Source organism: Streptomyces sp. MGP-P1 (genome assembly GCF_057766565.1).
The window spans coordinates 1,317,722-1,374,799 of record NZ_JBYMEM010000001.1 but is presented as its reverse complement, the minus strand read 5'-3'; the positions used below and the strand labels follow the sequence as shown (position 1 = coordinate 1,374,799).

At 74.0% G+C, this 57,078-nt stretch carries 44 protein-coding genes and 2 pseudogenes (2 of these 46 only partly in view); 25 read left to right on the top strand and 21 right to left on the bottom strand.

Going from position 1 to position 57,078, the window contains the following annotated elements; translation table 11 throughout:
• The 4 genes in view from AC3CH1_RS06125 to AC3CH1_RS06110 are tightly spaced (at most 1 nt apart) and all read right to left on the bottom strand, a layout consistent with a single transcriptional unit that may run on beyond the window.
• Nucleotides 1–349, bottom strand: the 5' end (the start) of a protein-coding gene (locus AC3CH1_RS06125) for a TRAFAC clade GTPase domain-containing protein (RefSeq protein ID WP_488461921.1). Its footprint begins 1,286 nt before the window's first position; only the first 349 of its 1,635 coding nucleotides appear in the window; it begins with the start codon at nt 347–349; its stop codon lies beyond the left edge, outside the window.
• Nucleotides 349–2,817 (bottom strand): GTPase-associated protein 1-related protein, encoded by a 2,469-nt coding sequence (locus AC3CH1_RS06120; RefSeq protein ID WP_488461920.1) that lies wholly within the window; start codon nt 2,815–2,817, stop codon nt 349–351. Before AC3CH1_RS06120 ends, AC3CH1_RS06125 begins: the two co-directional genes overlap by 1 nt.
• Nucleotides 2,814–4,073: a TRAFAC clade GTPase domain-containing protein gene (locus AC3CH1_RS06115; protein WP_488461919.1), complete on the bottom strand. Its 1,260-nt coding sequence runs from the start codon at nt 4,071–4,073 to the stop codon at nt 2,814–2,816. The genes AC3CH1_RS06120 and AC3CH1_RS06115 overlap by 4 nt, the downstream gene beginning before the upstream one ends.
• Before the next feature lies 1 nt (nt 4,074).
• The gene (locus AC3CH1_RS06110) at nt 4,075–6,312 is read right to left on the bottom strand and encodes a hypothetical protein (protein ID WP_488461918.1); all 2,238 of its coding nucleotides are present in this window, start codon (nt 6,310–6,312) and stop codon (nt 4,075–4,077) included.
• 316 nt (nt 6,313–6,628) lie between these two features.
• Between AC3CH1_RS06110 and AC3CH1_RS06105 the strand changes: the two genes are divergently transcribed.
• The 6 genes from AC3CH1_RS06105 (at nt 6,629) to AC3CH1_RS06080 (ending at nt 15,839) form a co-directional block, all read left to right on the top strand.
• Complete coding sequence (locus AC3CH1_RS06105) at nt 6,629–7,399, top strand: hypothetical protein (RefSeq protein WP_488462162.1); 771 nt, start codon at nt 6,629–6,631, stop codon at nt 7,397–7,399.
• A 9-nt stretch (nt 7,400–7,408) separates the two neighbouring features.
• Entirely contained in the window at nt 7,409–9,589 is a 2,181-nt protein-coding gene (locus tag AC3CH1_RS06100) for a bifunctional serine/threonine-protein kinase/ABC transporter substrate-binding protein (protein WP_488461917.1), read from the top strand.
• Nucleotide 9,590: 1 nt separating this feature from the next.
• Nucleotides 9,591–12,161 carry a bifunctional serine/threonine-protein kinase/ABC transporter substrate-binding protein gene (locus AC3CH1_RS06095; protein ID WP_488461916.1) on the top strand — a complete coding sequence of 857 codons (2,571 nt, stop codon included), beginning with the start codon at nt 9,591–9,593 and terminating at the stop codon, nt 12,159–12,161.
• A 394-nt stretch (nt 12,162–12,555) separates the two neighbouring features.
• The gene (gene tdh, locus AC3CH1_RS06090; protein ID WP_488461915.1) at nt 12,556–13,584 is read left to right on the top strand and encodes an L-threonine 3-dehydrogenase; all 1,029 of its coding nucleotides are present in this window, start codon (nt 12,556–12,558) and stop codon (nt 13,582–13,584) included.
• 85 nt (nt 13,585–13,669) lie between these two features.
• Entirely contained in the window at nt 13,670–14,869 is a 1,200-nt protein-coding gene (locus AC3CH1_RS06085) for a glycine C-acetyltransferase (RefSeq protein ID WP_488461914.1), read from the top strand.
• Nucleotides 14,870–14,915: 46 nt separating this feature from the next.
• The gene (locus AC3CH1_RS06080) at nt 14,916–15,839 is read left to right on the top strand and encodes a LysR family transcriptional regulator (RefSeq protein ID WP_488461913.1); all 924 of its coding nucleotides are present in this window, start codon (nt 14,916–14,918) and stop codon (nt 15,837–15,839) included.
• 62 nt (nt 15,840–15,901) lie between these two features.
• On the opposite strand, the gene AC3CH1_RS06075 is transcribed toward AC3CH1_RS06080, so the two are convergent.
• On the bottom strand, nt 15,902–16,783 hold the full coding sequence (locus tag AC3CH1_RS06075; protein ID WP_488461912.1) for a phytanoyl-CoA dioxygenase family protein: 882 nt from the start codon (nt 16,781–16,783) through the stop codon (nt 15,902–15,904).
• 106 nt (nt 16,784–16,889) lie between these two features.
• Between AC3CH1_RS06075 and AC3CH1_RS06070 the strand changes: the two genes are divergently transcribed.
• Entirely contained in the window at nt 16,890–17,894 is a 1,005-nt protein-coding gene (locus tag AC3CH1_RS06070; RefSeq protein WP_488461911.1) for a LacI family DNA-binding transcriptional regulator, read from the top strand.
• 117 nt (nt 17,895–18,011) lie between these two features.
• Here the strand turns inward: AC3CH1_RS06070 and AC3CH1_RS06065 are convergent, their stop codons facing one another.
• Both AC3CH1_RS06065 and AC3CH1_RS06060 read right to left on the bottom strand, forming a co-directional pair.
• Nucleotides 18,012–20,816 carry an ABC transporter permease gene (locus tag AC3CH1_RS06065; RefSeq protein WP_488461910.1) on the bottom strand — a complete coding sequence of 935 codons (2,805 nt, stop codon included), beginning with the start codon at nt 20,814–20,816 and terminating at the stop codon, nt 18,012–18,014.
• A gap of 62 nt (nt 20,817–20,878) precedes the next feature.
• Nucleotides 20,879–21,577, bottom strand: a complete 699-nt coding sequence (locus tag AC3CH1_RS06060; protein ID WP_488462161.1) for an ABC transporter ATP-binding protein — start codon at nt 21,575–21,577, stop codon at nt 20,879–20,881.
• A 178-nt stretch (nt 21,578–21,755) separates the two neighbouring features.
• On the opposite strand from AC3CH1_RS06060, the gene AC3CH1_RS06055 reads away from it, so the two are divergent.
• Together AC3CH1_RS06055 and AC3CH1_RS06050 are read left to right on the top strand one after the other, a co-directional pair.
• Nucleotides 21,756–22,988 carry a sensor histidine kinase gene (locus AC3CH1_RS06055; RefSeq protein ID WP_488461909.1) on the top strand — a complete coding sequence of 411 codons (1,233 nt, stop codon included), beginning with the start codon at nt 21,756–21,758 and terminating at the stop codon, nt 22,986–22,988.
• Nucleotides 22,976–23,641, top strand: coding sequence for a LuxR C-terminal-related transcriptional regulator (locus tag AC3CH1_RS06050; protein ID WP_488461908.1), 666 nt, complete (start codon nt 22,976–22,978; stop codon nt 23,639–23,641). The genes AC3CH1_RS06055 and AC3CH1_RS06050 overlap by 13 nt, the downstream gene beginning before the upstream one ends.
• Nucleotides 23,642–23,678: 37 nt before the next feature.
• Here the strand turns inward: AC3CH1_RS06050 and AC3CH1_RS06045 are convergent, their stop codons facing one another.
• On the bottom strand, nt 23,679–24,071 hold the full coding sequence (locus AC3CH1_RS06045) for a VOC family protein (RefSeq protein WP_488462160.1): 393 nt from the start codon (nt 24,069–24,071) through the stop codon (nt 23,679–23,681).
• A gap of 88 nt (nt 24,072–24,159) precedes the next feature.
• On the opposite strand from AC3CH1_RS06045, the gene AC3CH1_RS06040 reads away from it, so the two are divergent.
• Together AC3CH1_RS06040 and AC3CH1_RS06035 are read left to right on the top strand one after the other, a co-directional pair.
• The gene (locus AC3CH1_RS06040) at nt 24,160–24,801 is read left to right on the top strand and encodes a nucleoside/nucleotide kinase family protein (protein WP_488461907.1); all 642 of its coding nucleotides are present in this window, start codon (nt 24,160–24,162) and stop codon (nt 24,799–24,801) included.
• Nucleotides 24,802–24,903: 102 nt separating this feature from the next.
• Nucleotides 24,904–26,049, top strand: a complete 1,146-nt coding sequence (locus AC3CH1_RS06035) for a M24 family metallopeptidase (RefSeq protein ID WP_488461906.1) — start codon at nt 24,904–24,906, stop codon at nt 26,047–26,049.
• Between the two features lie 21 nt (nt 26,050–26,070).
• Here AC3CH1_RS06035 and AC3CH1_RS06030 read toward each other — a convergent pair whose 3' ends face one another.
• Nucleotides 26,071–27,090 (bottom strand): aldo/keto reductase, encoded by a 1,020-nt coding sequence (locus tag AC3CH1_RS06030; protein WP_488461905.1) that lies wholly within the window; start codon nt 27,088–27,090, stop codon nt 26,071–26,073.
• 90 nt (nt 27,091–27,180) lie between these two features.
• Nucleotides 27,181–28,941 (bottom strand): malto-oligosyltrehalose trehalohydrolase, encoded by a 1,761-nt coding sequence (gene treZ / locus AC3CH1_RS06025; RefSeq protein WP_488461904.1) that lies wholly within the window; start codon nt 28,939–28,941, stop codon nt 27,181–27,183.
• 263 nt (nt 28,942–29,204) lie between these two features.
• Here treZ and AC3CH1_RS06020 point away from each other — a divergent pair, with 263 nt between their 5' ends.
• Complete coding sequence (locus AC3CH1_RS06020; RefSeq protein ID WP_488461903.1) at nt 29,205–30,335, top strand: alpha-L-fucosidase; 1,131 nt, start codon at nt 29,205–29,207, stop codon at nt 30,333–30,335.
• Here AC3CH1_RS06020 and AC3CH1_RS06015 read toward each other — a convergent pair.
• Together AC3CH1_RS06015 and AC3CH1_RS06010 are read right to left on the bottom strand one after the other, a co-directional pair.
• On the bottom strand, nt 30,307–31,218 hold the full coding sequence (locus AC3CH1_RS06015) for a GNAT family N-acetyltransferase (protein ID WP_488461902.1): 912 nt from the start codon (nt 31,216–31,218) through the stop codon (nt 30,307–30,309). The genes AC3CH1_RS06020 and AC3CH1_RS06015 overlap by 29 nt on opposite strands.
• A 225-nt stretch (nt 31,219–31,443) precedes the next feature.
• On the bottom strand, nt 31,444–32,406 hold the full coding sequence (locus AC3CH1_RS06010) for a GNAT family N-acetyltransferase (RefSeq protein WP_488461901.1): 963 nt from the start codon (nt 32,404–32,406) through the stop codon (nt 31,444–31,446).
• A 130-nt stretch (nt 32,407–32,536) separates the two neighbouring features.
• Between AC3CH1_RS06010 and AC3CH1_RS06005 the strand changes: the two are divergent.
• Nucleotides 32,537–33,097: pseudogene (locus tag AC3CH1_RS06005) on the top strand (DUF1707 and FHA domain-containing protein); the annotation flags it as partial.
• 173 nt (nt 33,098–33,270) lie between these two features.
• Here the strand turns inward: AC3CH1_RS06005 and lpdA are convergent.
• Nucleotides 33,271–34,710 carry a dihydrolipoyl dehydrogenase gene (lpdA, locus tag AC3CH1_RS06000; RefSeq protein ID WP_488461900.1) on the bottom strand — a complete coding sequence of 480 codons (1,440 nt, stop codon included), beginning with the start codon at nt 34,708–34,710 and terminating at the stop codon, nt 33,271–33,273.
• A gap of 112 nt (nt 34,711–34,822) precedes the next feature.
• On the opposite strand from lpdA, the gene AC3CH1_RS05995 reads away from it, so the two are divergent.
• Genes AC3CH1_RS05995 through AC3CH1_RS05985 form a run of 3 tightly spaced genes read left to right on the top strand, consistent with a single transcriptional unit; the run spans nt 34,823 to nt 36,850 of the window.
• Entirely contained in the window at nt 34,823–35,785 is a 963-nt protein-coding gene (locus AC3CH1_RS05995) for a LysR family transcriptional regulator (protein WP_488461899.1), read from the top strand.
• A 47-nt stretch (nt 35,786–35,832) separates the two neighbouring features.
• Nucleotides 35,833–36,354, top strand: a complete 522-nt coding sequence (locus AC3CH1_RS05990) for a hypothetical protein (RefSeq protein WP_488461898.1) — start codon at nt 35,833–35,835, stop codon at nt 36,352–36,354.
• A gap of 55 nt (nt 36,355–36,409) precedes the next feature.
• Nucleotides 36,410–36,850, top strand: a complete 441-nt coding sequence (locus AC3CH1_RS05985) for a cytochrome P450 (RefSeq protein ID WP_488461897.1) — start codon at nt 36,410–36,412, stop codon at nt 36,848–36,850.
• A gap of 317 nt (nt 36,851–37,167) precedes the next feature.
• Here the strand turns inward: AC3CH1_RS05985 and treY are convergent, their stop codons facing one another.
• The gene (treY, locus tag AC3CH1_RS05980) at nt 37,168–39,540 is read right to left on the bottom strand and encodes a malto-oligosyltrehalose synthase (RefSeq protein ID WP_488461896.1); all 2,373 of its coding nucleotides are present in this window, start codon (nt 39,538–39,540) and stop codon (nt 37,168–37,170) included.
• 79 nt (nt 39,541–39,619) lie between these two features.
• A complete protein-coding gene (gene glgX, locus AC3CH1_RS05975) occupies nt 39,620–41,749 on the bottom strand; it encodes a glycogen debranching protein GlgX (protein WP_488461895.1) in 2,130 nt (709 codons plus the stop codon).
• A 395-nt stretch (nt 41,750–42,144) separates the two neighbouring features.
• On the opposite strand from glgX, the gene AC3CH1_RS05970 reads away from it, so the two are divergent.
• Nucleotides 42,145–43,380: a DUF5919 domain-containing protein gene (locus AC3CH1_RS05970; RefSeq protein WP_032790987.1), complete on the top strand. Its 1,236-nt coding sequence runs from the start codon at nt 42,145–42,147 to the stop codon at nt 43,378–43,380.
• A 171-nt stretch (nt 43,381–43,551) separates the two neighbouring features.
• The gene (locus AC3CH1_RS05965) at nt 43,552–44,262 is read left to right on the top strand and encodes an exonuclease domain-containing protein (RefSeq protein WP_488461894.1); all 711 of its coding nucleotides are present in this window, start codon (nt 43,552–43,554) and stop codon (nt 44,260–44,262) included.
• A 58-nt stretch (nt 44,263–44,320) separates the two neighbouring features.
• Here the strand turns inward: AC3CH1_RS05965 and AC3CH1_RS05960 are convergent, their stop codons facing one another.
• Complete coding sequence (locus AC3CH1_RS05960; RefSeq protein ID WP_488461893.1) at nt 44,321–44,833, bottom strand: hypothetical protein; 513 nt, start codon at nt 44,831–44,833, stop codon at nt 44,321–44,323.
• Nucleotides 44,834–45,040: 207 nt separating this feature from the next.
• Nucleotides 45,041–45,907, bottom strand: a complete 867-nt coding sequence (locus tag AC3CH1_RS05955; protein WP_488461892.1) for a phosphotransferase enzyme family protein — start codon at nt 45,905–45,907, stop codon at nt 45,041–45,043.
• Nucleotides 45,908–46,049: 142 nt separating this feature from the next.
• On the opposite strand from AC3CH1_RS05955, the gene AC3CH1_RS05950 reads away from it, so the two are divergent.
• The 7 genes and pseudogenes from AC3CH1_RS05950 to AC3CH1_RS05920 all read left to right on the top strand — a co-directional run bounded on the left by AC3CH1_RS05950 (nt 46,050) and on the right by AC3CH1_RS05920 (nt 53,443).
• Nucleotides 46,050–47,063, top strand: coding sequence for a carbohydrate ABC transporter permease (locus tag AC3CH1_RS05950; RefSeq protein WP_488461891.1), 1,014 nt, complete (start codon nt 46,050–46,052; stop codon nt 47,061–47,063).
• Nucleotides 47,060–47,974, top strand: coding sequence for a carbohydrate ABC transporter permease (locus AC3CH1_RS05945; protein WP_488461890.1), 915 nt, complete (start codon nt 47,060–47,062; stop codon nt 47,972–47,974). Before AC3CH1_RS05950 ends, AC3CH1_RS05945 begins: the two co-directional genes overlap by 4 nt.
• Complete coding sequence (locus AC3CH1_RS05940; RefSeq protein WP_488461889.1) at nt 47,974–49,269, top strand: ABC transporter substrate-binding protein; 1,296 nt, start codon at nt 47,974–47,976, stop codon at nt 49,267–49,269. Before AC3CH1_RS05945 ends, AC3CH1_RS05940 begins: the two co-directional genes overlap by 1 nt.
• Nucleotides 49,270–49,288: 19 nt before the next feature.
• A pseudogene (mgt, locus tag AC3CH1_RS05935) lies at nt 49,289–50,525 on the top strand (macrolide-inactivating glycosyltransferase).
• Nucleotides 50,526–51,091: 566 nt separating this feature from the next.
• The gene (locus tag AC3CH1_RS05930) at nt 51,092–52,294 is read left to right on the top strand and encodes a S8 family peptidase (RefSeq protein ID WP_488461888.1); all 1,203 of its coding nucleotides are present in this window, start codon (nt 51,092–51,094) and stop codon (nt 52,292–52,294) included.
• A 200-nt stretch (nt 52,295–52,494) separates the two neighbouring features.
• Entirely contained in the window at nt 52,495–53,043 is a 549-nt protein-coding gene (locus tag AC3CH1_RS05925; RefSeq protein ID WP_488461887.1) for a DUF1697 domain-containing protein, read from the top strand.
• Nucleotides 53,036–53,443: a nuclear transport factor 2 family protein gene (locus AC3CH1_RS05920; protein WP_488461886.1), complete on the top strand. Its 408-nt coding sequence runs from the start codon at nt 53,036–53,038 to the stop codon at nt 53,441–53,443. The genes AC3CH1_RS05925 and AC3CH1_RS05920 overlap by 8 nt, the downstream gene beginning before the upstream one ends.
• Nucleotides 53,444–53,480: 37 nt before the next feature.
• Here the strand turns inward: AC3CH1_RS05920 and AC3CH1_RS05915 are convergent, their stop codons facing one another.
• The 4 genes in view from AC3CH1_RS05915 to AC3CH1_RS05900 are tightly spaced (at most 48 nt apart) and all read right to left on the bottom strand, a layout consistent with a single transcriptional unit that may run on beyond the window.
• The gene (locus AC3CH1_RS05915) at nt 53,481–54,245 is read right to left on the bottom strand and encodes a sirohydrochlorin chelatase (RefSeq protein WP_488461885.1); all 765 of its coding nucleotides are present in this window, start codon (nt 54,243–54,245) and stop codon (nt 53,481–53,483) included.
• Nucleotides 54,246–54,253: 8 nt separating this feature from the next.
• On the bottom strand, nt 54,254–55,180 hold the full coding sequence (locus tag AC3CH1_RS05910) for an ABC transporter permease (protein WP_265598458.1): 927 nt from the start codon (nt 55,178–55,180) through the stop codon (nt 54,254–54,256).
• Nucleotides 55,167–55,958, bottom strand: coding sequence for an ABC transporter ATP-binding protein (locus tag AC3CH1_RS05905; protein WP_018956819.1), 792 nt, complete (start codon nt 55,956–55,958; stop codon nt 55,167–55,169). The genes AC3CH1_RS05910 and AC3CH1_RS05905 overlap by 14 nt, the downstream gene beginning before the upstream one ends.
• Before the next feature lie 48 nt (nt 55,959–56,006).
• Nucleotides 56,007–57,078, bottom strand: the 3' portion of a protein-coding gene (locus AC3CH1_RS05900) for an aliphatic sulfonate ABC transporter substrate-binding protein (RefSeq protein ID WP_488461884.1). 44 nt of this gene lie beyond the right edge of the window; the window shows 1,072 of its 1,116 coding nt (coding positions 45–1,116); its start codon lies beyond the right edge, outside the window; the stop codon is at nt 56,007–56,009.

The following is a 57,078-nucleotide window of genomic DNA, read 5'->3' as shown; positions in this document are numbered from 1 at the left end:
GGACGAGCCAGTGGCCGCCGTAACCGGTGGAGGGCTGCCGTCCCGTGAGCATGCGCCGGGCCGTGACGGCCATCCAGCGGTTCAGCAACCGGCGCCGGATGACCGAGGCGGCGGCCCGGGTGGAGGTGGACGCGTCCACCCACATGAGCCGGGACCAGTACGCGCGCTGCGCGGGCTCGGATCCGACGGGCGGGACCCGGGGATCGGGGGCACCGGGTGTCCGGGGGCCGAGGACCTTCACGGAGGCGCCGAGCGCCAGGGCGAGGAACTCCCAGAACGCGCGGAACAGGCACACACCCGCCCCGACGGCCACCGTCAGCCAGACCGCCGCCCCGGCCGGCCCGCCCATCAGGCGCCACCGTCCCGGTCGCGGTCGCCGAAGCCGCGCCGGCGGGACGACGCCTTGCCCGGGCGGCCGTCCCGCCCGCCGAACCGCAGCCCGAGCCGGCCCAGAGCACCGGGCCGGTTCCAGGCACGGAAGTCCTCCGCGTGCCGCGCGCCCCTCGTGGAGAGCGCCGTCTCGACGGCCGCCAGGTCCTCTGCGGTCAGCGTCCGCGCCGCCGGGCGCAAGACCCCGTCCAGCAGGGCGCCGCGGACCCTGCCCCAGCCGCCGCCCGCCTGGGGGTGGGCGTTCCAGCCGACGAAGAGGTCCGCGAAGTAGTCCGGGTCGCGCAGCAACCTGCTCCCCACCTCCTCGGCCCGCGCGGCCCGCTCATAGGCCGCGCAGAGGTCGGCGTCGCCGCTGCGGATCAGGGCGTCCAGCTCGCGGCCCACGCCGTGGTCGGTCAGCAGACGACGCGCGAGAACGCCGAAGACGCGCTCCAGCACCGGCGGGTCCACCGGTTCCGCACTCCTCCGCAGGCCGAGGACCCGGTCGACCCAGCCGGGCGGAGCGGCGCCGGCCCGCAGGTCGCGTGAGAAGTCCAGCAGCAGGAGCGCCGCCCGGTCGCGGTCGCCCAGTTGCTCGGGGAAGGCCTTGAGGAGGTCGTGCGCGAGCTCGTCCGCCTGCGGGTCCCCGGGCCGGCCGTGGAGCGCGGCCGTGACGAGGAACGGCCAGGTCCCCGCCGCGTGGTGGAGCCCCGCGCCCCTCTCCAGCAGGTCGTACCTGGCCTCCTCCGGCGTCGGCGCGGTGGAGCCCCACACCAGGCGGTAGGCGATGCGGAGAAGCGGCGGACGCGCCAGGACGGAGACGCCCGCCGCCTCCAGCACGGCGCGCAACTCACGGGTCCGGTCTCCGTCCGTGCCCCCGGCCGGGCGACGGGCCGCCCAGCCGCACATGCGCAGATGCGGCAGGGTCTCGCCGCTCTCCAGCGGTACGGGAGCGCGCTCCAGGAGCACGGTGACGGTGGCAGGGCCGGCCTGGGCCGCCGCTTCGAGCTCCCGCAGCAGGGCGCCGTGGAGGTCGGGCAGGTCCGGGAGGGCCTCGTGGAGCTCACCCCCGTACACGGACGGATCGGCCAGCAGCGCCGACGCCAGCCGGTGGGCGAACTGCGGTACCAGGTCGGAGCAGTCCACCGCGAGGAGACCGGCCACCCGCAGCAGCCGCAGCGGGCGCGCGAAGCCGTTCCCCGTGTCCTCGATCCCGGCCCGCAGCTCCGGACCCAGCTCGGCGGCGAGCTGCCGGGCCACCTGGTCGGTCAGGGTCTCCCGGCGCGGGGGGCGTACCGGATCGGCGGAGCGGACGGCGGCGACCAGCAGACGGGCGGCGAGCGGGGCGGCGGCCTCCGCCCGCAGGTGGCCACCCACCCGTGCGAACAGCTCGGCCAGAGCGGCGGTCTCGGCCGCCGGCGCCGCCTCCCGCCGGGGCGCCGCCAGGGTGTGGACGAGCCGGTCCAGATCCTCGCCGTCCAGCTCGGTGGGGTGCTCGCAGACCCACCGCGCCGCTGCCGTGCGATGCGGCGTCGGCAGCTCGATACCGGCGCACAGCGCGAGCGCCGCCACGGGGCCGGCGGTGAACGGGTCTCCCGGGAGCTGGTGGGCGTGGTGGAGGAGATCGAAGGCGCCGGCCGACCACATCCGGGCGGCGGCCACGGCCCAGAGGCTCGGCTCCGGCCCGTCCGGGGCGGGCGGGACGGCACAGTCGTGGACCCGGTAGCGGCGCCCCGAACCGGCGAGCCCGTGGGCGTCGTCCGGCAGGACGCCGATGATGCGCTGCCCGGCGAGGTGCGGGCGCCGGGAGTAGGTGGTGAACGTCAGCCGGTGGGCGTCGTCCCGGGGCAGCACCGCGCTCGCCAGGGCCACCCAGCGCGCGACGTCGGCGCTGTTGCGCTCCACGAGGACGACCTGCGGGGCGGCTTCGTCCTCGGCCTGGCGCTGGAGGTCGGTGAACACGGCGGCGAGCCAGGGCTCCCGGGAGACGGCGAAGGCGACCAGCCCGGCCGGATCCAGCAGCGCGGAGGGCGGCAGGGCGGCCAGGGCCGAAGGGGCGCCTGACTCGGGAGTGGCGGTGGCCCATCCGGGGGATTCCCAGGCGCTGACGGGCAGGGCCCGGTCCGGCAGGTACCGGCCCGGGGCCAGGTGCACGGCGTGGGCGTGGAAGTTGCCCCAGCGCCCGCTGTAGTCGGCGCCGGTGTAGACGGTGCGGGCCAGCAGTCTGCTTCCGTCGGACAGCTCGCTGTAGCTGAACGCCGCCGGAAAGGCGTCGAGTTCGGCCGGGGAGGGGCGGGACGGGGCGTTCCGGGGTGGCTCGTACCCGATGATCTGCTCCGCCTCCCGGAGCACCGCCTGCGGCAGTCCCGGGGTGAGTGCGGTGAAGCGGAAGCCCGAGCCGTCCGGGCCGGGCGGCGCCGAGGTGTAGTGCAGCTGTCCCAGGCTCATGAGTCGGCCTTTCCCGTGCGGTCCCGGCTTTCCCGCCGGCTCCTGCGCACCTGGATCAGGCCGCGCCGCCCCAGCAGCCAGAGCAGCGGGTCCTCCACCCGCAGGGGCTGGGGGCCCGACTTCGGTGCGTCGGCCGGCGCGCCGGCGGGCGGCGGAGCGCCCAGCGCGGAGAGGCCGAAGTACGACAGTTCGGCGAAGTCGTTCTCCAGTTGGCGGCAGAGCACCCCGGAGTCCCAGTCGCTCAGCAGGGACCGCAGCTCCTCGTGGACGGCGAGCCGGTCGTCGTCGTCCTGTTCGCCGCCGGTGTGGGTGGCGTTGCGCAGCAGCGGCGAATGCGCCCCGAGCAGCGGCCTCAGCGCGTCCGTCTTCGTCACGGCGACGGCCATCGGCGTGGTGACCCGGCCCCGCGATACGCTCCGTCCGTGGGAGCGCAGCTGGGCGGCGAGGCCGGCGGCGATCTGCTGCGGGGACGTCTCGACGGCGGGCAGCGGCGGGCCGTCGGCGGTCGCGCTGCGGTCGCGCACCGAACCCATCTGGAGCGGGTCGACGAGTAGGATGATGCCGTCGGCGGCCGCCAGGTACTGGGTGTATCGGGCCATCGCCTCCTCGCTCTTGAGGTCCTCGCCCGCCGCGTCGAAGAACACCAGGGTGGTGTGTCTGCTGCCCTGGGCGTACCGGCCCCGGCGCGGCACGCTCAACCGGTAGAGCAGCGGGTCGTTGAAGCCCATCGCCGCCGGGCGCGTCGTGTCGGGGAGCCGCAGCCGTTCGTAGAGGTCCTCCTCCATCTCCCGGTCGCGGCGTTGGGTCTCGGCCCCCATCGCCGGCAGGGAGATGTCGTACTCCCGGCCCACCCGGCCCCGGAGTTCGTTGACGAGCACCGACACATAGGTGCTCTTGCCGGATGCCTTGGCGCCCACCAGGGCGATGATGCGGCTGTCCTGGTCGCAGTACTCGCTGGGGAAGTCGTTGTGACAGCCGCGGCAGACCCGCACCGAGGTGGCCACCCCGCAACGGGGGCACGGCTGTCGGGTCGAGGCGCCACGAAGGGCCGCGAGCGTGCGGGGCGCGGGGAAGACCGGTCCGCGCAGCCGTCGCGACGGCGGCATGCCCGGCCCCATGAAGTCGGCCCACACGTCGTCGGGTTCGGCGTCGCACGGGTCGCCGCCGCGCACCCCGGTGGCCATCATCAGGCAGCGGTACGGCAGGCGCGCGGCCGGTGCGCGGTCGAAGCAGTAGGGACAGATGACGCTCGTCATGTCAGCGCACCACCAGGGTCGGGGGAGAGGGCTCATCGAGGCGTACGTCGGCGGCCCCGTCGCCGAGGAGGAAACCCCGCAGGACGTAGGGCGGCCGGAGGTCGGTCGGCACCGGCAGTTCGACGGGCCTGCCGACGGACAACGCGCCACCGTCGAGCCGGAGCAGGGTCGTCCCGTCGGTGTGGTCGAGCGGCCGGATCGGGGCGCGCCCGCCGCCCGCTCTCGCCACCAGGACGAACTCCGGCAGTTGGTCCGGTGCTTCACCCGCACAGGACAGGGCGACCCGTAGCAGCGCGGGTCCGCGGCGCAGCCCCCGGCGGGGGCCGGGAACGACGCGGTAGCTGACGGAGACCTCCGCGGGGACGGCGGTCGCGCTGCCGGGCGGAGGGACCACCACCGCGTCCGTCGTGCGAGGGGCGGCGGAGAGCGCGACGGTGAAGGCGGAGGGCGGCACGTGCACGTACAGCCCCTCGCGGACGTAGGTGCTGCGGGTCACGCGGTGCGAGGAGCTGGTGCCGTCCTGTTCCACGGTGGCCATCACCTGGCCCGTCTCCGCCGGCCAGTCGAAGGTGATGCGGGCCCGGCCCCCGCCGACCCGCTCCACGCGCACCCCGGCCACGGCGGGCGGGCACTCGACGAGCAGGCCGGGACCCGCCACGGCGTGCGGTCCGAGCACGGCCAGGGCGGACACCCGGGTGACGGAGCCCGGGGGAGGCGCCAGGCCGTCGGCCACGGCCTCCCAGGACAGCGGAGCGGGCCAGGGCGTCGCCGGGTCGTGGGTCAGCTCCGTCCCCGGTTCCGGCGGATCGGCCGGCCAGGAGACGAGGCGCACGTCCGCGTCCTGTCCGCCACTCCAGGTGAACCGGACGGACCCCCGGCCCGCCGTGGCGTCGAGCCGGTGCACGGGCGTGGGCCAGGGGCTGACGGTGATGTGGCGGTCCGTGCCCGCCGACTCGACCACGGTGGCGTCCGGCGACCGGTAGCGGCAGTGGACGCGGAGCACGTACACACCGACGTCCAGGCCGGTCGCGGTCAGCGCGCCCGGACGTACCTCGATGCCGTCCACCGGCCCGTCGGGGCCGTCGAGCACGACCCGTACGTCCAGCGCGCCCGACGGCTCGGTCCACGCGGCGTCGATACGGCCCGGCCCCGTGTCGGACCGCAACGCGGACACATCCGGGGCGACGAGCAGGACGTCGGACACCACGGGAGGGCCGTCGACCAGGCCCTCCCGCTGCGGGAACACGGCGTAGCGGACCTCCTGGCCGAACGGCGGGTCCCGGTCCACCCAGTCGACCGCCGAGGAGGCGCCGGGGATCTCGGCGATCACGGCCGGCCCGCCCGGGACCCGGGTCAGCCGAAAGACCTGCCGCTCGGGCGTCGCGTCGGCGGGCGAAGGCGAAGGGTGGAGCGCCAACGCCACGGCCTCCGACAGGTGGCGTGCCGTCAGTACACCGCCGGGCCGCGCGCTCCCGTCGACCGGCGGCCGGTGCAGCCGCACGAGGGCGAGCCGGGCGCGGGGGCAGTCGGAGGCCAGCCGGGCGGCCTCGAGGGAGCCGTCCTCGGCCGCCTGGGCATCGCCCGACCGTTCTGCCTCCTGCGCGGCTTCGAGGGCGAGGTCGGCTTCCGTCGCGCGTGCGGCGATGTCCGCGCACCGCCGCCGCAGCAGCGCGTCGCCCCCGCCCCCCGCCGGGAGCAGGGCTGCCAGCCCGGCAGCACGCCGCACCCTCCCGGTGTCCCAGGTGTCCTCCAACTCCTCCGCCGCACGGCGTTGTTCGCCCGTGAGGCGGTGGCAGGCGGCCGCCGCACGGACGAGGGCGGCCGCCTCCGTCGGGCAGACCCCCAGGGAGACGGCGGTCCCGGGCTCGGAGTGCCGCGGGTGGGCCTGGAGCAGTTCGACGAGCTGGTACAGCAGGACGCGGCGCAGGGCGGCGGGGTCCTGGAGCTGCACCGTCTCCAGCCGGGCGAGGAGCGGCCGGTACGCCTCACCGCGCGAGGCGCCCGTCCGACGGAGCCGATCGGGGCCGATGTGCTGCCAGCGGCGCCCGGCGCCCTCCTCGAAGAGCCCGTCGAGCACCCGCAGCACCCGTCCGCGCTCCACCAGCGCGTCGCCGATGTGCCGTAGCCCCAGAGCCTGTTGCTGGGCGAGGAGGTGCCGGTACCCCGTGACGAGCGGGGAGAGCGGCAGCCCCCGAAGGGCACGACGCGGCCCGAGATCGTGCCCGAACTCCAACCCCACCGTGCGCCCCCGTGCTCACTACTCGTGGTCTCACCGCCCATCCCAGCAGATCCGGGGCGCTCGCGGCGGCGTTTCCCCATCATGTGGCCCGAGCGGCACGGATCGTGCGCCGGTGCTCCGGAGGCCGCCCGAGGGGGCGGACCCGGCGCCCCAGGGGGTGCCGCGCATGTCCCGACGAGGTAACAGTCCCTCATCGGCACCCGCCTGGCACACCGGGCGAACCTATGATCGACGCGGCGTCGAGGAGGAACGGGGAAACGCTGTGACCTGTCACGTGCCGTTAGGAGGGGGCCGGTACGCGTTGCCCCTGGCCCTGGTGACCGCGCTGCTCGCCGGCTGCTCCGGCGCGGCGGACGACCCGGGGGAAGCGGAGAAGCGCGACGCCTCGACGAGCGCGAGCCCGGATTCCGGCGGCGGCAACGGTACCGGGCCGTCGCCCGAGGCCTCGCTCGTACCCGACCCCGCCCGGCTCCCGAAGACCCGGGCCCAGGCGCGCGACCTCATCGGCCGCGTCATCGCCGGCCCCGACAGCTTCGGCCCCGGGGTGGTGAAGCGGAGCCCGTACGAGAGCGACGCCGCGACCTGGCCCGTGCTCGGCGAGGACTGTGTCTGGCAGCGGCAAAAGCCCGCGTACAGCGTCCTGGCCACCCTCACCCGGTCGTTCGAGCTGCCCGCCGAGGAGGGAAAGGGGCCGGTGCGCCTCGGTGCGGTCGTCACCGTGCACCGTACCCGCGAGGACGCCGCCTGGGAGATGGCGGAGTCGATCGAGGAGAGCATGCGCTGCCCCACCCAGCAACTGCGCGAGGGCGAGACGATCGGATCCATGGTCGCCGCGGCGCTCCTCGGCGGCGAGAGCGTCCAGAACAGCTCCGAGGACTTCCTCAACGAGATGGGGGAGTACCGGAGCTCCGAACTGGGCGGGCCGCACCACTACTCCTGGCAGCAGGCGCAGAGCCTCCAGTTCACCGTCGCCGTGACCGGCAAGGGGGCGAAGGGGCGCACCGAGGACGAGATCGACACCCTGGTCGACGAGGCACAGGGCGCCATGCTGTCCCGGCTCGAAAACGCCGTCGAGAAGCAGAGCTGAGGCCCGGCGATGGACGACCTGCGCCCCACTGATCCCGCCCGCATCGGCGGTCACCGGCTCCTGGGCCGCCTCGGAGCGGGCGGCATGGGCGTCGTCTACCTCGGGCGCACCGACGCCGGAGCGCTCGCCGCGATCAAGGTGATCCTGCCCGAACTCGCGGGCGACGAGGACTTCCGGACCCGCTTCCGCCGCGAGACCGAGGCCGCCCGCCGGGTCGACAGTCCTTGGGCCGTGCCCGTCACCGGCGCCGACACCGAGGGGGAACGCCCGTGGCTCGCAACGGAGTTCGTTCCCGGGCCCACGCTCTCCGACATCGTCGCCCGGCGCGGGCCGCTGCCCGCGCGCAGCGTCACGGTCCTCGGCCGGCTGCTCGCCCGCGCCCTGACCGCCGTGCACGGAGCCGGGCTCGTCCACCGCGACGTCAAACCCGGCAACGTCCTGCTGACGGCCGACGGCCCCCGGCTCATCGACTTCGGGATCGCCCGTGCCGTCGACGCCACCGCACTGACCGCCACCGGACTCGTCGTCGGCACCCCCGGATTCCTCCCGCCCGAGCAGGCGTCCGGGAACACCGCGGGACCGGCCGGGGACCTCTTCTCGCTCGGCTGCCTGCTGGCGTACGCGGCCACCGGCCGGCCGCCGTTCGGCAGCGGAGCGGTCGACGCACTCCTCTACCGGACCGTCCACGACGCGCCCTACCTCGACGGGATCGACGACGCCCACCTCCGCGCCGTCCTGGACCGGTGCCTCGCCAAGGACCCCGGTGAGCGTCCGGCCGCCGCCGACCTCGACTCCCTGACAGCCGAGGACGTTCCGGCCGGGCCCACCGCCGACTGGCTGCCCGAGGACGTCGTCCGGATCATCGCGGAACGGTCCGCCGCCGTGCTGGCCCTGCCCGGCATCGACGCCACCGTCACCGAGGAGCCCGGCCCGCCGGAACCCGCCCCCGGCCGGCGGCGGTTCCTGCTCCTCGCGGCGGGCGGGGCGGCGGCCCTCGGTGCGGGCGCCTTCGCCGCCGTACGACTCATGGGCGACGAATCCGACGGCGGCGGGGACGGAGCTCCCGGCGCACGCCGCTGGATCATCGGCGTGCACGCCGACCTCACCGGCCCCCTGAGCGCCGCCGGACGTGCCCAGGAACGCGGCGCCCGACTCGCCGTCGACCGCTTCAACTCCCTCGACGACCAGCCGTTCCGGCTCGCCGTGAAGGTCCTCGACGACCAGGGGGACCCGGCCCGGTCCGCCCGCGTCGCCGAGGAGTTCGCCCGCGATCCGGAGGTCGTCGCCGTCATCGGCCCCACGGGCGACGAGGCGGCCGGGGCGGCCCTGGCCGCGTACGACGAGGCGGTGCTGCCGGTCCTGACGGTGTCGGCCCTCCAGATCGCCTTTCCCGCCCGGGCCAACGGCTCCTTCTTCCAGGCCGCCCCCTCCTACGCCGCGCTCTGCGTCCCCATCGTCCACCGCCTCCTGCTGCGCCCCGACGTCGACCGGCTGGGCATTCTGATCGACCGGTCCGGCGGGCAGGCGGCCTACCAGGCGGGCTATACCACGAACCTGATGGCGCCCAACCTCACCACCGGCACCACCCACCCCCGGGTGGTGCCCGCCGGGACGACCGTCTTCGACCCGGTCGTCACCGACCTCCTCTCCCACCGGAGCGACGCCCTCTTCTACGCCGGTGACGCGGCCGGCGCCTCCCGGGTCGCCCGCATCCTGGCCGACCTCTCCTACAACGGGCCGCGCATGGCCCAGCACACCGTCATGGGGCCGGAGTTCCTGGAACAGGCGGGCGCGGCGGCCGACGGCTGGGAGTTCGTCACACCGTTCACCGACGCGAGCGCCCCGGCCGCCGCGACGTTCGCCGCCGCCCACCGCAAGCGCTTCGGCGCCGCCCCCGCCGCCTGGTCGGCCGAGGCGTACGACGTCACGGGGCTCGTCGCCCGCGAGCTCGCCGCCCTGGCCGACCGGGCGGGGCAGAGAGCGAAGCCGGGCGCCGGGCCGGCCAAGAGCGGCCGCCCCACCCGCTCCCAGCTCACCGCCGCGATCGCCGCCGCCCGGTACGAGGGGATCTCCCGCCCGTACGCGTTCGACGAGGAGCGTCAGCGACTCGTCGGCCGGGAAGCCCACCTGTACCGGGTGGAGAACGGCCGCCACCGATATCTCGGCCCGGCCCCGGAGCCGAAGAGCTGACGTGCGGCCCCTCATCACCGAAGACCCCCGCACCGTCGGCCCGTACCGCACGCTCGTCCGGCTCGGCGCCGGCGGCATGGGGGTGGTCTACCTGGCGCGAACGGCGGGCGGGGCGCTCGCCGCCGTCAAGGTGATCCGGGCCGAGCACGCCGCCGATCCCGGCTTCCGGGCCCGCTTCCGGCGCGAGGCCGAGGCCGCCGCCCGGATCACCGGCCCGTGGGTGGTCCCGGTGCTCGGCGCGGACACCGAGGCCCGCGAGCCGTGGCTGGCGACCGCGTTCGTCCCCGGGCCCTCGCTGGCCGAGGTGGTGGGCGCCGGCGGCGCGCTGCCCACGTCCACCGTCCGGGCGCTCGGCAGCCGGCTCGCCGAGGCCCTCGTCGCGGTCCACGCGGCCGGGCTGATCCACCGCGACGTCAAACCCGGCAACGTACTCCTCGCCCTCGACGGCCCCCGCCTCATCGACTTCGGGATCGCCCGCCACGAGGGCGCCACCGCACTCACCGCCACGGACGCGGTGATCGGCACGCCCGGCTACCTCGCCCCCGAACAGGCGTCGGCCGGGCCGGTGGGACCGGCGTGCGACGTGTTCTCCCTCGGCTGCGTCCTGGTGTACGCGGCGACGGGCCGGCGGCCGTTCGGCGAGGGCGGCGCGGCCGGCGTGCTGTTCCGTACGGTCCACGAGGAGCCGGACCTGGCGGGTGTGCCGCCCGGGCTGCTGCCCCTGATCGCCGCCTGCCTGAGCAAGGACCCGGCCGCCCGGCCGTCGGCGAGCCGCGTCCGTGACGACCTGGAGGCGGCCGGAGGAGCCGACCGCGGCCGGTCGGGGGAGAGCCCGGGACCGGTCCCGCTCCGGCCGCCGGACCCCCGTGCGGCCTGGTCCCCCCGGGCGGCTTTGGGCGGGACTCCGGGAACGGCCCGGGACGGGGCTTCCGAGCCCGGTGCACACGACGGAGCCTCCGGGGCGGTGCGGGGTGGGGGTGCTGGGGTGGTGCCGGGTGGGGCTTCGGGTGCGGTGCCGGGTGGTGCTTCGGGCGGTGCACGCGACGGAGCCTCCGGGGCGGCACCGGGCGGTGCTTCGGGGGCGGTGCCGGGTGGTGCTTCGGGTGCGGCTGCCGGGGCGGTGCCGGGCGGTGTTCCGGACGCGGCTGCTGGGGCCGTGCCGGGTGGTGCTCTGGGGGTGGCTTCCGGGACCGTGCCTGGCGGGACTCCGGCCGTGGAGCCGGGCACCGCCCCGCCCCCGGAGTCCCGGTTCGCGTTGCCCGGGCTCTCCGCGCTGATCGCCGAACGTTCCGCGGCCGCCCTCGCGCTGCCGGACCCCGAGCCGCTGCCCGCCACCCTCGTCCCGGACGAGGACGAAGCAGCACCGTCGGCGGCGGGCCTCACGCGGCGGAGGCTCCTGATCGCCGGTGCCGCCGGGGCCGTCGTGGTCACCGGCGGCTCCGCCGCGGCGTGGCTCGCCGGGCGGCCTTCCGCCGGCTCCGCGCCTGGCTCCGGCACACCGCCCACGTACACCATCGGGCTCCACGCCGACCTCAGCGGGCCCGGCCGCGCCGCCGGGCTGGCGCACCAGCGCGGCGTACAGCTCGCGGTCGCCGATCACAACGCCCGCGCCGGCACGGGGTTCCGCCTCGCCCTGCGCACCGAGGACGACGCCGGGGACCCGCGCCGGGCGTTGCGGGCGGCCGACCGGCTGGGCGACGACCCCGACGTCATCGCCGCGCTCGGGCCCACCGGCGCCGTGCTGGCCGAGGACGTCGTCCAGCGGTACGGCGAGGCGCGGCTCGCCCTGGTCGTCGTCGCGGCAGGCTCCACCACGGCATCCGAGACGGCCGCCCACCTCTGCGTGACCCGCCCCTACGACCGCATGCTCGCACTGGGCCTCACCGGCTACGTCGTCCACACCCGCCCGGCCGAGCGCGTCCTCCTCGTCCCGGACAGCGACGGCACCGGCCTCGGCGGACAACTGGGCAGCGCGTTCCGCGACGCCCCGCCGACCGACGCCACTCTCATCGAACACGCGCTGCCACGGGGCGACGCCGGCTTCGGCGCGGCCGCCCGCAAGGCCATGACCAGCGGGGCGGACGCCGTGGTGTTCGCGAGCGGCGACGCGACCCGGGCCGCCCGCCTGGCCACCGCGCTGGCGGGCGAGGGCTACACCGGCAGCAGGGTCGCCGCCGGACCCGCCCTCGGCCCCGACTTCCTCGCGGGGGCGGGCGCCGCCGCCGATGGCTGGGTCTTCGCCGAGGCGTACGCCGACCCCACGGCCCTCCCGTCGGCCAGGAAATTCACCGCCGCCCACCGCGAACGCTTCGGCGCACCCCCGGGCGCCTGGGCCGCCGAGGCGTACGACGCGGTCGGCCTGATCGCCCGCGCCGCCGGGACCACCAGCGACTCGGGGAAGGTGCGCAGCGGCATCGCCGGACGGCTCGTCCGTACCGAGCACCGGGGGATCGTGCGCCCGCTCGCCTTCCGCCCGTCGACCCGCAAGGTGCTGCGGTACGAGAAAGGGATCTTCCTCTACCGGATCGAGAAGGGCCGCCCCCGCTTCCTGGGCCCGTTCGGCGACGTGTAGCCGCCGCGGCGGAGGCCCGTGACGACCGCCACCGGAGCCCCGGCGACGGCGGCGGTCGGTGAGGCCACGGTCGGGCGTGAAGGTCTCCTGCGGCCGTGCTTAAGAAATCCTCGATGGACCCGGGCCCCGTCGTACGGCAGATTTCTCCGTGACGGCCGAGGATGGCGCGTGGAGCCGTACGACGTGCAGCGGTATGTCGTGCAGCCGTACGTCGTGGGCCGTGCGACGTACGGCCGTTGTACGTCGTGGAGTCGTACGACGAGCTCCGTCCCGTCCCGCCGCGCCCCCGCCATGGGGGCGACCACCCGAAATCCACCCCGGGCCGCAGGGTTCTTCCGACATGCCCCGAGGCCCGGGGTATCCACTCGCGTACCGACGTCAGGGAGCCGCAGCCGTGAAGGCACTCGTCAAGCAGAAGGCCGAACCCGGACTGTGGCTGATGGACGTGCCGGAGCCGGAGTACGGCCCGACCGACGTTCTGATCAAGGTCCTGCGCACCGGTATCTGCGGCACCGACCTGCACATCCGCGCCTATGACGGCTGGGCCCGGCAGGCGGTCACCACCCCGCTGATCCTCGGCCACGAGTTCGCCGGCGAGGTCGCCGCGACCGGCTCCGACGTCGCGGACATCGCCGTCGGCGACCTGGTCAGCGGCGAGGGCCACCTCGTCTGCGGCAAGTGCCGCAACTGCCTGGCCGGCCGCCGCCACCTCTGCCGCTCGACCGTCGGCCTCGGCGTCGGCCGGGACGGGGCGTTCGCCGAGTACGTCGTCCTGCCCGCCTCCAACGTGTGGGTGCACCGGACCCCCGTCGACCTCGACATCGCGGCGATCTTCGACCCGTTCGGCAACGCCGTGCACACCGCGCTCTCCTTCCCGCTCGTCGGCGAGGACGTCCTGATCACCGGCGCCGGACCGATCGGCATCATGGCCGCCGCCGTCGCCAGGCACGCCGGGGCCCGCAACGTCGTCATCACCGACGTCAGCGAGGCCCGCCTCGCGCTGGCCCGCAAGGTCGGCGTCAGCCTCGCCCTCGACGTCGCGGACCGGACCATCGCCGACGGCCAGCGTGAGCTGGGCCTGCGCGAGGGCTTCGACATCGGCCTGGAGATGTCCGGCCGCCCCGAGGCGATGCGCGACATGGTCGCGAACATGACGCACGGCGGCCGCATCGCGATGCTCGGCCTGCCCTCCGAGGAGTTCCCCGTCGACTGGTCCCGGATCGTCACCTCGATGATCACCATCAAGGGGATCTACGGCCGCGAGATGTACGAGACCTGGTACGCCATGTCCGTCCTGCTGGAGGGCGGCCTCGACCTCGCCCCCGTGATCACCGGCCGGTACGGCTTCCGCGACTACGAAGCGGCCTTCGACGACGCCGCGAGCGGCCTCGGCGGCAAGGTCATCCTCGACTGGACCGCCTGACCCGCCTGACCTGCCTGACCGCCGGACGCGCCTGATCTCCCGACCGCCCTCCGCCCTGGTCCCTTTGATCACTTAAGGAATCCGCATGTTCGACTCCGTACGCGACGACCTGCGCACCACCCTCGACGAGATCCGCGCCGCCGGGCTGCACAAGCCCGAGCGCGTGATCGGCACCCCGCAGTCCGCGACCGTGGCCGTCACCTCCGGCGGGCGCGCGGGCGAGGTCCTCAACTTCTGCGCCAACAACTACCTGGGCCTCGCCGACCACCCCGAGGTCATCGCCGCCGCGCACGAGGCGCTGGACCGCTGGGGCTACGGGATGGCCTCGGTCCGCTTCATCTGCGGCACCCAGGAGGTCCACAAGGAGCTGGAGCAGCGGCTCTCGGCCTTCCTCGGCCAGGAGGACACCATCCTCTACTCCTCCTGCTTCGACGCCAACGGCGGCGTCTTCGAGACGCTGCTCGGCCCCGAGGACGCCGTCATCTCCGACGCCCTCAACCACGCCTCCATCATCGACGGCATCCGGCTCTCCAAGGCCCAGCGCCACCGCTACGCCAACCGCGACATGGCCGAACTGGAGACGCGCCTCAAGGAGGCGGCCGGGGCCCGCCGCCGCCTCATCGTCACCGACGGCGTCTTCTCCATGGACGGCTACGTCGCCCCCCTCCAGGAGATCTGCGACCTGGCCGACCGCTACGACGCCATGGTCATGGTCGACGACTCGCACGCCGTCGGCTTCGTCGGCCCCGGCGGACGCGGCACGCCCGAACTGCACGGCGTCATGGACCGGGTCGACATCATCACCGGCACCCTCGGCAAGGCGCTGGGCGGAGCCTCCGGCGGTTACGTCGCGGCCCGCGCGGAGATCGTCGCCCTGCTGCGCCAGCGCTCGCGCCCGTACCTCTTCTCCAACTCCCTCGCCCCGGTCATCGCCGCCGCCTCCCTCAAGGTCATCGACCTGCTGGAGTCCGCCGGCGACCTGCGCGAGCAGCTCAACGCCAACACCGCGCTCTTCCGCACCCGGATGACCGAGGAGGGCTTCGACGTCCTGCCCGGCGACCACGCCATCGCCCCCGTCATGATCGGGGACGCGGGCAAGGCCGGCCGGATGGCGGAACTGCTCCTGGAGCGCGGGGTGTACGTGATCGGCTTCTCCTACCCGGTCGTCCCGCAGGACGCGGCCCGGATCCGTGTCCAGCTCTCCGCCGCCCACTCCACGGCCGACGTCAACCGCGCCGTGGACGCGTTCGTCGACGCGCGGGCCGCCCTGGACGCGGAGGCGTAACCGCTCACCGGGTCGGGCAGCCGACGCGACCTGGGACAATGGGCACATGATCGATGCGCGGCGGCTGCGAATCCTCCGTGCGGTGGCCGACCACCGCACGGTGACCGCGGCCGCCGCCGCGTTGTACCTGACGCCCTCCGCCGTCTCCCAGCAGCTCGCCGCCCTGGAGCAGGAGACCGGCCACCGCCTCGTCGAACGCGGTGCGCGAGGCGCCCGGCTCACGGCCGCCGGGGAGATCCTGCTGAGCCACACCAACGTGGTCCTGGCCCAGCTGGAGCGAGCGGAGGCGGAGCTCGCCGACTACAGCGCGGGCGTCGCCGGTACGGTCACGGTCGCCGCGTTCGCCACCGGCATCGGCCTCGTCCTCGCCCCCGCCCTCACCGAGCTGGCCCGCACCGCGCCCGGCATCCGGGTCAAGGTCCAGGACGCGGAGGGCGACGCGAGCGTGCCGATGGTGCTGGACCGGCAGGTCGACGTGGCGGTGGCCGTCGAATACCGGGGCGCGCCCGCCGAGGACGACCGCCGCCTGACCCGCGTCCCCCTCTACTCGGAGCCGTTCGACGCGGTGCTCCCGGTGGACCACCGCCTCGCGGACCAGGACCAGGTGGCGGTCGCCGACCTCGCGAAGGACCCGTGGATCGGTCCCTACCCGGGCAACCCCTGCCATGACGTGGTGGTCCTGGCCTGCGAGTTCGCAGGGTTCGTCCCCCGCCTCGAACACTCCTCGGACGACTTCCGCGCCGTGGTCGCCCTGGCCGGGGCCGACGCCGGGGTGGCCCTGGTGCCCCGGTCCGCGCTGCGCGGGATGGAGCTGACCGGGGTGGTCGTCCGCCCCGTCGAGGGCAGCGCCCCCACCCGCCGCGTCTTCGCGGCCGTACGGCAGGGGGCCGAGGGCCATCCGCTGATCCGGCCGGTACTGGACGCGATGGAGGCGGTGGCCGTACGGGAAGTGGGCCTGGCGCGGGCCTGAACGCCGGCCCTGTCCCGGTCCCGGCAGCCCCCCTCGATCGGGCGATGAGGGCCCCGCCCGGTTCAGGGTGCGCCCATGACCAGACCCTCGATGGTGTGCTTCTGCGTGATGGGCGTCAGTTCGTCGACGACCGGGCAGTCGAGGTGGTCACGGACCCGCTGCGGCAGGCCGTCCCAGAACTGCCGTGAGACAGCGGCGTCGTGGCGGTCGGCATTCTGCGCGTCGGGTCCGTCGAGTCCCAGCACGAGGACGGGCCGGGCCTTGGCCGACTCGTTCTTGGTGCCGCGGTGGATGGTGAGCGCGGAGCGGGCCGAGATGTCGCCGCGCTGCGGATACTTGCGCACCGCGAGGCGCTCGTAGCGGGGGTAGCTCCGGCGGGCCGGGAACATTCCGTGCTCAAAATCGGGTTCGTCGTCCCACTGGGTACCCGGCGCGATCTCGAAGGGGCCCATGTCGGGGTCCGTGTCGACGGCGGTGACGTTGAACGCGAGGGAGGTGAGCCGGCGTTCGGTGCGGGCGTTCTCCGGGATGGGGAAGTCGCGGTGCCACGGCTGGTTCACCGCGCCTTCCAGGGGTACGTCGAATCCGAGCTCGACGATGCGGTAGTCGGGGCCGAGGACGGCGGTGGCCACCGACCGGACCCAGGGGTGGTCGACGAGCTCGACGAATCCCCGCAACTGCTCGGGGTGGATCTCCACGTAGTAGCGCTGGGGCCCCCGGCCCACCGCGCCGCCCGGCCTGGAACGAGCCTCCTCGAACGCGGCCTCGATGTCCTCGCGCAGCCGGTCGACCCACTCCACGGTGAAGGCCCCTTTCAGCGCGGTGATGCCGGCCGCGTACAGGGCGGCCACGTCCTGCGCCACTTCCACGGGGGCATCGGTAGGGCTGGGCACGGCATCGACGTCAGCAGTGGTGGACGCGTCGGGGGTTGCGGGCACGGTCATCCTCGCCTTCTTGCGAACGGAGCTTCCGCCCTACACTTACATCGATGCATGCAACGTTGCAATACCCTGGTGCGGGAGGCTCGGGCGCGCATGACAGGATGCCGAGGTGAGCAGTCGTCTGAAGGATGTGGCCGCCCGGGCCGGAGTCTCCGTGCGCACCGTGTCCAACGTGGTCAGCGGATCGGCGCCGGTGGCGGCGGAGACCCGCCGACGCGTACAGGAAGCGATCGACGAGCTCGGCTACCGCCCCAACCTCGCTGCCCGGAGTCTGCGCGCCGGCCGCACCGGCATCATCGGCCTGGCCGTCCCCGAGCTGGAATCCCCCTACTTCGGCGAACTGGCCGCGCTCCTGCTGGACGAAGCCCGACGACGCTCGTGGACCGTCGTCATCGACCAGACGCGGGGGGACGCGGAGGCCGAGCGCCGACTGCTCACGCCGGGCGGCGGACGCGTGGTCGACGGCCTCATCATCAGCCCCTGGGCGCTCGACCCCGCCGAACTCGCGGCCACCGGGCCGACGGTCCCCCTGGTCCTGCTCGGCGAGCGCGGTTCGCACGGAGCTGCCGATCGTGTGGCCGTCGACAACATCGCCGCGGCCGAAGAAGCCACGGGCCACCTGATCGGCCTCGGCCGGCGACGTATCGCCGCCATCGGCACGCAGCCTCATCTGCACAACGACACCGCCCGACTGCGTCTGGAGGGCTACCGGCGTGCCCTGGACCGCGCCGGCCTTCCCCGGAACGAGGACGCGGAGCGTGCCGTCGTCGCCCTGCACCGGGCGGACGGCGCCCGGGCCATGACCGAACTGCTGGACGGGCCGGTCGCCCCCGACGCCGTGTTCGCCTTCAGCGACGAACTCGCCCTGGGCGCCCTTCACGCAGCACACCGACGCGGCCTGCGCGTGCCCGAGGACGTCGCGCTCGTCGGGTTCGACGACATCGAGGACGGTCAATACAGCAATCCTCCGCTGACCACCGTCTCACCGGACAAGCGACAGATCGCCGAACGATCCCTGCAATGCCTGGCCGACCGCATCTACAGCCCGGGGAACACGGTTCCCCCGCAGGAGCTCGTCGTGCCGTACCGCCTGATGGCCCGCGGCACGACCTGAGCCCGACGCGGCACCCTCCGGCAGGCCGGAGGGTGCCGCGTCGGGGTGCCGCGGATCGGGTGGGGCGCCCTCACCGGCGGCACCGGCACCCTCCGCCCGGCCCTCGGGCCCCGCTCCTCACCCCGCCCGGCGTCCCAGGACGAAGCGTCCCCCGGCCGACGCGCCCGGGATCAGCGTCCCCGCCGCCGCGGCGAGCGCCACCGCCCCCGCGATCACCGCGTAGTGCACCGGCGGGAGATACGGTGCCGTGCCCGCCAGCGAGACGGCGAACGCGGTCAGCGGGACCGCGGCCACCGCCGTGCCGATCACCAGCCCGGCGAACGTGACCAGGCCCGTCTCCAGCACCAGCATCCGCCGTAGCTGCCGACGCCCCGTTCCGACCATCCGCAGCAGCCGGAACTCGCCCCGGCGGCCGATCGTGATCAGCGCCAGCGTGCTCACCACCGCCAGCAACGCGAAGCCGCCGATCACCCCGACACCGATGACGATCACGGCGTTGTCCCCGTCCGACACCGGCGGAGCGATCGCCACGTCGTCGCCCGTGGCCGCCCGCACCGCCACCCCGCCGCCGTACGGAGCCAGCGCCTGGCGCACCGCGGCCGCCGGGTCCGCCCCGGTCCCGGTTCCGGCCTCGGCCCCGGTCCCGGTCCCGGCCTCGGTCCCGGTCCCGGACGCAGCCCCGGTCCCGGTCCCGGCCTCGGACCCGGCCTTGGTCCCGGTCCCGGCCTCGGTCCGGATCAGCACGACCTGGTCCCGCGCGGCCGAGACATGGCCCGCCAGCGCCTCGCGCGGGAAGAGGAACTCGCCCAGGCCCAGCTCGTGTTCGTACACCGCGACGACCCGGGGCTCCACCCGCGTACCGTCGCCGAGCCGCAGCGCGACCCGGTCCCCGGGGCCGACGTCGAGGCTCTTCGCCCGGTCCGCCCCGACCGCGACGGCGTCCCGCCCCGTGAGCCGGTCCAGGTCGCCCGCCGTGACGCCGGGATCGAGCGTGCCGGACAGGCCGCGCGCCTCCACGCCCAGCACGGGCAGCCGCGTCAGCACCGGCTCGCCGGCCTGCCGGTCGGCCAGGACGACCGCCGAACGCAGCACCCCGGTCGCCGCCGTGACCCCCGGAGCCTCCCGCACCGCCCGAGCCGCCCCGGCGGGCAGCCCCGCCACGCCGCCCGTCGCCACCAGGTCCGCCCGCAGCGCGGCGGACGCCTGGTGGCCGGCGGCCCGCTCCATCGTCGGCCCCGAGGCGAGCTGGACGCAGACGAACGCGACCACCAGCACGATCGGGGTGAACGCCGTGGCGAGCCGCCGGGTGTGCGCCGAGGCGGCCCGCTCGGCCAGGAACCCCGAGACCCCGCCCGCCTTCCGCAGCGGACGGCCCAGCGTTCCCAGGACGATCCGGGAGATCCGGGGCCCCAGCAGGGCGACCGCGATCACCAGGGACATCGCCGCGCCCGAGGCGGCCGCGCCCGCCGCCTGACCGCTCTGCGTCGTCGCGACCGCCGCCGAGCTGATCCCGGCGAAGGCCAGCACGACCCCCGCCACCGTACGGAACCGTCCCGGCTCGCTCGGCTCGTCCGCCGTCGCCGCACCCAGCGCCGCGGCCGGCCGCAGCCGGGTGATGGACCGGGCGGCGAGCATCGCGACGGGCCGCGCCAGGAGCGCGACCAGCAGCCCGCCGGTCAGCGCCGCGGCGGGCGACAACCACCACGGCACCGGCAGCGGCAGCGGATCGGTCGTCAGCAGCGAACGCATCGCGAGACCCAGCGGCACGGCACCGAGGCCGCCCAGCAGCGCCGCCGCCGCGGACACCCGGCCCGCCTCCCGGCCGATCGCGGACCGCAGCTGACGGGGCGAGGCCCCCACCGCCCGCAGCAGCGCCAGCTCCCCGGACCGCTGACGGATCGCCTGGGACAGCGTCGAGGCGATCACGAGGAGCGCCACCATCAGCACGGTGCCGCCGATCGAACCGAGCAGAGCCAGCTGGTCGCCGCGTCCGCCGAGCGCGTCCACGTGCTCGGCCTCCCCGCGCTCCGCACCCGTCAGCACCCGCACCCCCCGGTCGGACCCGGGGACGCCCGAACGCTCCGGCAGGACCGCGCCGATCGCGTCCCGCAGCGCATCCGGCGAGACGCCCTCCTCCGCGACCACGCCGATCGCGTCGATCCGGCCCGGGTGCCCGGCCAGGGCGGTAAGCCGGGGCTCGGTGAAGAACACGGCCGGGGGAGCGTCGCCGCCGTGCCCGGTGCGGGCGATCCCGCTGACGGTGTACGTCCTGGCGGCTCCGTCGGCCCGCAGCACGACCCGCTCGCCCGGGGCATGGCCGCCCGCCGCGAGCGCGCCGTCCAGGACGACCTCGCTCGCGTCCCTGGGGGCCCGGCCCTCGGCCAGCTCGTACCGGGTGAGCGCGGCGGACGGCCAGGAGCGGCCCACCGCGGGCCGCCCGTCGCCCGTGGACACCGGCACGGAATCGTCCGCGACGGCCTCCGCCACGCCCTCGGCCCCCGCCACCGCGGCCAGCACCGACCGGTCCAGGCGAGCCCGCTCCGGCAGATACGCCGTCGTGGTCCGCGGTTCGCTGCCCCAGGGCTTCGCGGTGTACGACACCTTCTGGTCCGCCGCCACCACCGCGTCCGCGCCCGCGTACCGCTGCACCGGCGGCGCGGCCACCAGCAGCGAGCCGACGACGAACGCGAACGCGCCGACCAGCGCGGCGGCGGCGCCCGTCGCCACGATCACCGCCGCCCAGGCCCGCCGGTGCGTGGCCAGCGACCGCCGGGCCAGGAACGCCGACGCCCGCCGCGACCCCTGCCGTACCCCCAGCGGCTCCCGCACCGCCGTGCTCGCACGTCCGGTCCGTGCTCCCGACGCCTCCCGGGCCGCCGCGCCCGTACGCCCGTCCGGTACTTCCGACTGCTCCTGGGCCATCGGGCCCCTACGCTCGTCCGGTACTTCCGACTGCTCCTGGGCCTCCGGGCCCGTACGCCTTCTCATCGCAGCCGACCGCCGTCCATCGTCAGCACGGTGTCCGCCCAGCTCGCCGCCACCGGGTCATGGGTGACCATCACGACCGTGCGGCCCTCCACCAGCACGGCGTCCCGCAGCAGCGCCAGCACCAGCTCCGCGGACTCCGGGTCGAGAGAGGCGGTCGGCTCGTCCGCGAAGATCACCTCGGGCTCCGTCACCAGCGCCCGCGCCACCGCGACCCGCTGCTGCTGGCCGCCCGACAGCGTCGCCGGCCCGTCGCCGCCCCGCCCCGCGAGACCCACCCGGGCCAGCAACTCCCGCCCCCGCGCCAGCACATCGGGGCCGCCCGGGTCCGCGCCGCCCAGCACCAGCGGCAGCACCACGTTCTCCTCGATGGACAGCGACGGCACCAGGTTGAGCGCGTGCGACTGGAAGACGAACCCGATCCGGTCCCGGCGCAGCCGGGTCAGCGCGGCCTCCGAGAGCGACCCGAGATCCGTGCCGGCGATCCTGACCGTGCCCGAGGTCGGCCGGTCCAGGCCCGCCGCGACCTGGAGGAAGGTGCTCTTGCCCGAACCCGAGGGTCCGACCACCGCGGTGAAACTGCCGGCCGGGACCGCGCAGCTGACCCCGTCGAGCGCCGTCGTCCTCCGGCTGCTCCCACGCCGCCCGTAGCTCCGGCTCACCCCCTCCAGACCGAGCGCGGCCGCCTGCTCCACCATCGTCGTACCCACTGTTCGCCTCCACCGTCCCCGTACCGTTGACCTGCTAGAACGCTACGAGCCGGGGGGCCGCCGGGCGAGGGTGCGCACTACCGGACCGGGGGTGCAGCCAGCTCCACCCCCACCCGGGGGACCGCACCCCTCCGGCGCAGGGACCGCCCCCGTACCGTGGGCTGCCATGAGCAGCTCACCGCCCGGTCCCCTCACGGCCGCCGTCCGGCGTTCCTGGGACGCCTCGCGCTACCTCCTCATCGGCATCGGGGTCGCGATGCTGACCTACGTCGGCGCGTTCCTGGTGGTGGCCGCCCTCCTGTTCGCCGTCGCGATCATCGGGCTGCCCGCGCTGCCGGAGGCCGCCACGCTGCTGCGCCGGGCCGCCTCGGCGGAGAGCCGCAGGGCGGCGGCCCGGCTCGGGCCGGGGCACCGCCCCGCCTCCTATCCGCCGCTGGGCGGCGGCGAGCTGCCCGAACGGGTCCGGCGGACGCTCACCGACCGGACCACCTGGCGGCTCGCGCTCTGGCTGCCCGTCCAGACGCTCTTCGGCATGGGGCTCGGCTACCTCACGATGATCCTGTGGCCCGTCGCCCTGCTGGTGGACGGCGTCGCGCTGTCCGTCGTGGGACTGGTGGACCGGCGGCGGGCCGACGAGTACGGTATCGAGCCGCCCGACCGGCCGGGCTGGGCCCTGCGCTGGCACCCGGTGCTGGCCGACCTCTCGGCGGGCTGGACCTTGGCCCTGCTCGCCCCGCCGCCCGCCGCCGAACTCACCGAGCGGATCGCCCACCTCACCGAGAGCCGGGCCGGCGCGGTCGCCGCGCACGGGGCCGAACTGCGGCGCATCGAGCGGGATCTGCACGACGGCGCCCAGGCCAGGATCGTCGCCCTGTCGATGCGGATCGGGCTGGCCAAACAGCTGCTCGACCGCGATCCGGCCGCCGCGCGGGCCCGCCTGGACGAGGCCCAGGACGGTGCCGAGGCCGCGCTCGCCGAGCTGCGGCACGTGGTGCGCGGCATCCACCCGCCGGTCCTCACCGACCGTGGACTGGCCGGTGCGGTACGGGCGTTGGCCGCCGATGTCGCCGTACCCGTCACGGCGGACCTGGACGGGGTGGAGGACGGGCGGCGGCTGCCCGCCGCGATCGAGGCCGCCGCCTACTTCGTGGTCGCCGAGGCGCTCACCAACATCAGCAAGCACAGCGGCGCCACCGCCGCCCGGGTCCGCGTCGACCGGCCCCCCGGCCTCCTGCGGGTGACCATCGGCGACGATGGTCGCGGCGGCGCGGACGAACGCGCCGGCAGCGGGCTGGTGGGCATCCGGCGGCGGGTCGCCGCCCTGGACGGCGCCACCCGCGTCAGCAGCCCCGCCGGGGGGCCGACGGACATCGAAGTGGAGCTGCCGTGCGGATCGTGATCGCCGAGGACAACGCCCTCCTGCGCGAGGGCCTCGTCCTCCTGCTCACCAGCTCCGGACACGAGGTGGTGGCCGACGCGGCGGCCGGCCCGGAGATCCTGCCCGCCCTGCTCGAACACCGCCCGGACGTCGCCGTGCTGGACGTACGGCTGCCGCCCACCTTCCGCGACGAGGGGCTGCGGGCCGCGATCGCCGCCCGCGCCGAACTGCCCGGCCTGCCGATCCTGGTCCTGTCGCAGTACGTCGAGGAGACGTACGCCGCCGAGCTGCTCGCCCGGGGCGCCCGGGGCATCGGCTACCTGCTCAAGGACCGGGTGGGCCGGGTCGAGCAGTTCCTGGAGGCCCTGGACCGGGTGGCGGCGGGCGGCACCGCCCTCGACCCGGAGGTCGTCACCCAGCTCCTCACCCGCAAGTCCTCGGCGGGCCCGCTCCAGAGCCTCACCGCCCGCGAGCGCGAGGTCCTGGAGCACATGGCGCAGGGCAAGGCGAACGCCACCATCGCCGCCGAACTCACCGTCTCCGAAAGGGCGGTGAGCAAGCACATCGGCTCGATCTTCGCCAAGCTCGGTCTGGATCCGGACGACGGCGCCGTCCACCGCCGCGTCCTCGCGGTGCTGGCGTACCTGGAGGGCCGGGACGGGTTCACCCCGTGAGGAGCCGGTGGCGGGGCCGTATCGGGGGCGGTGCGGGTCAGGCGGCCGGCTGGAGCAGGTCCCAGCGGTTGCCGTAGAGGTCCTCGAAGACCGCGACCGAGCCGTACGTCTCGTGCCGGGGCTCCTCCAGGAACCGCACCCCGGCCGCCGTCATCCGGGCGTGGTCGGCCGCGAAGTCCTCGGTGTGCAGGAAGAAGCCGACCCGGCCGCCCGTCTGCGCCCCCACCGCCCCTCCCTGCGCCTCGTCCTTCGCACGGGCCAGCAGCAGCCCCGTGCCGGGCGCGGACCCGCGCGGGCGCACCACCACCCAGCGGGTGCCGTCGCCCCGGTCGGTGTCCTCCGCCACCTGGAAGCCGAGCGCGTCGCGGTAGAACGCGAGAGCCTCGTCGTAGTCGCGGACGACCAGGGTGACCAGGGCGATACGGGACATGGCGGGGGAGCCTTCCATCGAGGGGTTATACGTAACACTAACGCCGTCACGGTAACGCCGGGGCCCCCGCCGGCGCACAATGCCCCGCATGGACATCCTGGACGGCACGACCACCGGCGGCCGGGCCGCGCTGACGGACCGGGCCCGCACCCTCGCGGAGACCGGAGGGCGGCGCGTGCTGGGGATCGCGGGCCCGCCCGGAGCCGGGAAGTCCACCCTGGCGGAACGGCTCGTCGCGGCCCTGGACGGACGCGCCGCCCTCGTCCCGATGGACGGCTTCCACCTCGCCGCCGCCGAGCTGGAGCGCCTCGGCCGCGCCGACCGCAAGGGCGCCCCCGACACCTTCGACGCGGCCGGGTACGCGGCCCTGCTGCGGCGGCTGCGCGCACCGGACCCGCTGCACGCGGTCTACGCCCCGGCCTTCGACCGGTCCCTGGAGGAGCCGGTCGCCGGTTCGCTGCCCGTGCCGCCGGACGTCCCGCTCGTCGTCACGGAGGGGAACTACCTGCTGCTCGACGACGGCCCCTGGGCCCCGGTGCGCGCCCTGCTGGACGAGGTGTGGTTCCTGGAGCTCGACCCGGCGGTGCGGGTGCGCCGGCTCGTCGACCGCCATGTCCGCCACGGCAGGCCCCGGCGTGGCGCGGAGGAGTGGGTGGCCCGGTCCGACGAGGCGAACGCCCGGCTGGTGGAGCGGGGCCGGGACCGGGCGGACCTGGTCGTGCGCCTCTGACCCGGCGTCGCCGGCGCCCGACACACTCCGGCAAGCCGGTCGCGTACGCGCCGCCGGGCGGGCAGGATGCTGTGTGCCGTGTCGCACCGCCAGGAGGCCCTGATGTCCAGCCCGAGCCCGTCCGCCCAGCAGTCCGCCCCGCCGCCCTTCACCGCCGACGACTACCGGGCCCGGATGGCGCGCGCCGCCGAGTCCGCCGCCGAGGCCGGGCTCGCCGGAGTGATCGTCGCGCCGGGTCCCGACCTCGTCCACCTCACCGGCTACCGCCCCGTGAGCACCGAACGCCTCACCCTCCTCGTGCTGCGGGCCGGCCAGGACCCGGTCCTGGTGGTTCCGACCCTGGAGGCCCCCGACGCGGCCGCCGCCACCGGGGCGCCCGCCCTCACCCTGCGGGACTGGACCGACGGCAAGGACCCGTACGCGGTGACCGCCCCGCTGCTGGACGCCGGGGGCCGCTTCGGCGTCAGCGACAACGCCTGGGCGATGCATCTGCTCGGCCTCCAGCGGGAGCTTCCCGGCACCTCCTACACCGCGCTCACCGAAGCGCTCCCGATGCTCCGCGCGGTGAAGGACGCCGCCGAACTGGAACGGCTCACCGCCGCCGGGGCCGCCGCCGACGCCACGTACGAGGAGATCCTCAAGGTGCGCTTCTCCGGCCGCCGCGAGGTCGACGTGGCCACCGACCTGGCCGCCCTCCTCCGCGAGTTCGGCCACTCCCAGGTCGACTTCACCGTCGTCGGCTCCGGCCCGAACGGCGCCAACCCGCACCACGAGGCGGGGACACGCACCATCGAGCGCGGCGACATGGTCGTCCTCGACTTCGGCGGCCTCAAGCACGGCTACGGCTCCGACACCTCCCGTACGGTCCACGTCGGCGAGCCCACCGCCGAGGAACAGCGCGTCCACGACATCGTCCGTGAGGCCCAGCAGGCGGGCTGCGCCGCCGTCCGGCCCGGTGTCGCCTGCCAGGAGATCGACCGGGCCGCCCGCGCGGTGATCACCGAATTCGGCTACGGCGAACGGTTCATCCACCGCACCGGCCACGGCATCGGCGTCACCACCCACGAGCCGCCCTACATGATCGAGGGCGAGGAGCAGCCGCTGGTGCCCGGCATGTGCTTCTCCGTGGAGCCGGGCATCTACCTCCCGGGCCGCTTCGGCGTCCGGATCGAGGACATCGTGGCCGTCACCGAGGACGGCGGGCGGCGGCTCAACACCACCGCCCGCGAACTGGCCGTCGTCGAGTAGGCGGCCCCGGGCCTCCCCGGCTCAGTCGTCGCGCGGCTCCCGGTCACGGAAGCGGTGCAGGACGTCGTACGGGTAGGGCAGCGGCCGGGCGCTCGCCGCGTCCAGCCGCTCGGCCTGCTCCGCCGTCAGCTCCCAGCCCGCCGCGCCGAGACTGTCGGCCAGCTGCTCCGGCGTCCGGGCCCCGACGATCGGCGCGGTGACGCCGGGCTTGCCGAGCAGCCAGCGCAGCGCGGTCTGCGCCGGGGTGCGGCCCGCCTCCCCGGCCACCGCGACGACCTCCTCCACAACCCGCCAGGTCTCCTCGTTGTCCCGCTCCCGCCAGGCCTCCCGGCCCAGCTCCTCCTGGTAGCGGGCCTCCCGGGTGCCCGGTGCGGCGGCGGTCATCCCGCGCCGGTACTTGCCGGTCAGCCAGCCGCCCTGGAGCGGGCTCCACGGGATGATGCCGACGCCCTCCGCCGCGCTGACGGGGACCAGCTCCCACTCGATCTCGCGCGCCAGCAGGTTGTACAGCGGCTGGAGGGACACGTACCGCTCCCAGCCGTTCCGGTCCGCGAGGTCCTGGGAGCGCTGGAGCTGGGAGGCGGAGACGTTGCTCGCGCCGAGGTAGCGGACCTTGCCCGCCTTCACCAGGGTGTCCAGGGTGGAGAGGGTCTCCTCGACCGGCGTCGTCGCGTCCCACACATGCGTCTGGTACAGGTCGATGTGGTCCGTGCCGAGGCGGCGCAGGCTCGCCTCCACCGCCGACACGATGTGCTTGCGGCTCAGCCCGCCCGCGTTCGGGGACTCGCCCATCGTCCCGAACACCTTGGTGGCGATGACGAGATCGTCGCGTCTGCGGCCCTTCAGCCAGCGGCCGACGATCTCCTCGGAGACGCCCTGGTTGTACACGTCGGCCGTATCGACGAACGTGCCGCCCGCCTCCGTGAACGTGTCGAGGATCCGATGCGCGGCCGCCTCGTCGGTGTCCTGGCCGAACGTCATCGTGCCCAGGCACAGTTCGCTGACGCGCAGCCCCGAACGCCCCAGGAATCGCTGCTTCATTGTGTTCCTCTCGTGGTTTCGTGCGCTGTCCCGAACGTTACGAGTTGAAGTGCACGCGAAGACAAGAAACCGACGAGTCATCGATACCGCTCAGTCGTCGGCCAGGACCACGCACGACTCCGGCGGCAGACGCAGGACCCCGTCCGCCCCCGGGACCTCCACCGGCTCCCAGGCCGCCAACACCCGCCCGCCGAACCGCCGGTGACGGCCCGAGCCCAGCGGGATGGCGGCCGGCTCGGCCGCGAGGTTCACCGCGATCCGCAGGTCGCCCCTGCGGTACGCCAGCCAGCGCGCGTCCTCGTCGAACGCCGTCTTCACCGAGGCCAGGTCGGGATCGTGCAGATCCGGCAGCGTACGCCGCAGCGCGATCAGTTCGCGGTACCAGGCGAGCAGCCGCGCGTGCGGTTCGCGCTTCGGCTCGGACCAGTCGAGACAGGACCGGTCCCGGGTCGCCGGGTCCTGGGGGTCGGGGATCTCCTCCTCCGACCAGCCGTGCGCCCCGAACTCCCGCCGCCTGCCGTTGCGTACGGCCTCGGCCAAATCCGGATCCGTGTGGTCGGTGAAGAACTGCCAGGGGGTCCGCGCCCCCCACTCCTCGCCCATGAAGAGCATCGGCGTGAACGGGCCCGTCAGCACCAGGGCCGCCGCGCAGGCCTGGAGCCCGGAGTTCAGGGAGGTGGCCAGCCGGTCGCCGAGCGCCCGGTTGCCGATCTGGTCGTGCGTCTGCGCGTAGCCCACGAAGCGGTGGGCCGGGGTGCGCGTCACGTCGACCGGACGGCCGTGGACGCGGCCCCGGAAGCTGGAGAAGGTCCCGTCGTGGAAGAACCCGGACGTCACCGTCTTGGCGAGGGCGGCGAGCGGGGCGCGGGCGAAGTCGGCGTAGTAGCCCTGGGACTCGCCGGTGAGCGCGGTGTGCAGGGCGTGGTGGAAGTCGTCGTTCCACTGGGCGTGCAGCCCGAGGCCGCCCGCCGTACGCGGGGTCGTGGTGCGCGGGTCGCAGAGGTCGGACTCGGCGATCAGTCCGAGCGGCCTGCCCACCTCGACCGCCAGCGCGTCGACCGCCGCCGACAGCTCCTCCAGGAAGGTCAGCGCCCGGGTGTCGGCCAGCGCGTGCACCGCGTCGAGCCGCAGCCCGTCGAGCCGGTAGTCGCGTAGCCAGCCCAGGGCGCTGCCCAGCAGGAACGCCCGCACCTCGTCGGAGCCCGGCGCGTCCAGGTTGACCGCCGCGCCCCACGGGGTGTGGTGGGTGTCGGTGAAGTACGGGCCGAAGGCGGGCAGATAGTTGCCGGACGGGCCCAGGTGGTTGTGGACGACGTCCAGGACCACCCCGAGCCCCAGCCCGTGCGCCGCGTCCACGAAGCGCTTCAGCCCCTCGGGACCGCCGTACGGCTCGTGCACCGCCCACAGCGAGACGCCCTCGTACCCCCAGCCGTTGACGCCCGGGAACGGGCAGACGGGCATCAGCGACACATGGGTGACGCCCAGCTCCGCCAGATGGCCCAGCCGGGCCGCCGCCGCGTCGAAGGTGCCCTCGGCGGTGTAGGTCCCCACGTGCAACTCGTACAGCACCGCGCGGTTCAGCCGTCGCCCCGCCCATGCCTCGCGCCAGGCGTACGCCTCCTGGTCGACGACCGCGCTCGGGCCGTCGGGCCCGTCCGGCTGACGCCGCGAACGGGGGTCCGGCAGCAGGGGGCCCTCGTCCAGCCGGAACCCGTACCGGACCCCGTCCGAGGCCTCCGCCTCGGCCGTCCACCACCCCTCGCGCTCCGCATCACGCGCCATCGGGCACCGGACGTCCGCCGCCTCCAGCACGACGGAGTCCGCCTCGGGGGCCCACACCTCGAACTGCATCCACCACTCCTCGTCCCTGGGCGGGGCGCGCGGCCGCCCGCGAGCGGGCTCCACGATCCACGCGACAGGCTCTGCTGCCGCCCGTCACCGGCGATTAAGGTCTGGCCCTGATCATTGCCCGGCGAGGCGCCCGCTCATACGGATTGCGCCCAAGCGCTCCTCCGCCCGGTGCCGCGACCTGATCCGCGCGCAGAAGGCACAGAAGCGGAATCCGGCGGTCGAGGGGGCTTACGCGGCTCCCCCGAATGATCAATACTCCCGCCATGGTCGCTTCATGGTGGTCCCGGGCCCGACTGGGGATCTTCGTTCACTGGACACCGGCATCCGTTCCCGGCTGGGCCCCGCCCTACGTCCCCGTCGCCGAACTTCCGGCGGCCGGTCGGCGTGCCCCGCTGGGCTGGACCTCGTACGCGGAGTGGTACGAGAACGCGCTCCGCTTCCCCGGCTCCCCGGTCGCCGCCCACCACCGCGCCACCTACGGGAAGCGCCCCTACACGGAGTTCGGCCGCGACTTCGAGGACGGGCTCGCCGACTGGGACCCGGCCGCCTGGGCCCGCGCGTTCCGTGAAGCGGGGGCGGGATACGCGGTCCTGGTCACCAAGCACCACGACGGGTTCTGCCTCTGGCCCTCGGAGACGGCGAACCCGCACCGCTCCGGGTGGCACACCACCCGGGACGTGGTGGGCGAGTTCGCCGAAGCCGTACGGGCCGAGGGCCTGCGCTTCGGCGTCTACTACTCCGGCGGGCTCGACTGGACCTTCGACGACCGGCCCATCGGCACCGCCGCCGACATGTTCTCCGCCGTCCCGCGCGGGAGCTACCCCGCCTACGCCGACGCCCAGCTGCGGGAGCTGATCCGCCGCTACCGGCCCGACATCCTCTGGAACGACATCGCCTGGCCCGCCTCCGCCGGCGAGATCCGCGCCCTGGTCGACTTCTACCGCTTCACCGTCCCGCACGGCGTCGTCAACGACCGGCTGCTGCCCTACGCCCCGCACTGGCGGGGCCTGAACCTGCCCGGCGCGAAGGCGCTGTACAACTGGTGGGACCGGCGGACGGTGGCGCGGGGCGAGGGCTTCGTCCCGCGCACACCGCCCGTCTTCGACTTCCGCACCCCGGAGTACGCCCGCTACGAGGGCTTCGACCCGTACGAGATCACCCGGGGCGTCGACCACAGCTTCGGCTACAACCGGGCCTCGGGGGCCGACGCCTTCATCGGCCGCGAAGCCCTCACCTCACTGGTCCGCGACACGACGGCCGACGGCGGAAACGTCCTGCTCAACGTGGGGCCGCGCGGCGAGGACGCGACGATCCCCGCCGAGCAGCGCCTCCGCCTGGAGTGGCTGGCCGAGGAGGCCGGGGCCCTCACGCCAGATGGACCCACTCCTGGATGACCGGGTACCCGGCGCGGGCGAACGCGGCGGCCATCGGCACGTTCCCCTGGTCCGTCGCGCCCGCGACGAACGCGGCGCCCTGCTCGACCAGGAAGCGCGTGCACTCCACCAGCAGGTCGTAGCCGTAGCCGTGTCCGCGCGCCTCGGGGACCACCCCGATGAAGCCGACGCACGGCCCCGACGGATTGTGCGCGGGCACCTGGATGCCCGCCACCTCGCCGTCCGGCGTGAAAGCGAGCCGCAACCACTCCCTCGGCGACGGGCACCAGTGGAAGAAGTCCAGCTCCTCCTGGGCCGCCGCCTCCAGACCGCCGGGGCCCTCGATGGCCTTGCGGGCGTGGGCGTCCAGCGTGGCCGAGTGGACCCGGCGCAGCACGTCGAGGACGACCGCGTCGTCCGGCTCGGGGCGGAAGGTGAGCCGCCCGGTCCGCTGCGGCAGCGGGCAGTCGGGGGTCCACCGATAGCGGTAGCGTTCGACCAGCGGCTTCATGCCGGCCGCCGTCGCGGCGGCGACCCGCGCCTCGACGGCGGCCCGCACCGCCGGGTCGTCCCGCCAACCGGCGGGTGCGATCACCTCGTACTCCTTGTCGAACGGGGCGCGGCGCAGGAGTTCGGCGCCCGCCTCCGCCTCCCCGTCCGCGAAGTCGAACCAGTTGAGCACGACGGGCTCGGTGTCATCGGGCCCGCCCCACCAGGCGGCCCTGGCGATCACGGTGTCGTCGCGCAGGGCGACCCAGGACCAGTCGGGGCGGTACTCGCCGCCGTCGGCCGTCGAGGTGTAGGCGTGGCCGAAGGCGGCCCGGCCGACGAGCGGGCTGTCCTCGAACGTGGTGAAGAGTGCGGCGTCGCTCGGGGTGAGCGCGCGGATGACCATATCGGTCATGAAGGTGTCCTCCGGGACGGAATGCCGCGCTCCCGGTCAGACGAGGTCCGACACCGCCCGACGGGCGGGACGGGAGCGCGAGAGTGACGTACTGCGGATGGTGGTGCGGATGTTCCTGCGCACGTGTCCCGCCTCCTTCCACGACCGGTTCCGATGTCGGTGCCGACCGTAGCCGCCCCCGCGCGCGCCGTCCAACGGATTAACGGGCCGGATCGGCGGTGGGGCTCAACGGGGTTTGTCCCAGACCATGTTGAACGCCCGCTCGAAGTTGACGTACCCGAGACGCTCGAAGGACTTCGCCATCGGCACGTTGCCGAGGTCCGTCGCCGCCCGGATCCGGTCCACGCCCTCGGCGGCCAGCACCCGGGTGCCCTCGGCGAGGAGGTCGTCGATGTAGCCGTGCCCGCGCCGGGAGGGCAGCACCCCGACGTAGGCGATGATAGGGTGGTAGTTGTTGCGCGCGGGGACGACGAAGCCGACCGGCTCACCGGTGGGCAGTTCGGCGATCCGCCACCAGTCCATCGGGGTGGAGTACCCCGCCAGTTCCTCGTCGTAGTGTTTCTCGGCCGCCTCGCGCACATCGAGCCCGGACGCCAGGTCCTCCTGCCCGTGGGCGTCGAGGGTGCCCTCCATCACCGGCGCCATCAGCGCGAGCAGGTCCTCCCGGCCGGCGACCGGACGGAACACCAGCCGGCCGGAGTCCTCGGGCACCGGCGTACCGGCCCGCCACTCCAGTCGCAGCCGCTCCACCAGCATCCGGGCCCCGGTCTCCTCCATCACCCGGATCCGCGCCTCGACGACGTCCCGGGCGACGGGGTCCTCGTGCCAGTCGGGCGGCACGAACCGTCCGTACTCGGGCCGCTCCGCACCGGCGGGCAGCACGGCCGCCGTCGCCGTCTCCAGCAGCCGGACGCCGATCGCGACGCGCTCCGGGACCGGCAGCGCGTCGTCCAGGTCGAAGAAGTCCAGCGCCAGCGGCTCGTTGCCCGCCGCGTCGGTCCACCACGCGGCCCTGGCGACGACCCGCTCCCCGTCCAGGGCGACCCACATCCACCCCGGGACGCGGCGCCCGGTGGCGAGATCGTCGGCCAGCTCGTGGTCGAGAACGTAGGAAAGGCCGCAGAACAGGTCGAGCTCATCGGGTCCGGACAGCGGACGGACCGTCAACCGGGGTGGAACAGGGGGCACGGAGTCTCCTCGTGATGGATGAGCGGCAGACCCTAGCAAGGGGCTCCGCCGAGGAGCGGCGCAGGTCAGCGCGGGAGGAAACACGGTCTCGTCTGGACACCCCGGGCCCCTCGGCCCGACAATCGTCCACGTGACGTCCTCCTTCGAGTTCCACACGGGTCCCGCGCGGCTGTCGGACGCCCAGCGCGACCGTGTCCTCGGCGTGCTCAGAGACGGCGCGGCACAGGGCAAGCTGTCGCACGACACCTTCATGCGGCGCATGGAGCTCGCCCTGGTGGCCCGGCGCCCGGAGGAGCTGGCGGCCCTCACCTCCGACCTGCAGGCCGGCAGCGGCTGGTCCCAGGGACTGGTCCGCGCGGTGGGCGGGATCTCCGCCTTCCCCGGGCGGCTGCGCCGCGCCTGGCAGACCGAGCGGCTCCCCCAACTCCTGCTCCCCGCCCCCGGCCCGCGCCCCCTGCTCATCGGCCGCGACCCGGCCAACGGACTGCGGCTCAACCACGAGACCGTCTCCCGGCTGCACGCCGAACTCTCCGCGCGGAACGGCCGTTGGGTGCTGCGCGACCTCGGCTCCACCAACGGCACCTGCGTCAACGGCCAGCGGCTCGTCGGCTCCATCCCGGTGCGGGACGGGGACCAGGTGAGCTTCGGCCGGATGAGCTTCCGCCTCACCGCCCCGGCCCACCGCCCGCCCGAGCTTCCGCCGCCCGCGCCCCGCTCCTCCGCGCATCCGCCCGAGCTTCCGCCGCCCGCGCCCCGCTCCTCTGCGCATCCGCCCGAGCTTCCGCCGCCCGCGCCCCGGCCGTCCGCCCACCCGCCCGAGCCGCCACCGCCCCGCCCCGGTCACCCGCCCGCCTGACCGCCCGGTCAGTGCTGCTGGTGCAGCCCGCGCCCGGCCAGCGTGAGAAACGCCTCGCCGACCGCCTCCGAGAGCGTCGGATGCGGATGGATGTGGTGGGCGACATCGGCGGGCTCGGCGTCCCAGCCGACCACGAGCTGACTCTCCGCGATCATCTCCGAGACGTGCGGGCCGACCAGATGCACGCCCAGCACCCGGCCCGCCCGCTCCGCCACCACCTTCACCAGACCGCCCCTGCCGTGCACCATGCCCTTGGCGACGGCGGTCAGCGGCAGGGTGTTCACCACCACGTCGTGCCCCGCGTCCCGGGCCTGCGCCTCGGTCAGCCCCACCGCGGCCGTCTGCGGTGAGGAGTACGTGACCCGGGGAACGGTGGCGTAGTCGATCGGGGAGGTACGCAGCCCGGCCAGTGTCTCCGCCACCAACAGCCCCTCGGCGAAAGAGGCGTGGGCCAGTCCGGGCGACGGCGGCGGCAGCAGGTCGCCCACCACGTGGATGCCCGGCACCGCCGTCTCCAGCCGCGACCAGTCGGCGGGCGCCACATGGCCCCGCCCGTCCGTGGCCAGCCCCGCCGCCGCGAGCCCCAGCCCCTCCGTCACCGGCTCCCGGCCCACCGCGACCAGCAGCCGCTCGGCCGCCACCGTGACGCTCTCGCCCCGGGAGGTCCGCACGACGGCCCGCACCCCCTCCTCCACCACCCCCCACTCCAGCAGCCGCGCCCCCGCCTCCACCCGGATGCCCCGCTTCCGCAGCCCCCGCAGCAGGTGCCGCGACACCTCCGCGTCCTCCAGCGGAACCAGCCGGTCCGCGGCCTCCACCAGGGTGACCTCGGCCCCCATCGACCGGTGGAACGAGGCGTACTCCACGCCGATCGCCCCGCCCCCGACCACCAGCACGGACCCGGGCAACCCCGGCGCGAACAACGCGTCGTCGCTCGTCACCACCCGCCGCCCGTCCACCCCCGGCCCCGGCAGCATCCGGGGCCGCGACCCGGTCGCCAGCACCACGCCGCGCCGGGCGACGACCTCCCCGAACCCGTCGATCCGGGCCGAGCGCGGGCCTGTCAGCTCGGCGCTGCCACGCACCACCTCGACCCCGGCCCGCGCGAGTTGTGCCTCGACCCCGCGGTGGTTGCGGGCCACGATGTCGTCCCGGGTCGCCACCAGGGCGGGCCAGTCCACCGCGTCGAGCGTCGCCTTCACACCCCACCGCTCCCGGGCCTCGGCGATGCCGTCGACGAGTTCGGCGGCGTGCAGCATCGCCTTGCTCGGGATGCAGCCGCGGTGCAGACAGGTGCCGCCGACCGCGTCCCGCTCGGCGAGCACGACGCTCAGCCCCAGAGCCGCCGCGCGCAACGCCGTCGCATAGCCGCCGGTCCCGCCGCCGATGACCAGTACGTCCGTGGTGGTTCCGCTCCTGTGGATCTTCTCCGCGTTCGTCAGCGTCATGGGTCCCACCCTCTCCCCGGCCCCGGTCATGCGTCCAAGGCACAATGCGTGTGGAGTCGATGCACAACGTTCATGGGACGCGGGGCGTGAAGTCCCGCAGAAGGAGCGGTGGATGAGCCTGCGTCAGATGGAGTACTTCGTCGCGGTGGTCGAGGAGTCCTCCTTCACCCGCGCCGCCGAAAGGCTCCACGTCACCCAGCCCGCCCTCTCCCACCAGATCAAGGCGCTGGAGAGGACCGTCGGGGGCGAGCTGCTGGAACGGCTGCCGCGCGGCGTCCTGCTCACCCCGATGGGCCGGGCCTTCCTGCCGCACGCCGAACGCTCCGTCCGCAGCGCCGCCCAGGCCCGCCGCGCGGCCCGCGCCGCCGCCGGGGCGGAGGGCGGCGAACTGCACATCGCCACCGTGCACTCGGTGGCCGTCGGGATCCTCCCCGACGTCTTCGCCCACTGGCGGCGTGCCCATCCGGGCGTGCGCCTCGTCCTCCACGAGTACGCGACCACCGACGCCCTGGAGGACGAGGTGGAGCGCGGCATCGCCGACCTGGCCGTCGGGCCGCTGCCGGCGCGCTGGACCGGCCCCGTCGTCCCGGTGGGGGAGGAGGAGATCGTCCTCGTCGTCCCGTTCGACGACCCACTGGCCGGGCGTTCCTCGGTCGCCCTCCAGGAGTTCGCCGACCGGTTCTGGGTGCGGTGCGCCATGGAGCCGCTCATCGACGGGCGCCCCTTCCTGGAAGGGGTCTGCGAGGCGGCGGGCTTCGTGCCCCGTACGGCGGTGTGGACCGAGCACACCTCCACAGCCGTCCGGATGACGGCGGCCGGCGTCGGTGTGTCCACGGCCGCCGCCCACCTCGTCCGAAGCGCGATCGGCGAGGACTGCGCGGTGCTCGGCGTCGACCCGCCCTGGCTGCGACCCATGGGCGTCTTCTCTCGGGTGGCGCTGACCGGGGCGGCGGCGGCCTTCACCGAACTGCTCGGCTCCCTGCCCACCGCCGGGATCCGCCCTCTCCGCCCCGCCGCCCTCTCACCCGAACGGCCGTACGCCGACTGCGGTACGCCCCCGGCGGTGGTCCGCTGAGAGGGCGCGCGCCGACCGTCGGCGCACCGACTTCCAGGGGGCGCGGGATGCCGGCCAACCGCCCCGACGCCCTGCCCGCCGCCCGCCGCCCGCACCGGCTCGCGGGCGGACAGCCGGGCCTGCTGGCACCCGGGGCCACCACGGACCCGTACCGGCTGCGCCTCTACCGCCTGCTGCGCACCGACTACCCCCTCGGCTACGACCCGGGCCTCGGCGCCTGGCTGCTGAGCCGGTACGCGGACGTGGCCCTGGCCCTCACCGACCCCCGGTTCACCGGCTACCCGCACGACGGGGCCCCGCGCGGGCGGGCCCCCGTCCCGCTCGGCCTCTGCCGGGGCAGCCTGGTCTGCGTCCCGTCGGCCGTGCCCTACCGCACCGCCGAACCCGCCGTCGCGCGGACCGCGTACGTCCTGGCCCGCCGGATCGCAGGGCGCGACCGGGCGGACCTGGTCGCCGACTTCTGCCGCTGGCTGCCCGCCGGCGCCGCCGCCGCGGCCGGGCTCTCCTACCCGGACCTGGGCACCCGGCCCCGGGCGCCCCCACCGGCGGACCGGCGGCGGACCCGATGACTGCGCCGGACCCACCGCCCTCCGCGAGCACGCCCTCGCCTCGTTCCTCGCCAACATGCTCGACGACCCCGACCTGCTGGCCGCCGCCACGGCAGGCGAAGGGGCCGCCACGCTGCTCGGGCGGGCGTGGGCCGAGACGCTGCGCCGCGACCCACCCGTCCAGATCGTGCTGCGCCGCACCCGTACCGAGGTGGCCGTCAGCGGCGGCACGCTCCCCGCCGACGCACCCGTCGCCTGCCTCATCGGCGCGGCGGGCCGCGACCCCGCCCGGTTCAGCGCGCCCGACCGCTTCGACCCGCTGCGCGCCGACGCCGACCCGCTGCTCATCGGCCCGGCCGGCTGCCCCGCGGCGCTCCTCGGCGCACTGGAGGCCGAACACGGCCTGCGCGCCCTGCTGACGGCGATGCCCGGCATCCGCTGGGCCGACGGCTTCCGCCCGGCGGCGGGCGGCCTCCTCACCCGCGGCCCGCGCACCCTCCTCGTACGCCCGTCCTGACGTTCACGGTCCCCGCCCGTCAGTCCCGCACCCGCCGCCTGACGGTCACGGCCCCCGCCCGTCAGCCCCGCACCCGCCGCCTGACGGTCACGGTCCTCGCCCGTCAGTCCCGCACCCGCCGCTTTGACGTTCACGGTCCCCGCCCGTGAGCCCCGCACCCGCCGCTTTGACGTTCACGGTCCCCGCCCGTGAGCCCCGCACCCGCCGCTTTGACGGTCACGGTCCCCGCCCGTCAGTCCCGCACCCGCCGCTTTGACGGTCACGGTCCCCGCCCGTCAGTCCCGCACCCGCCGCTTGACGTTCACGGCCCCCGCCCGTCAGTCCCGCACCCGCCGCAGCAGCGCCACCGGTCGCTCGGCGAACAGCTCGGCCGCCGCCACCGCGCCGCCCGCGAACTCCCGGCCCGGCGAGGCCGACAGCAGGTCCCGCCAGGGGCCCCCGCCCGGCAGTTCCAGCACCGTGTCCCGCCAGCCCCCGTCCTCGGCCAGCCGCAGCGACAACCGGGTCACCGCCGTGACCACCTCGCCCGACCGGCAGAAGGACACCAGGTGGGGGGCGGCCGGGCCCCGGGCCGTCAGCGGTGCGTACGTCCCCGACTCCCCGAACACCTCCGGCAGTTCCCGCCGCAGCCCCAGCGCCACCGCCGTCAACGCCTGCTTCTCGCCCCCGGCCTCAGGCCGCCCGAACGGCCGCCGGTTGTCCGGGTCGACCAGGGCCAGGTACTCGCACTCCGTGCCCTGGTAGAGATCCGGCACCCCCGGCATCGTCAGCTGCACCAGCGCCGCCCCCAGCACCTGGGCCCGTACCTGCGGGGCGAGCGCGTCCGCGAACGCGGCGACCGACGTCCGGGCCGCACCCGCCCCGGCGCCCGGACCGGCGGCGACGAAATCCGCCACCGCCCGCTCGTACACCGGATCCGGCTCCGTCCAACTGGTGAACAGGCCCGCCTCCCGCACCGCCTTCAGCAACGCCGGCCCCAGCCGCTCGGACAGCTCCTCGGCCGGCAGCTCCGCGCAGCCGTACGCCGACTGCCAGGCCGCCCACGCCAGTTGCGGATCCGGGGCCGCCACGGCGGTCGCCGCCGACAGCTCCGCCACCAGCGCCGCCCACCGCTCCGGGCACTGGGACAGCACCGCGATCCGGGCCCGCACGTCCGCGCTGCGCTTGGTGTCGTGCGTGGTCAGGACCGTTCCGGTGGCGGGCCAGTCGCGCGCGATCCGCGCCGCGAAGGCGTGGAACTCCTCCGGCGACACCGCGGGCCGCCCCGGGTCCCCGCCCACCTCGGTGGCCGAGATCAGCGGGACGTACCGGTAGAACGCCGTGTCCTCCACCGACTTGGCGTGCAGCGCCGACGCGGTCTGCGCGAACCGGGCGCAGAACGCCGCCTGTTCCTCCCCGCCGCCGAGCCGCCCGAGCGCCAGATCCCGTACGACGTCCACGGCCGTCGCCTCCTCCGGAACGGAGAACACCGCCTTCGCGTCCCGTACCGCCTCGTCGGTCAGCGTCTCCTCGGCGAACCGCGTCGGCGGTTCGCCCACCGTGACGTAAGGGCGGTACACCGGGATCCGCACCAGCAGCTCCCGGACCGCCGTCTCCAGCGCCCAGGGCGCGTGGTCGCGCAACACGGGGTCCCGGCCGCAGATCCCGGCCGCGAGCCGGGTCAGCCACGCGGTCTCGGCGGCCAGCTCATGCGTCACCACCCGGTACGCGGCCCGGCGCACCGTCGCCGTCCAGTCGCCGCCCCGGTCGCCCGGCGGGCCCGCGAACTCCCGGTAGCGGACGAGCAGCTCCGCCGCGCCGGACGGGTCGGTGAACAACCCGTCGATCCGGTGCAGCGCGTCGTACCCGGTGGTGCCCGCGACCGCCCACTCCGCGGGAAGCCGCTCGTCGCCGGTGAGGATCTTCTCCACCACCGTCCAGCGGCCCCCGGTGGCCTCGTTCAGCCGCTCCAGATAGGCGGCGGGCGCGGCGAGGCCGTCGGGATGGTCGACGCGCAGCCCGTCGAGCACCCCGTCGCGGAGCAGTTCGAGGACCTTGGCGTGCGTGGCGTCGAAGACCTCCGGGTGTTCGACGCGGACCCCGATCAGCTCGGAGACGGTGAAGAACCGCCGGTAGTTCAGCTCGGTGCGGGCCAGGCGCCACCAGCCGAGCCGGTAGTGCTGGGCGTCCAGCAGCTCCGGCAGGGGAAGGCCCGCCGTCCCGGCGCGCAACGGGAACTCCAGCTCGCCGTAGCGCAGCACCTCCCCGTCCACCGAGAGGCGCTCCAGCTCTCCGCCGAGCGGCCCGGCGAGCACCGGCAGCAGCACCCGGCCCCCGCCGGCCGCCCAGTCGATGTCGAACCAGCGGGCGGACGGGGAGGACGGGCCCTCGCGCAGCACGTCCCACAGCCGCCGGTTGTGCCGCGGCGAGGCCGCCATGTGGTTGGGCACGATGTCCAGGACCAGGCCGAGCCCGTGCTCCCGGGCGGCCGATGCGAGCGAGCGCAGCCCCTCCTCGCCGCCCAGCTCGGCCCGGACCCGGCTGTGGTCGACCACGTCGTAGCCGTGCGGGGAGCCGGGGACCGCCTCCAGGACGGGCGACAGGTGGAGGTGCGAGACGCCGAGCGCGGCGAGGTACGGCACGGCCTTCTCGGCGGCGGCGAACGGGAAGTCGGGCTGGAGCTGAAGCCGGTACGTGGCGGTGGGCGTCATGGACTCCTACGTACCCCGCCCGGGGCGATCCGTGTCACCCCGGGCGCAACACTCACTCCCGCTCCCGGCCCCCGAGGCCTCAGGCGGGCCGCTTCAGCACGGTCAGGCTGCGCCCGATCAGCGTGATCCGTTCGCCCTCGGCGACCTTCGGTCCCGTCCCCGGCTCCACCCCGCCCGGGCGCGCGGTGTCGACGACGACCTGCCACTGCTCCCCGTGGCCGACCGGGACGGCGAACTCCAGCGTCTCGGCGCTCGCGTTGAACATCAGCAGGAACGAGTCGTCGAAGATCTGTTCGCCGCGCGGCCCCGGCTCCGAGATCGCGTGCCCGTTCAGGAACACGGTCATCGCCTTGGCGTGGGCCGCCTGCCAGTCCCGCTGCGTCATCTCCTCGCCCTCGGGGGTGAACCAGGCGATGTCGGAGAGCTCGTCGTGGGTGCCCTCCACCGGCCGTCCGTGGAAGAAGCGGCGGCGCCGGAAGACGGGGTGGTCGCGGCGGAGCCACACCATGGCCCGGGTGAACTCCAGCAGCGTCGAGGCGGGGGCGTCGGCCTTCTCGTCCGGATCGGGCCAGTGCACCCAGGCCAGCTCGTTGTCCTGGCAGTAGGCGTTGTTGTTGCCGTTCTGCGTACGGGCGAACTCGTCGCCGTGGCTCAGCATCGGCACGCCCTGCGAGAGCATCAGCGTGGCGATGAAGTTCCGCATCTGGCGGGCGCGCAGCTCCAGGACCTCCGGGTCGTCGCTCTCGCCCTCCGCGCCGCAGTTCCAGGACCGGTTGTGGCTCTCGCCGTCCCGGTTGTCCTCCCCGTTGGCCTCGTTGCGCTTGTCGTTGTACGAGACGAGGTCGTGCAGGGTGAAGCCGTCGTGGCAGGTGGTGAAGTTGATCGAGGCGAGCGGGCGGCGGCCGTCGTCCTGGTAGAGGTCGGAGGAGCCGGTGAGCCGCCCGGCGAACTCCGCCAGGGTGCGCGGCTCGCCCCGCCACAGATCGCGGACCGTGTCGCGGTACTTGCCGTTCCACTCGGTCCACAGCGGCGGGAAGTTGCCCACCTGGTAGCCGCCCTCACCGACGTCCCACGGCTCGGCGATCAGCTTCACCTGGCTGACCACCGGGTCCTGCTGCACCAGGTCGAAGAACGAGGAGAGCCGGTCCACCTCGTGGAACTGCCGGGCCAGCGTCGCCGCGAGGTCGAAGCGGAAGCCGTCCACGTGCATCTCGGTCACCCAGTACCGCAGCGAGTCCATGATCATCTGGAGAACGTGCGGGGACCGCATGAGCAGGGAGTTCCCGGTGCCCGTGGTGTCCATGTAGTAGCGCTGGTCGTCGGTGAGCCGGTAGTAGGAGGCGTTGTCGAGGCCGCGGAAGGAGAGCGTCGGGCCGAGGTGGTTGCCCTCGGCCGTGTGGTTGTAGACCACGTCGAGGATGACCTCGATGCCCGCCTGGTGCAGCGCCTTCACCGCCTGCTTGAACTCCAGCACCTGCTCGCCGCGGTCGCCCCAGGAGGCGTACGTGTTGTGCGGGGCGAAGAAGCCGATGGTGTTGTAGCCCCAGTAGTTGGCGAGCCCCATGTCCGAAAGTCGGTGGTCCTGCACGAACTGGTGAACAGGCATCAGCTCGATCGCGGTGACGCCCAGTTCCGTCAGATGGGCGATCACCTCCGGGTGCGCGAGCCCCGCGTACGTGCCGCGCAGCTCGGACGGAAGCCCCGGGTGCAGCATCGTCAGGCCCTTCACATGGGCCTCGTAGATCACCGTGCGGTGGTAGTCCGTCCGGGGGCGGCGGTCGTCGCCCCAGTCGAAGTAGGGGTTGACCACCACCGAGCTCATGGTGTGCGGGGCCGAGTCGAGGTCGTTGCGGGCGTCCGGCCTGCCGAACGGATAGCCGTACACCTCCTCGCCCCACTGGATCTTTCCGGCCACCGCGCGGGCGTACGGGTCCAGCAGCAGTTTCGCGGAGTTGCACCGCTGCCCGCGCTGGGGTTCGTAGGGGCCGTGCACCCGGAAGCCGTACCGCTGCCCCGGCATCACCCCGGGCAGATAGGCGTGGCGCACGAAGGCGTCGCTCTCGCGGAGCTCCACCGCCGTCTCCGAACCGTCGTCGTGCAACAGGCACAGTTCGATCCGGTGGGCGGCCTCGGAGAAGACCGCGAAGTTGGTGCCGGCGCCGTCGTACGTGGCGCCGAGGGGGTAAGCGTGTCCCGGCCAGACCTGCATGATGAAGACTCTTCCCACTCCTGATCCGGGTGCGGTGGCTTTCCTCGGCCCGATGCTTCCCGAATACTCCCCGAAAACACGGTGCTCGCCTAGGACGTCGCCCGGTGCGGCCGGGTCCCGTCGCCGGACCCGGGCCGCACCGGTCAACTTCGGACATCCCCGTGCCGCCCCGGACGCGCTTGCGGACCCCGCCACCCGGCGGGCGTCCGGTTCCCGCCCCGGGGCAGGGGCCCGAATCACTATGAATCCGCTCACTCCACCCGATCTCGCCGCAAGGAACAAGCCTTACGCGCAGGGGAGTTGAGAAAGTCGCCTGCGCATCGGGCTGCGTCGGATCGCGGTCCCGGAGTACCCTTCCTTGATCGTTGGGTGGGGGAGTGGAAGGCGGTACGCGGGTGAGCTCGGGAGGGTTCGAGCTGCCCCCAGGTGACGCAGGTCACGAGGGGGAGTCGACCGATGCCCCGCCCGGGGCGGTGTCCCTCGCGCAGCCCATGGAGATCGGCGCCGAGCTGGACTGGGGCTCGGAGGCCTGGAACGAGGTGCGCACCCGGGCCCAGCGGGCCGGACGCGCCTATATCTGGCTGAATCTGGTCGAACAGCGTCTGCGCGCCGTCGTCGCCGCGGTGCTCCGGCCGATCTACGAGCCGGTGCACGGCGAGGAGTGGGTGGTGGCCGCGGCCGGACCGGCCGGGCAGGAGTGGGTGCAGCGCGCCGTCGCCGTACGCGAGGTCTCCCGCCGCAAGGGCTATCTGCTGGACCCGGCCGACGACAACGTCCTCAGCTTCCTGACGTTGCCGCAGCTGCGGGAGCTGATGGTCCAGCACTGGCCCTGTTTCGAGCCGTACTTCGACGACCGGCGGGACGTCGAGCTGGCCCTGGACGAGCTGGAGGTCGCGCGCAACGTCGTCTCCCGCAACCGCGCGCTGAACGAAGCGGTCCTCGCCCAGGCGGAGCGCGCCTCCGCCCGGCTCCTGGACATCCTCGGCAGCGGGGCGGGGGTGCCCTCCGCGGACCGGCTACCGGTGGACGCGGTGGAGGAGCTGGTCGGCGACCGGTACGCGGACGTGGTCTCCGTCCACCCCGACCGGGTCCGGCTCCAGCGCCAGCTGCCCGCCGAGGACCTCTTCGGCGGGGCACGGCGGCTCGACGCCATCGGCATAGGGCTCAACCTGCTCGTCCAGAACTTCTCCGGACGCCGGCTCGTCCGGCTCGCCGAATCGGGCTGCCGGGTCCGGCTGCTGTTCATCAACCCGGCCAGCAGCGCGGTGCGCCGCCGGGAGCGGGAACTCGGCCTCAAGAAGGGCGAGCTGAGCCGTTCGGTGGAGATGAACATCCTGCACATGCGCCGGGTGCGCTCCAAGCTCCGCGACCCGGGCGCGTTCGAGATCCAGGTCTTCGACGAGACCCCCCGCTTCACCGCCTACCTGGTCGACGGCGACGGCCCGGACGCCGTGGGCGTCGTCCAGCCCTACCTGCGGCGGGCCCGGGGCATGGAGGCGCCCGTCCTGGTACTGCGCGGCGGGGGACGGCGGACGGTGGTGCGGGCGGGGCAGGACAGCGAGCACGGCCTGTTCGAGACGTACCGCGAGGAGTTCGAATCGGTCTGGACGGACTCCCGGCCGGTCTCCTGAGCCGGCGGGCCCGCCTTGCTCTCTCCTCACCGGCCCGCCCGGTCCTCCTCACGGGCCCGCCCGGTCCTCTTTCTGACGGGCCGTGCGCCGCGCCCCTCCCCGGGGCGCTGTCAGTGGCCCGTGCGAAGGTGGTCAGCACATGGGGGAGCGCACCACGAAGGAGGTATCGGGATGAGCTGGCACCGGGGAACACTGGTCGGCTTCGACCTGGAGACGACGGGGACCGACGTCGAGAACGACCGCATCGTCACCGCCGCACTGGTCCGGCTGGACGCGGACGGGACGGTCGCCGAGCAGCGGACCTGGCTGCTCGACCCGGGGGTGGCGATACCCGAACAGGCCTCCGCGATCCACGGCATCGGCACCGACCACGCCCGCAGGCACGGGTCGCGGGCCGCCCCGGCGGTCGAGGAGATCGCCCACGCGGTCGCCGAGGTGCTGCGCTCGGGCGTCCCGCTGGTGGTGATGAACGCCCGCTACGACCTGTCGCTGCTGGACCGCGAGTGCCGCAGGCACGGGCTGCCGTCGGTCGACGAGCGGGTCGGCGGAGCGCCCTCGCCCGTCCTCGACCCGCTGGTGATCGACAAGCACGTCGACAAGTACCGCAAGGGCAAGCGGGCCCTCCAAGCACTGTGCGACCACTACGGGGTCACGCTCGACGGAGCCCACGAGGCGAGCGCCGACGCGGTGGCCGCCGTGCGCGTGGTGCGCCGGATGGGGGAGCGGCACCGCCCCGTCGGCACCCTGCCGCCCGCCGAACTGCACGCCCTTCAGATCCGGGCGGCCGCCGAGCAGTCGGCCTCGCTCCAGACCTACCTGCGCCGCTCGGACCCGACGGCCGTGGTCGAGGCGTCGTGGCCGGTGATCCCGCGCAGCCGCTGAGCAGAGGGGCCGCCGAGTCGCGGCGGGCGGGGCGCGGAGAACGGCGTCGGCGGGCCGCCTAGAGCTTGCCGAAGAGCACTCCGCGCCAGGTCCAGCCCGATGTGAGGGTGGTGTCCCGCAGCGGGTCCGTCAGCTGCGCACTGTCGAAGCTGAACGACTCGGTCGCCGCGAGGCGGCCGTTCTCTCCCCGCTGGAAGGTGTACTGGCGCGAGACGGTCCTGCCCCTGCCACGCGTGTACGTCGCCGACGTCCGCAACCGCGGAGGATTCCCGACGCGGGTGACCTCCCAACTCTCCTCGACGGCGCGTACTTCTCGAGCGCCCTCGGCCAGCCGCATCCGTATGCGGATGGCGTGCGTCAGCTGGGACTGGACGAAGAAGTGCTGCCAGGCGGGCTCGGCGATCCGCCACTCCGCCATCAGGTCGGCGCCGTGCGCGGCGCCGTCGCTGATGATGTAGGGGACCTCAGGCCCATTGAGACCGAGCAGTGCCGTCCGCAACTCCTCGGCCGGTAGTGACGTCGCCCCGGCCTCGGGGCGCTTGGTTCCGGTCAGCATGTCGAAGAATCCCATGAGGTCAACCTACTGAGGGGTCAAAACGGCGGCGCGGGAAGGATCAGCTGCGACCGCACGCGGTGGCGCCGGTCGGCCTCACCGAGGAACGCCTGCTGGCGACCATGGGCTCGGCCATCCTCGCGATGGCCCGGGCGCTCTCGAACCGGAACCAGAACCAGAAGCCGGAACCGGAACGGGAACCGGAACCACGGGCGTCGTCGAGCGCTAGAACGGATACCACCGAACCGCCGCGTCCCCCTCGCGCAGCGATGCCACCCGGCGGCGGAATTCGGCGAGCGCCTTCGGGTTGGCCGGGGCGTGCTGGGAGACCCAGGCGCAGCTGGCCGTCTCCCGGGCGCCGCGCAGCACCGCGCACCCCTCCCACTCCCGGACGTCCCAGCCGTACGCGGAGGTGAAGGCGTCGTAGGCGGCGGGGTCGAGGCCGTAGCGGTCGCGGGAGAGGGCGAGAACGACCAGGTCGTGCTCGCGCAGATCGGCGGAGAACGTCTCCAGGTCGACCAGGACCGGGCCGTCGGGCCCGACGTGGACGTTGCGCGGGAGCGCGTCGCCGTGGATCGGTCCCGGCGGCAGATGGGGAACGAGCGCGGCGGCCGCGGCCGCGAAGCCGTCGCGGCGCTCGCGGAGGTAGTCGGCGTCCGCCGGGTCGATCGCCTCTCCCGCCAGGGTCAGCCAGCGCTCCACGCCGCCCAGCAGCTCGCGGCGCGGCAGGGTGAAGTCCGCTGGCGCGGGCAGCGCGTGCACCAGGGAGAGCAGCGGTGCGAGGTCGCGTGGCTCGGCGGGGCGTACGGGGTCGGGAAGCCGGTGCCACAGCGTCACGGGGTGGCCCTCCACCAGGCGTGGCGCCCGCTCGGCCGCGCGGACGGCCGGGACGCCGGACGCGGCGAGCCAGTCGGCGAGGGCCACCTCCCGCTCGGCCCGCTCGCGCAGCTCCGGGTGGCCGGTGGCGTCCCGGCCGACCTTGATCACCAGGTCGCCGGCGGCGAAGACCGCGTTCTCGCCCAGCGCGAGCAGCTCCGCCGCGCCGGGAACGCCGGCGGCCGTCAGCACCTCGCGCGCTCGCATCTCGTCCATGGGTGCGATTTTGCATCCCCGCAGGCCACCTTGACGAACCGATGACCCGTCAGCACGATGACGGAGGCCTCCCGGGCAGGAGGAACGGGATGAAGTCCATCTCAGGCACATCAGGGAGATGCGGGGCGAAGGGGTCTATTTCGTGACATCGGTGACCGCGACGAAGCGGCCCGGACCTGACGACCCGCACAGCGGGCGCACCGGACCGGACGGGCGGGGCGGGCGGGGCGGACGTGCGGGGGGCACCGGCCGTCCGGGACGGTCGGGCCGTCCGGAACGCAAGGCGTTCGGGGACCGGGCCGCCTGGTTCCTGGTGCTCCCCGCGCTCATCCCGATCCTGCTCCTCAGCGTCGGACCGCTCCTCTACGGCCTCGCTCTCGCCTTCACCGACGCCCAGTCGGGTCGCACCCGCTCGACCCAGTGGATCGGCACCCTGAACTTCCAGGACCTGCTGCACGACACCCTGTTCTGGGACTCGTTCCGGATCGGCCTGCTCTGGGCGGTCGGCGTCACCGTCCCGCAGTTCCTCCTGGCGCTCGGCCTCGCCCTGCTGCTCAACCAGAACCTCCGGATGCGCTGGCTGGCCCGGGCGCTGGCGATCATCCCCTGGGCGATGCCCGAGGTCGTCGTCGGCATCATGTGGCGGCTCGTCTACAACCCGGACGCCGGCATCCTCAACGAGACCATCCGCGACCTCGGACTCGGCGACGGCCGGGACTGGCTGACCGGCCTCGCCACCGCGCTGCCCGCCGTGATCCTCGTCGGCATCTGGGCGGGCATGCCCCAGACCACCGTGGCCCTGCTCGCCGGACTCCAGAACACCCCGCGCGAACTCCACGAGGCGGCAGCCCTGGACGGAGCGGGCGCGTGGCGCCGTTTCCGTACCGTCACCTGGCCCGCGCTGAAACCGATCGCGCTCGCGATCTCCGCGCTCAACCTGATCTGGAACTTCAACTCCTTCGCCCTGGTCTACGTCCTGACCAGCGGCGGACCCGGCGGCCGGACCCGGCTGCCGATGCTCTTCGCCTACGAGGAGGCCTTCCGGTACGGCCAGTTCGGTTACGCCGCGGCGATGGGCTTCGTGATGGTCGCGGTGATCTCCGTGCTCCTCGCCGTGCTCCTCGTCGGCCGGCTCAGGGGAGGCGAGGACCGATGAGGCGCGGACCGATGGGGCGGAGGCGGGCGGGGGCCGGGCCCGCGAGGCGTGGACCGGCGGGGCGGGAGTCGACCGGGCTGCGCACCAGCAAGCCCGCGCGGGCCGCTCAGTACCTGGCGCTCCTGGCGTACCTGGTCTTCCTCGCGTTCCCGTTCGTGTGGCTGATCTCGACCGCCTTCAAACCCGCCCGTGAACTGGGCTCGCTCCACCCCACCTGGATCCCCGAGCAGCCCACCCTGGACAACTTCCGGCAGGCCTTCGACGAGCAGCCGCTGCTCCAGGCCGCCGCCAACTCCCTGATCGCCGCCGTCGGCGCGGCCGTGATCGCCGTCGTGATCGCCACCCCGATGGCCTATGTGATGGCCCGCCACCGGGGCCGGCTCGCCACCGCCGCGACCGGCTGGGTCGTCGTCAGCCAGGCGTTCCCGTTCGTCCTGGTGATCATCCCGCTCTTCCTGATCCTGAAGAACCTGCACCTGATCAACACCCTGTGGGGGCTGATCATGGTCTACGTCGTCTGGTCGCTGCCCTTCGCGCTGTGGATGCTCGCCGGATACGTACGGGCCGTGCCGACCGAGCTGGAGGAGGCCGCCGCCGTCGACGGGGCTGGCCGGGTGCGGACGCTCGTCTCGGTCGTGGCCCCGCTGCTGGCCCCCGGGATCGTCGCCACCGCGCTGTTCGCGTTCATCACCGCATGGAACGAGTTCTTCTTCGCGCTCGTCCTGCTCAAGACCCCGGAGAAGCAGACCTTGCCGGTCGTCCTCACCCACTTCCTCGGCGCGGAGGGCGTGGCCGACCTCGGCCCGCTCGCCGCGGCCGCCTTCCTCGCCACGCTCCCCTCCCTGGTCCTCTTCGCTCTCATCCAGCGGCGGATCACCGGCGGGATGACGGCCGGGGCGGTGAAGAACTGATGCGCGCCGCGGTCCGGCGGGCGGCGTCCGCCGTCGCCGTACTGGCCCTGCTGCTCACCGGCTGCTCGGGCGGCGACGACGGGCGGGACGCGGACGGCACGATCCGGCTCCGGTTCCAGTCGCTGGCCTGGCAGAAGGAGTCCGTCGACGCCAACAAGCAACTGGTGAAGGAGTGGAACGCGGCCCACCCCGACGTCCAGGTCGACTACGTCCAGGGCACCTGGGACAGCGTCCACGACCAGCTGCTCACCTCCTTCGAGGGCGGCGAGGCCCCCGACGTCATCCACGACGCCTCCGACGACCTGGCCGACTTCGCGTACGGGGGCTACCTCGCCGACCTGCGCCCCCTCCTCCCCGAACGACTCAAGGCCGACATCCCCGAACAGTCCTGGCGCACCACCACGTTCGGTGAGGGCGTCCACGGGGTGCCCTTCCTCCAGGAGCCCCGGGTCCTGATCGCCAACACGAAGCTGCTGAAGGCGTCGGGTGCCCGGATTCCGACCCCGGAGCACCCCTGGAGCTGGGAGGAGTTCCGCGAGGTCACCGACGAGCTGACGGGCAAGGGGCGGTACGGAATCGCCTGGCCGCTGAAGGAGCCGGTCTCCGTCACCCTCAACCTGGGGCTGTCCGGCGGCGGACAGCTCTTCCACCGCGACGACGACGGCAAGGCGGTGCTGCGCTTCGAGGAGGGCGACGGTGTGGTGGCCGGCACCATCCGCGACCAGGTCAACACCGACGGCAGCGCCGCCCGCGGCGCGCTGGGGATGGGCGGATCGGACGCGCTCCCCGGGTTCTTCGGCGGCAAGTACGCCATGCTCCCGCTCGGCTTCTCCTACCGCCAGCAGATCATTCAGCAGGCGCCCGAGGGATTCGACTGGACGGTTCTGCCGATGCCCGCGGGCGCGGGCGGCGCGGTCCAGGGCGTGAGCCCGCAGACGCTGTCGGTCGCCGAGGATAGCCCGCACAAGGAGGAGGCCGTCGCGTTCATCGACTTCCTGCTGCGCCCCCCGAACATGGTGCGCCTCGCCCGGGGCGACTGGATGCTGCCCACCGGTACGGAGGCCCTGGCCGACCCGGCACTGCGGGGGAGCGAGCACGGCTGGGCCGTCGGCACCGCGCTCGCGCGGGGGCTGCGCCTGGCGCCCGCCCAGTCGGTGCGCGGCTACCCCGAGTGGAAGGACAAGGTGGCCACCCCCGCCCTTCAGGAGTACTACAGCGGGGCGATCGACACCGACGAGCTGCGGAAGCGGCTGGTGGACGACGGAAACCGGGTGCTGGCCCGCTACCAGCGCTGATCCCGGCCGGAAAAGAAAGTTGCACGAGACGTCTCGTCTCGCCTACGGTGTGCGGCATGACGGAATCCCCGCGTGCCCACATCGCCATGTTCTCCATCGCCGCCCACGGACATGTGAACCCGAGCCTCGACGTCATCCGCGAACTCGTCGACCGTGGACACCGCGTCAGCTACGCCATCCCGGCCTCCTTCGCCGAGAAGGTCGCCGCCACCGGCGCCCGGCCGGTGATCTACACCTCGACCCTGCCGACCGACGACGACCCCGATGCCTGGGGCACCGAGCTGATCGACAACATCGAACCCTTCCTCGACGACGCGCTCCAGGCGCTCCCGCAGCTCGTCGAGGCCTTCGCGGGCGACGAGCCCGACCTCGTCCTGCACGACATCACCTCCTATCCCGCCCGGGTCCTCGCCCACCGCTGGGGCGTCCCCGCCGTCTCCCTCTGGCCCAACCTGGTCCCCTGGGAGGGGTACGAGCAGGAGGTCGGCGAGCCGATGACCGCCGAACTGAAGCAGACCGAGCGCGGCAAGGCGTACTACGCGCGCTTCGACGCCTGGCTCGCCGAGAACGGCCTCGGCCATGTCCCCAGCGACGACTTCGTGGCCCGCCCGCGCTTCGGCATCGTGCTGATCCCCGAGGCGCTCCAGCCGAACGCGGACCGGGTGAACCGCGAGATGTACACCTTCGTCGGGGCCTGTCAGGGCGACCGCGCGGACCAGGGGGAGTGGGCCCGGCCCGCCGGGGCGGAGAAGGTGCTCCTGGTGTCGCTGGGCTCCTCCTTCACCAAGCAGCCCGCGTTCTACCGGGAGTGCGTCGACGCTTTCGGCGGCCTGCCCGGCTGGCACGTGGTGCTCCAGATCGGCGCGCACGTCGACCCCGCCGAACTCGGAGACGTACCGGGCAATGTGGAGGTGCGCAGCTGGGTGCCGCAGCTGGCCGTCCTCAAGCAGGCCGACGCCTTCATCACCCACGCCGGTGCGGGCGGGAGCCAGGAGGGGCTCGCCACCGGCACCCCGATGGTCGCCGTCCCCCAGGCCGTCGACCAGTTCGGCAACGCGGACATGCTCCAGTCGCTCGGTGTGGCCCGGCACCTCCCGATGGAGGAGGCCGACGCCGCGAGTCTGCGCGAGGCCGTGCTGGCTCTGGTGAACGACCCCGAAGTGGCCGCCCGGTGCGGGCGGCTGAGCGAGCAGATGGCGCGGGAGGGCGGCACCCCGCGGGCCGCCGACCTCATCGAGGCCGAACTGTCGCGCTGAGCGGAATCGCCCGAGCGCTGTCTAGACGTTCTCCGTCCCGCCCCGACCGCCGCGACCGGCGGTTCGCCGGGGCGGGACGTGGCGTGTTCCGGCTCTGTGAAGCCCCTGTCACGCCGGGTCCGGTCGGCGCATCTGCACGCATGCCCTCGCGATTTCACACCAGGGGCCGGGTGTTCACCCCTCTCGCTCACACCTTCACGGACCTTCACGGGTCTTCACGTCCGGTCACTCCCGCCCCACAGGCCCCGGTGGCGCCCCGGCGGCGGGCGCCAGGTCGCTGTCCGACGCTTCACGTACGGCTCTGAACAGGCGATATGCGAGGCGGTGCGTGCTCGCGTGGCAGCCCGGGGCCGGTCGATCCGGGCGGTCCGGACAGCGGTCGGCTCTCTGCGGCCGTCGTGACCGGCCATGGCCGATTTCTTATTACGGAACCTTGTTGAGCAAGTCACACCTCATGGGGGCCTTGATCTGTGCTCGTCAATCGGTCAGGGTTTCGAGCCAGCCCCCGGAGATCTTCCGGCCGAGGGCCAATCCCCCCACAGAGTTTGACGAGGAGACCCCTCTTCATGGCCAAGCACCAGCGCACCCGTCGCACCAAGCTGACCGCCGCGATCACCGCCGTGGCGGCCGCCGCCGGAGTCACCCTTCTCGGCACCTCATTCGCCGGAGCCGCACCGGCCCCCATGGGAACGGTCTACGGCGCGGACGCCGCGACCGCGGTGTCCGGCAGCTACATCGTGATGCTGGACGAGAAGAAGGCCGACAAGTCCGAGCTCGCGAAGGAGTACGGCGGCAAGCTCAAGCGCACCTACTCCTCCAGCATCAACGGCTTCTCCGCCAGCGGCCTTTCGGATACCGAGGCCAAGCGCCTCGCCGCCGACCCGGCCGTCGCCAAGGTGGTGCAGAACAAGAAGTTCAGCATCGACGCCACCCAGGACAACCCGCCGTCATGGGGTCTGGACCGGATCGACCAGACCGGGACCGCGGGCGACAACGCCTACACCTACCCGGACGCCGGAGGCGAGGGCGTCACCGCGTACGTCATCGACACCGGTGTCCGCGTCACCCACGAGGACTTCGAGGGCCGGGCCACCTCCGGCTTCGACGCCGTCGACAACGACGACGACGCCGACGACGGCAACGGGCACGGCACCCACGTGGCGGGCACCATAGCCGGGGCGGCGCACGGCGTCGCCAAGAAGGCGAACATCGTGGCCGTCCGCGTCCTGGACGACAACGGCTCGGGCACCACCGAGCAGGTCATCGCCGGGATCGACTGGGTCACCGCCAACGCCAAGGGCCCGTCCGTCGCCAACATGAGCCTCGGCGGCGGCGCCGACCCCGCCCTCGACGAGGCCGTCCAGAAGGCCATCGCCGCGGGCATCACCTTCGGTGTGGCCGCCGGCAACGAGTCCAGCGACGCCGGACAGGGCTCGCCCTCCCGCGTCCCCGAGGCGATCACCGTCGCCTCGTCCACGGAGGCCGACGAGCAGTCGTCGTTCTCCAACTACGGCCCGGTCGTCGACATCTACGCGCCGGGCTCGGACATCACGTCCACCTGGAACGACAGCGACACCGGCACCAACACCATCTCCGGTACGTCCATGGCCACCCCGCACGTCGTCGGCGCGGCCGCCGTCTACCTGGCGGGCAACCAGGGCGCGACCCCGGAGGCCGTCGCCACGGCGCTCACCGAGGGAGCCACCCCGGACGCCATCAGCAACGCCACCGAGGGCACGGCCAACAAGCTCCTCAAGGTCGTCGAGTAGTACCCCGGTTCCGACCGGACGCCGGGCGGCGGTGGTCGCACCCCCGCCGCCCGGCCCCCGCGCACAGCGGCCGCCGCGCTCTCCCCCACGGGGCGCGGCGGCCACGTCGTTCCCGGCCGGCCCCGGCGATCGCCCCGGCCCCGCTCCCCGATCCGGCCAATCCGGCCGGATCCCCGCGCGAGGGCCTAGGGTGAGTGGCCATGACGACGACGTACGCGGCCCTGCTGCGGGGGATCAACGTGAGCGGCAGCAAAAGGGTCCCCATGCCCGAACTGCGCACCGTGCTCACCGAACTGGGGCACACCGGCATCGCCACCCATCTGCAGAGCGGCAACGCCGTCTTCCGGAGCGAGAGCGACGACGAGGACGTGCTGGCCGCCGCCATGGAACAGGCCCTGCGCCGGCGGTTCGGATTCGCCGTCGACTGCCTCGTCCGCGACGCCGCCTATCTCGCCGCCGTCGACGAGGCCTGCCCCTTCCCCGCGGCCGAGCTGGAGGGCAGGCAGCTCCACGTCACCTTCTTCGACCGGCCCGTGGACGCGGACCGCTTCGCGGGCCTGGAGGCCGGGGACTTCCTGCCGGAGGAGTTCCGGCTCGGCGACCGCTGCCTGTACCTGTACGCCCCCGACGGGCTCGGCCGCTCCAAGCTGGCCGCCGCGCTGGGACGCCCCCGCCACGTCAAGGGCCTCACCGCCACCAGCCGCAACTGGAACACCGTGGCGAAACTCGTGGAGCTGACCCGTGGCTGAGCCCTCGCCCGCCGTGGCCGCAGCGATCGAGGGCGAGCTGCGCCTGCTGGACCCGGTGGTACGGGCCTCCGCCGAGCTCCTCGCCTCGCTGCTGCACCCCGAGTTCCGGGAGATCGGCACCAGCGGTCGGCTCTGGACCCGGGAGACGATCATCGCCTCGCTCACCGCCGACGACGCGCCACGTCCCGGTCCGCTCACCGCCTCCCGCATGCGAGGGGCGCAGCTCTGCGCCGACCTGGTGCACCTCACCTTCGACACCGAGTCCAAGGGGGTCCACTCGCACCGCAGTTCCCTGTGGCGACTGACCCCGCCGGGCTGGCGGCTCTACTTCCACCAGGCGACGCCGTTCGACGACGGCCCGCCCGGCAGTCCCCTCGACGGCCCTTCCACCGAGGCCTGATCGCCGATCGGCCGAGAGCCGCCCCCGCCCCGATACCTCAGGCCGACAGCGAGGCGCGCTCCGGCACCCGCGCCTCGTCGTACCGGTCCAGCAGCAACCGCGCCAACTCCGGTGCGGGGCCCAGTACATCGGCCAGTACGTCAGCCCCGGCCGCCTCTGCGCCCGCCGCGATGCGGTCGGGGAGCCGGCCGGGCGCGATGACGTACGGGGCCACCGCCACCCGGCGCACGCCGTCGGCGCGCAGGGCCCTCACCGCGTCCTCGGTGCGGGAGATGCCACCGGGATGAACAGCGGAGGCGAACGCAGGCCGCACGGCGCACCAACCGGTGTGCCGCAGCTCCCGCGCGATTTCAGCGATCACTGCGATCGCCTCCGGGTCTGTGGATCCCGCCGAGGCCAGGACGAGCCCGGTCCGGGGGATGTCGCCGGGACGGATCCCGGCCTCCCGCAGCCGCCGCCCCAGCGTGGCGTTCAGCAGCGGGGACGGGCCGAGCACGTCGGCCTGCCGGATGTTCAGCCGCGGCAGCCGGGCGCGGGCCTCGCGCAGGACCGAGGGGATGTCGGTCTTGGCGTGGAACGCCCGGGTGAGCAGCAGCGGAAGGGCGACGACCTCGTCCGCCCCCGCCGCGGCCAGGCGCTCCAGCACCCGGGGCACGGAGGGGGCGTTGAACTCCAGGTACGCGGTCTCCACGGGCAGCCCCGGCCGCTCGGCCCGGACCCGCTCGGTGAGCGCGTGCACGGTCGCGGCGTGCCGCGGGTCGCGGCTGCCGTGGGCGATGACGAGGAGCGTGGGGTGCGTCATGGGGGAGCTCAGTTCTTGACGAGGAGACCGCGGCTGCGCAGGACCCACCGCTCCAGCGGACTGAAGATGAGCAGGTCGATGGCGATGCCGACGAACAGGATGAGCAGGATCGAGAGGAAGATCCCGGGCATGTCGAAGTTGCTGCGACCGTTCTCCAGCAACTGCCCCAGCCCCAGACCCAGTTCGGGGGAGGAGGCGATGATCTCGGCCGCCATCAGCGAGCGCCAGGAGAACGCCCAGCCCTGCTTGAGACCCGCCAGATAGCCGGGCAGCGCCGCCGGGAGCACGATGTGCCAGGTTCCGCGCAGCCCGGTCGCGCCCAGCGTGCGGCCGGCCCGGAGGAACAGCGGCGGCACCTGGTCGACGCCGGAGACCAGCCCGTTGGCGATCGAGGGCACCGCGCCCAGCAGGATCACCGCGAACATCATCTGGTCGTTCAGCCCGAGCCAGATCACCGCCGGTGCCACCCACGCCACCGACGGCAGCGACTGGAGCCCGGACAGGATCGGGCCGATCGCGGCCCGGATCAGCTTCACCCGGGCTACCAGCAGCCCCAGCGGCGTACCGATGGCGACCGCGAGGAGGAAGCCGAGCAGACCGCGCGAGACGCTGGTCCAGACGACCTCCAGCAGCGTGCCAGCGAGCCACATCTCCCGCGCGCTGTTCCACACGGCGGACGGCGGCGGCAGCTTGTAGACCTCCGTGACCTGGGCGCGGACCAGCAGTTCCCAGATCACCAGGACGAGCGCCACCGCCACGACCGGCGGCAGCACCTTGCGCAGCAGGACCTCGCGCACCGGGGTGCGGTTGATCTGCACGGCGTCCAGGGCGTCGAGCCCGGCCTCCAGGCCCGCCAGATCGTCGGGCTTCGCGCCGCCCGGCCCGGCCGACTCGTCCGGCCGCTTCCGGCTCGACGTGATGTCAGTGCTGGCCATGTCGGCGGATCTCCCCACGCAGTTCTTCGGTGATCTCGACGGACAGCTCCGCGACGGCGGTGTCCTCGATGCGGCGCGGCTGCTCGATGTCGACCGTCCACTCCCGGGCGATCCGGCCCGGCCGGGACGAGAGCAGCACGACGCGCTGCGCGAGCCGTACGGCCTCGCGCACGTTGTGCGTGACGAAGAGGACCGAGGCGTTCGTCTCCCGCCAGATCCGGGTCAGCTCGTCGTGCAGCACATCGCGGGTGATGGCGTCGAGCGCCGCGAACGGCTCGTCCATCAGCAGCAGTTGACTGTCCTGGGCGAGCGCGCGGGCCATCGCGACGCGCTGCCGCATGCCTCCGGACAGCTCGTGCACCCGCTTGCCGTACGCCCCGCCCAGGCGGACGAGTTCGAGCAGCCGTTCCGCCTCGGTGCGCCGCTCGGACTTGGGCACCCCGCGCAACCGCAGGGCCAGTTCGATGTTCTTGCCCGCGGTCAGCCACGGGAAGAGGGCGTGCTCCTGGAACATCAGGGCCGGCCGCCCGCCGGGGGTCTCGATGGACCCCTTGGACGGGCGGTCGAGTCCGGCCACCAGATTGAGCAGCGTCGACTTTCCGCACCCGGAGGCTCCCAGGAGGGTGACGAACTCGCCCGGCGCGACATCGAGCGTGATGTCGTCCAGGACGAGCTGCTGACCGGTGGGTCCGGCGAAGGACTTCGAGACGTGCGCGAGACGGGCGGCGTGCTCGACCGTCGTACGGTCCTCGGCCTTGGTGAGGGTGGTGGTCGCCATGGTCGTCACCTCCTGGGGATCCTTACGTCCTGGTACGGATGGGCGGGGTTACTTGACGCCGAGGCCGGCGTCGGCGACCTCGGGCCGGCCCTCGGCCTCGAGGATCTTGTTCAGCGGGCCCAGGTCGTAGATGCCCTGGAGGTTCGGCTCCTTGAGGAGACCGGACTTCACCGAGTACCCGGCCTGCGTTTTGAGCGTGGCGGCCAGCGGGTCGTCGGTGATCTCGATCGACTCCCACGCCGAGTCGAGGATCTCCTTGGGCAGCGGCTTGCCGCTCAGGTTCTCCAGCGCCTTGTTGGCGGACGCCTTCGCCTCTTCGGGGTTGGCGTTGATCCACTTGTTGGTGGCGACCGAACCCTTCAGCACCGCCTCGACCACGTCCGGGTGCTCGTCGAGGAACTTCTGCGACACGATGATGTTCGTGATCACGAACTTCTTGTCCGGCCACAGGTCCTTCTCGTCGAGGAGCACCTTCGCGCCCTCGGACACCAGCTTGGACGCGGTCGGCTCGGGCACCCAGGCGCCGTCCAGGTCACCGGACTTGTAGGCGTCGGGGGTCACCTTGTTGTCCGAGCGGACCACGGAGACGTCGCCCTTGCCGCTCTGGGCGTCGACCTTCCAGCCCTTCTCGGAGATCCAGTTGAGGAAGGCCACGTCCTGGGTGTTGCCGAGCTGCGGGGTGGCGATCTTCTTGCCCTTGAGGTCGTCCAGGGTCTTGATCTTGTCCGGGTTGACGACCAGCTTCACCCCGCCGGAGGCCGAGCCGGAGATGATCCGCAGCCCCTTGCCCTGGGACTTGCTGAAGCCGTTGATGGAGGGGGAGGGGCCGATGAAGCCGATGTCGATGGATCCGGCGTTCAGCGCCTCGATCTCGGAGGGACCCGCGTTGAAGGTCGTGGACTCGACCTGGGTGCCGCCCAGTTCCTTCTGGATGGTGCCTTCCTGGATACCGACCAGGGCGGTGGCGTGCGTGAGGTTCGGGAAGTAGCCGATCTTCACGGTGTCCGTGGAGAGCTTCTTCCCCTTGGCGGAGACGTTCGCCTTCTTGGCGTCGTCGTCCTTGGCCTCGGAGCCGTAGCCGCAGGCGGTCGCCGCCAGGGCGAGCAGCGGCAGCGCCGCG

What these genes read in the sequence shown, in the direction of transcription:
- AC3CH1_RS05940 (WP_488461889.1), top strand. Translation starts at nt 47,974, where the DNA reads ATGCGCGCCGCGGTCCGGCGGGCGGCGTCCGCCGTCGCCGTACTGGCC.
- AC3CH1_RS06100 (WP_488461917.1), top strand. Translation starts at nt 7,409, where the DNA reads ATGGACGACCTGCGCCCCACTGATCCCGCCCGCATCGGCGGTCACCGG.
- AC3CH1_RS05965 (WP_488461894.1), top strand. Translation starts at nt 43,552, where the DNA reads ATGAGCTGGCACCGGGGAACACTGGTCGGCTTCGACCTGGAGACGACG.
- AC3CH1_RS06080 (WP_488461913.1), top strand. Translation starts at nt 14,916, where the DNA reads ATGATCGATGCGCGGCGGCTGCGAATCCTCCGTGCGGTGGCCGACCAC.
- AC3CH1_RS05945 (WP_488461890.1), top strand. Translation starts at nt 47,060, where the DNA reads ATGAGGCGCGGACCGATGGGGCGGAGGCGGGCGGGGGCCGGGCCCGCG.
- AC3CH1_RS05930 (WP_488461888.1), top strand. Translation starts at nt 51,092, where the DNA reads ATGGCCAAGCACCAGCGCACCCGTCGCACCAAGCTGACCGCCGCGATC.
- AC3CH1_RS05960 (WP_488461893.1), bottom strand. Translation starts at nt 44,833, where the DNA reads ATGGGATTCTTCGACATGCTGACCGGAACCAAGCGCCCCGAGGCCGGG.
- AC3CH1_RS05905 (WP_018956819.1), bottom strand. Translation starts at nt 55,958, where the DNA reads ATGGCGACCACCACCCTCACCAAGGCCGAGGACCGTACGACGGTCGAG.
- treY (WP_488461896.1), bottom strand. Translation starts at nt 39,540, where the DNA reads ATGACGCCCACCGCCACGTACCGGCTTCAGCTCCAGCCCGACTTCCCG.
- AC3CH1_RS05955 (WP_488461892.1), bottom strand. Translation starts at nt 45,907, where the DNA reads ATGGACGAGATGCGAGCGCGCGAGGTGCTGACGGCCGCCGGCGTTCCC.
- AC3CH1_RS05995 (WP_488461899.1), top strand. Translation starts at nt 34,823, where the DNA reads ATGAGCCTGCGTCAGATGGAGTACTTCGTCGCGGTGGTCGAGGAGTCC.
- AC3CH1_RS05915 (WP_488461885.1), bottom strand. Translation starts at nt 54,245, where the DNA reads ATGACGCACCCCACGCTCCTCGTCATCGCCCACGGCAGCCGCGACCCG.
- AC3CH1_RS06020 (WP_488461903.1), top strand. Translation starts at nt 29,205, where the DNA reads ATGGTCGCTTCATGGTGGTCCCGGGCCCGACTGGGGATCTTCGTTCAC.
- AC3CH1_RS05985 (WP_488461897.1), top strand. Translation starts at nt 36,410, where the DNA reads ATGCTCGACGACCCCGACCTGCTGGCCGCCGCCACGGCAGGCGAAGGG.
- AC3CH1_RS06085 (WP_488461914.1), top strand. Translation starts at nt 13,670, where the DNA reads ATGTTCGACTCCGTACGCGACGACCTGCGCACCACCCTCGACGAGATC.
- AC3CH1_RS05925 (WP_488461887.1), top strand. Translation starts at nt 52,495, where the DNA reads ATGACGACGACGTACGCGGCCCTGCTGCGGGGGATCAACGTGAGCGGC.
- AC3CH1_RS06040 (WP_488461907.1), top strand. Translation starts at nt 24,160, where the DNA reads ATGGACATCCTGGACGGCACGACCACCGGCGGCCGGGCCGCGCTGACG.
- AC3CH1_RS06060 (WP_488462161.1), bottom strand. Translation starts at nt 21,577, where the DNA reads ATGGTGGAGCAGGCGGCCGCGCTCGGTCTGGAGGGGGTGAGCCGGAGC.
- lpdA (WP_488461900.1), bottom strand. Translation starts at nt 34,710, where the DNA reads ATGACGCTGACGAACGCGGAGAAGATCCACAGGAGCGGAACCACCACG.
- AC3CH1_RS05990 (WP_488461898.1), top strand. Translation starts at nt 35,833, where the DNA reads ATGCCGGCCAACCGCCCCGACGCCCTGCCCGCCGCCCGCCGCCCGCAC.
- glgX (WP_488461895.1), bottom strand. Translation starts at nt 41,749, where the DNA reads ATGCAGGTCTGGCCGGGACACGCTTACCCCCTCGGCGCCACGTACGAC.
- AC3CH1_RS06065 (WP_488461910.1), bottom strand. Translation starts at nt 20,816, where the DNA reads ATGGCCCAGGAGCAGTCGGAAGTACCGGACGGGCGTACGGGCGCGGCG.
- treZ (WP_488461904.1), bottom strand. Translation starts at nt 28,941, where the DNA reads ATGCAGTTCGAGGTGTGGGCCCCCGAGGCGGACTCCGTCGTGCTGGAG.
- AC3CH1_RS06075 (WP_488461912.1), bottom strand. Translation starts at nt 16,783, where the DNA reads ATGACCGTGCCCGCAACCCCCGACGCGTCCACCACTGCTGACGTCGAT.
- AC3CH1_RS06035 (WP_488461906.1), top strand. Translation starts at nt 24,904, where the DNA reads ATGTCCAGCCCGAGCCCGTCCGCCCAGCAGTCCGCCCCGCCGCCCTTC.
- AC3CH1_RS06015 (WP_488461902.1), bottom strand. Translation starts at nt 31,218, where the DNA reads ATGACCGATATGGTCATCCGCGCGCTCACCCCGAGCGACGCCGCACTC.
- AC3CH1_RS06030 (WP_488461905.1), bottom strand. Translation starts at nt 27,090, where the DNA reads ATGAAGCAGCGATTCCTGGGGCGTTCGGGGCTGCGCGTCAGCGAACTG.
- AC3CH1_RS05910 (WP_265598458.1), bottom strand. Translation starts at nt 55,180, where the DNA reads ATGGCCAGCACTGACATCACGTCGAGCCGGAAGCGGCCGGACGAGTCG.
- AC3CH1_RS06045 (WP_488462160.1), bottom strand. Translation starts at nt 24,071, where the DNA reads ATGTCCCGTATCGCCCTGGTCACCCTGGTCGTCCGCGACTACGACGAG.
- AC3CH1_RS06120 (WP_488461920.1), bottom strand. Translation starts at nt 2,817, where the DNA reads ATGAGCCTGGGACAGCTGCACTACACCTCGGCGCCGCCCGGCCCGGAC.
- AC3CH1_RS06115 (WP_488461919.1), bottom strand. Translation starts at nt 4,073, where the DNA reads ATGACGAGCGTCATCTGTCCCTACTGCTTCGACCGCGCACCGGCCGCG.
- AC3CH1_RS06055 (WP_488461909.1), top strand. Translation starts at nt 21,756, where the DNA reads ATGAGCAGCTCACCGCCCGGTCCCCTCACGGCCGCCGTCCGGCGTTCC.